54 protein-coding genes, 3 tRNA genes and 1 pseudogene (1 of these 58 only partly in view) are annotated in these 55566 nt (G+C 71.6%); 30 read left to right on the top strand and 28 right to left on the bottom strand.

All coding sequences use genetic code 11. The annotated features are described in order from the left end of the window. From fusA to IE321_RS04595, 4 genes are all read right to left on the bottom strand, one after another. A protein-coding gene (gene fusA, locus IE321_RS04610; RefSeq protein WP_190221887.1) for an elongation factor G crosses the window boundary here: on the bottom strand, positions 1–1834 show its 5' portion. 293 nt of this gene lie to the left of the window's left edge; 1834 of the gene's 2127 nt are visible here — the first part of the coding sequence; it begins with the start codon at positions 1832–1834; its stop codon lies beyond the left edge, outside the window. Between the two features lie 39 nt (positions 1835–1873). Further along, positions 1874–2344 carry a 30S ribosomal protein S7 gene (gene rpsG / locus IE321_RS04605; RefSeq protein WP_030494244.1) on the bottom strand — a complete coding sequence of 157 codons (471 nt, stop codon included), beginning with the start codon at positions 2342–2344 and terminating at the stop codon, positions 1874–1876. A gap of 2 nt (positions 2345–2346) precedes the next feature. Beyond that, positions 2347–2718, bottom strand: coding sequence for a 30S ribosomal protein S12 (gene rpsL, locus IE321_RS04600; protein ID WP_003948652.1), 372 nt, complete (start codon positions 2716–2718; stop codon positions 2347–2349). Between the two features lie 629 nt (positions 2719–3347). Beyond that, positions 3348–3797 carry a helix-turn-helix domain-containing protein gene (locus IE321_RS04595; RefSeq protein ID WP_043230262.1) on the bottom strand — a complete coding sequence of 150 codons (450 nt, stop codon included), beginning with the start codon at positions 3795–3797 and terminating at the stop codon, positions 3348–3350. Between the two features lie 243 nt (positions 3798–4040). Between IE321_RS04595 and IE321_RS04590 the strand changes: the two genes are divergently transcribed. From IE321_RS04590 to IE321_RS04580, 3 genes are read left to right on the top strand one after another with little or no spacing between them, the layout of a single operon-like run. Then, complete coding sequence (locus IE321_RS04590) at positions 4041–4421, top strand: WhiB family transcriptional regulator (protein ID WP_190221886.1); 381 nt, start codon at positions 4041–4043, stop codon at positions 4419–4421. Next, on the top strand, positions 4414–5169 hold the full coding sequence (locus IE321_RS04585; protein WP_190221885.1) for a hypothetical protein: 756 nt from the start codon (positions 4414–4416) through the stop codon (positions 5167–5169). Before IE321_RS04590 ends, IE321_RS04585 begins: the two co-directional genes overlap by 8 nt. Continuing rightward, on the top strand, positions 5163–5366 hold the full coding sequence (locus IE321_RS04580) for a MerR family transcriptional regulator (protein ID WP_043230261.1): 204 nt from the start codon (positions 5163–5165) through the stop codon (positions 5364–5366). Before IE321_RS04585 ends, IE321_RS04580 begins: the two co-directional genes overlap by 7 nt. A gap of 52 nt (positions 5367–5418) precedes the next feature. Here the strand turns inward: IE321_RS04580 and IE321_RS04575 are convergent, their stop codons facing one another. Then, positions 5419–6255, bottom strand: coding sequence for an ATP-grasp domain-containing protein (locus tag IE321_RS04575; RefSeq protein WP_190221884.1), 837 nt, complete (start codon positions 6253–6255; stop codon positions 5419–5421). A gap of 426 nt (positions 6256–6681) precedes the next feature. Between IE321_RS04575 and IE321_RS04570 the strand changes: the two genes are divergently transcribed. The 4 genes from IE321_RS04570 (at position 6682) to IE321_RS43135 (ending at position 8651) form a co-directional block, all read left to right on the top strand. Further along, positions 6682–7089 (top strand): hypothetical protein, encoded by a 408-nt coding sequence (locus IE321_RS04570; protein ID WP_043228801.1) that lies wholly within the window; start codon positions 6682–6684, stop codon positions 7087–7089. Positions 7090–7213: 124 nt separating this feature from the next. Beyond that, positions 7214–7819, top strand: coding sequence for a phage tail tube protein (locus IE321_RS04565; RefSeq protein WP_043228802.1), 606 nt, complete (start codon positions 7214–7216; stop codon positions 7817–7819). 92 nt (positions 7820–7911) lie between these two features. Further along, the gene (locus IE321_RS04560) at positions 7912–8202 is read left to right on the top strand and encodes a hypothetical protein (RefSeq protein ID WP_043228805.1); all 291 of its coding nucleotides are present in this window, start codon (positions 7912–7914) and stop codon (positions 8200–8202) included. Between the two features lie 212 nt (positions 8203–8414). Continuing rightward, complete coding sequence (locus IE321_RS43135) at positions 8415–8651, top strand: hypothetical protein (RefSeq protein WP_190221883.1); 237 nt, start codon at positions 8415–8417, stop codon at positions 8649–8651. 49 nt (positions 8652–8700) lie between these two features. Here the strand turns inward: IE321_RS43135 and IE321_RS04550 are convergent, their stop codons facing one another. Continuing rightward, a complete protein-coding gene (locus IE321_RS04550) occupies positions 8701–9483 on the bottom strand; it encodes a hypothetical protein (RefSeq protein WP_190221882.1) in 783 nt (260 codons plus the stop codon). A 303-nt stretch (positions 9484–9786) separates the two neighbouring features. Here IE321_RS04550 and IE321_RS04545 point away from each other — a divergent pair, with 303 nt between their 5' ends. From IE321_RS04545 to IE321_RS04480, 15 genes are all read left to right on the top strand, one after another. Beyond that, entirely contained in the window at positions 9787–9999 is a 213-nt protein-coding gene (locus IE321_RS04545; RefSeq protein ID WP_043228807.1) for a hypothetical protein, read from the top strand. Positions 10000–10092: 93 nt separating this feature from the next. Next, the gene (locus IE321_RS04540; RefSeq protein WP_190221881.1) at positions 10093–11046 is read left to right on the top strand and encodes a hypothetical protein; all 954 of its coding nucleotides are present in this window, start codon (positions 10093–10095) and stop codon (positions 11044–11046) included. Between the two features lie 31 nt (positions 11047–11077). Further along, complete coding sequence (locus tag IE321_RS04535; protein ID WP_043228810.1) at positions 11078–12283, top strand: phage tail protein; 1206 nt, start codon at positions 11078–11080, stop codon at positions 12281–12283. Next, positions 12280–13575 (top strand): phage tail family protein, encoded by a 1296-nt coding sequence (locus tag IE321_RS04530; protein ID WP_190221880.1) that lies wholly within the window; start codon positions 12280–12282, stop codon positions 13573–13575. The genes IE321_RS04535 and IE321_RS04530 overlap by 4 nt, the downstream gene beginning before the upstream one ends. A 35-nt stretch (positions 13576–13610) precedes the next feature. Then, positions 13611–14534 carry a phage distal tail protein gene (locus tag IE321_RS04525; RefSeq protein WP_043228811.1) on the top strand — a complete coding sequence of 308 codons (924 nt, stop codon included), beginning with the start codon at positions 13611–13613 and terminating at the stop codon, positions 14532–14534. Between the two features lie 139 nt (positions 14535–14673). Continuing rightward, entirely contained in the window at positions 14674–15867 is a 1194-nt protein-coding gene (locus IE321_RS04520) for a hypothetical protein (RefSeq protein WP_190221879.1), read from the top strand. A gap of 40 nt (positions 15868–15907) precedes the next feature. Beyond that, positions 15908–16066, top strand: a complete 159-nt coding sequence (locus IE321_RS41795) for a hypothetical protein (RefSeq protein WP_226651287.1) — start codon at positions 15908–15910, stop codon at positions 16064–16066. 18 nt (positions 16067–16084) lie between these two features. Further along, the gene (locus tag IE321_RS04515; protein ID WP_226651286.1) at positions 16085–17098 is read left to right on the top strand and encodes a hypothetical protein; all 1014 of its coding nucleotides are present in this window, start codon (positions 16085–16087) and stop codon (positions 17096–17098) included. Between the two features lie 28 nt (positions 17099–17126). Further along, the gene (locus IE321_RS04510) at positions 17127–18266 is read left to right on the top strand and encodes a hypothetical protein (protein ID WP_190221878.1); all 1140 of its coding nucleotides are present in this window, start codon (positions 17127–17129) and stop codon (positions 18264–18266) included. A 7-nt stretch (positions 18267–18273) separates the two neighbouring features. Next, positions 18274–19377: a hypothetical protein gene (locus tag IE321_RS04505; protein WP_043228819.1), complete on the top strand. Its 1104-nt coding sequence runs from the start codon at positions 18274–18276 to the stop codon at positions 19375–19377. After that, on the top strand, positions 19377–20012 hold the full coding sequence (locus IE321_RS04500) for a hypothetical protein (RefSeq protein WP_190221877.1): 636 nt from the start codon (positions 19377–19379) through the stop codon (positions 20010–20012). The genes IE321_RS04505 and IE321_RS04500 overlap by 1 nt, the downstream gene beginning before the upstream one ends. Positions 20013–20047: 35 nt before the next feature. Continuing rightward, positions 20048–20476, top strand: coding sequence for an ATP-binding protein (locus IE321_RS04495; RefSeq protein WP_190221876.1), 429 nt, complete (start codon positions 20048–20050; stop codon positions 20474–20476). A 75-nt stretch (positions 20477–20551) separates the two neighbouring features. Beyond that, positions 20552–21460 (top strand): peptidoglycan-binding protein, encoded by a 909-nt coding sequence (locus IE321_RS04490; RefSeq protein WP_190221875.1) that lies wholly within the window; start codon positions 20552–20554, stop codon positions 21458–21460. Between the two features lie 21 nt (positions 21461–21481). Next, complete coding sequence (locus IE321_RS04485) at positions 21482–21715, top strand: hypothetical protein (protein WP_190221874.1); 234 nt, start codon at positions 21482–21484, stop codon at positions 21713–21715. Continuing rightward, positions 21702–21965: a hypothetical protein gene (locus IE321_RS04480; protein ID WP_043228827.1), complete on the top strand. Its 264-nt coding sequence runs from the start codon at positions 21702–21704 to the stop codon at positions 21963–21965. Before IE321_RS04485 ends, IE321_RS04480 begins: the two co-directional genes overlap by 14 nt. A 62-nt stretch (positions 21966–22027) precedes the next feature. Here IE321_RS04480 and IE321_RS04475 read toward each other — a convergent pair whose 3' ends face one another. The 10 genes from IE321_RS04475 to IE321_RS04430 all read right to left on the bottom strand — a co-directional run bounded on the left by IE321_RS04475 (position 22028) and on the right by IE321_RS04430 (position 35248). Next, positions 22028–25927, bottom strand: a complete 3900-nt coding sequence (locus IE321_RS04475; RefSeq protein ID WP_043228828.1) for a DNA-directed RNA polymerase subunit beta' — start codon at positions 25925–25927, stop codon at positions 22028–22030. A 98-nt stretch (positions 25928–26025) separates the two neighbouring features. Next, a complete protein-coding gene (gene rpoB, locus IE321_RS04470) occupies positions 26026–29508 on the bottom strand; it encodes a DNA-directed RNA polymerase subunit beta (RefSeq protein ID WP_043228830.1) in 3483 nt (1160 codons plus the stop codon). A 547-nt stretch (positions 29509–30055) separates the two neighbouring features. Then, complete coding sequence (rplL, locus tag IE321_RS04465) at positions 30056–30439, bottom strand: 50S ribosomal protein L7/L12 (protein WP_073910766.1); 384 nt, start codon at positions 30437–30439, stop codon at positions 30056–30058. Positions 30440–30550: 111 nt separating this feature from the next. After that, positions 30551–31081 carry a 50S ribosomal protein L10 gene (gene rplJ / locus IE321_RS04460; protein WP_190221873.1) on the bottom strand — a complete coding sequence of 177 codons (531 nt, stop codon included), beginning with the start codon at positions 31079–31081 and terminating at the stop codon, positions 30551–30553. 247 nt (positions 31082–31328) lie between these two features. Next, complete coding sequence (locus IE321_RS04455) at positions 31329–32234, bottom strand: SCO4651 family lipoprotein (RefSeq protein WP_043228832.1); 906 nt, start codon at positions 32232–32234, stop codon at positions 31329–31331. Between the two features lie 150 nt (positions 32235–32384). Continuing rightward, positions 32385–33113, bottom strand: coding sequence for a 50S ribosomal protein L1 (gene rplA / locus IE321_RS04450; protein WP_190221872.1), 729 nt, complete (start codon positions 33111–33113; stop codon positions 32385–32387). Positions 33114–33222: 109 nt separating this feature from the next. After that, positions 33223–33657, bottom strand: a complete 435-nt coding sequence (rplK, locus tag IE321_RS04445; protein ID WP_030494213.1) for a 50S ribosomal protein L11 — start codon at positions 33655–33657, stop codon at positions 33223–33225. Between the two features lie 185 nt (positions 33658–33842). Beyond that, complete coding sequence (gene nusG / locus IE321_RS04440; RefSeq protein ID WP_190221871.1) at positions 33843–34742, bottom strand: transcription termination/antitermination protein NusG; 900 nt, start codon at positions 34740–34742, stop codon at positions 33843–33845. A gap of 44 nt (positions 34743–34786) precedes the next feature. Continuing rightward, positions 34787–35071, bottom strand: coding sequence for a preprotein translocase subunit SecE (gene secE / locus IE321_RS04435; protein ID WP_043228836.1), 285 nt, complete (start codon positions 35069–35071; stop codon positions 34787–34789). A 104-nt stretch (positions 35072–35175) separates the two neighbouring features. Then, a tRNA-Trp gene (locus tag IE321_RS04430) sits at positions 35176–35248 on the bottom strand. Between the two features lie 202 nt (positions 35249–35450). Here IE321_RS04430 and IE321_RS04425 point away from each other — a divergent pair. Together IE321_RS04425 and IE321_RS04420 are read left to right on the top strand one after the other, a co-directional pair. Continuing rightward, complete coding sequence (locus IE321_RS04425) at positions 35451–36677, top strand: pyridoxal phosphate-dependent aminotransferase (protein ID WP_190221870.1); 1227 nt, start codon at positions 35451–35453, stop codon at positions 36675–36677. A 128-nt stretch (positions 36678–36805) separates the two neighbouring features. Beyond that, complete coding sequence (locus IE321_RS04420; protein WP_190221869.1) at positions 36806–37825, top strand: adenosine deaminase; 1020 nt, start codon at positions 36806–36808, stop codon at positions 37823–37825. Here the strand turns inward: IE321_RS04420 and IE321_RS04415 are convergent. Then, positions 37818–38414: a TetR/AcrR family transcriptional regulator gene (locus IE321_RS04415; protein ID WP_043228840.1), complete on the bottom strand. Its 597-nt coding sequence runs from the start codon at positions 38412–38414 to the stop codon at positions 37818–37820. The genes IE321_RS04420 and IE321_RS04415 overlap by 8 nt on opposite strands. A gap of 85 nt (positions 38415–38499) precedes the next feature. Between IE321_RS04415 and IE321_RS04410 the strand changes: the two genes are divergently transcribed. Continuing rightward, on the top strand, positions 38500–39138 hold the full coding sequence (locus tag IE321_RS04410) for an NAD(P)-dependent oxidoreductase (RefSeq protein WP_190221868.1): 639 nt from the start codon (positions 38500–38502) through the stop codon (positions 39136–39138). Positions 39139–39145: 7 nt separating this feature from the next. Here IE321_RS04410 and IE321_RS04405 read toward each other — a convergent pair whose 3' ends face one another. The 6 genes from IE321_RS04405 to IE321_RS04380 all read right to left on the bottom strand — a co-directional run bounded on the left by IE321_RS04405 (position 39146) and on the right by IE321_RS04380 (position 41687). Beyond that, positions 39146–40201 (bottom strand): UDP-N-acetylmuramate dehydrogenase, encoded by a 1056-nt coding sequence (locus tag IE321_RS04405; protein WP_043228843.1) that lies wholly within the window; start codon positions 40199–40201, stop codon positions 39146–39148. A gap of 55 nt (positions 40202–40256) precedes the next feature. Then, the gene (locus tag IE321_RS04400; protein WP_043228845.1) at positions 40257–40685 is read right to left on the bottom strand and encodes a MaoC family dehydratase; all 429 of its coding nucleotides are present in this window, start codon (positions 40683–40685) and stop codon (positions 40257–40259) included. Beyond that, positions 40682–41140, bottom strand: a complete 459-nt coding sequence (locus IE321_RS04395; RefSeq protein WP_043228847.1) for a MaoC family dehydratase N-terminal domain-containing protein — start codon at positions 41138–41140, stop codon at positions 40682–40684. Before IE321_RS04395 ends, IE321_RS04400 begins: the two co-directional genes overlap by 4 nt. 103 nt (positions 41141–41243) lie before the next feature. Then, on the bottom strand, positions 41244–41408 hold the full coding sequence (gene rpmG / locus IE321_RS04390) for a 50S ribosomal protein L33 (protein WP_003956487.1): 165 nt from the start codon (positions 41406–41408) through the stop codon (positions 41244–41246). 89 nt (positions 41409–41497) lie between these two features. Next, positions 41498–41570, bottom strand: a tRNA-Met gene (locus IE321_RS04385). 44 nt (positions 41571–41614) lie between these two features. Continuing rightward, positions 41615–41687 (bottom strand) — tRNA-Thr (locus IE321_RS04380). Positions 41688–41894: 207 nt separating this feature from the next. Between IE321_RS04380 and IE321_RS04375 the strand changes: the two are divergent. Then, a pseudogene (locus IE321_RS04375) lies at positions 41895–43111 on the top strand (amidohydrolase family protein). Here the strand turns inward: IE321_RS04375 and IE321_RS04370 are convergent. After that, on the bottom strand, positions 43096–46866 hold the full coding sequence (locus IE321_RS04370) for a S8 family peptidase (protein ID WP_190221867.1): 3771 nt from the start codon (positions 46864–46866) through the stop codon (positions 43096–43098). The pseudogene IE321_RS04375 and the gene IE321_RS04370 sit on opposite strands and share 16 nt — an antisense overlap. A 232-nt stretch (positions 46867–47098) precedes the next feature. Between IE321_RS04370 and IE321_RS04365 the strand changes: the two genes are divergently transcribed. Next, positions 47099–48082, top strand: a complete 984-nt coding sequence (locus tag IE321_RS04365) for a helix-turn-helix domain-containing protein (protein ID WP_043226364.1) — start codon at positions 47099–47101, stop codon at positions 48080–48082. A gap of 105 nt (positions 48083–48187) precedes the next feature. After that, positions 48188–48664, top strand: coding sequence for a DUF456 domain-containing protein (locus tag IE321_RS04360; RefSeq protein WP_190221919.1), 477 nt, complete (start codon positions 48188–48190; stop codon positions 48662–48664). Here IE321_RS04360 and IE321_RS04355 read toward each other — a convergent pair. Then, on the bottom strand, positions 48651–49994 hold the full coding sequence (locus IE321_RS04355) for a bifunctional transcriptional activator/DNA repair enzyme AdaA (RefSeq protein ID WP_190221866.1): 1344 nt from the start codon (positions 49992–49994) through the stop codon (positions 48651–48653). The two genes, IE321_RS04360 and IE321_RS04355, sit on opposite strands and share 14 nt — an antisense overlap. A 65-nt stretch (positions 49995–50059) precedes the next feature. Next, positions 50060–51175: a ribosome small subunit-dependent GTPase A gene (gene rsgA, locus IE321_RS04350; RefSeq protein WP_190221918.1), complete on the bottom strand. Its 1116-nt coding sequence runs from the start codon at positions 51173–51175 to the stop codon at positions 50060–50062. 306 nt (positions 51176–51481) lie between these two features. Between rsgA and IE321_RS04345 the strand changes: the two genes are divergently transcribed. Continuing rightward, the gene (locus IE321_RS04345; protein WP_190221865.1) at positions 51482–51889 is read left to right on the top strand and encodes a VOC family protein; all 408 of its coding nucleotides are present in this window, start codon (positions 51482–51484) and stop codon (positions 51887–51889) included. Here IE321_RS04345 and IE321_RS04340 read toward each other — a convergent pair. Further along, a complete protein-coding gene (locus tag IE321_RS04340) occupies positions 51841–52566 on the bottom strand; it encodes a helix-turn-helix domain-containing protein (protein WP_190221864.1) in 726 nt (241 codons plus the stop codon). The genes IE321_RS04345 and IE321_RS04340 overlap by 49 nt on opposite strands. A 21-nt stretch (positions 52567–52587) precedes the next feature. After that, on the bottom strand, positions 52588–53712 hold the full coding sequence (locus tag IE321_RS04335) for a YihY/virulence factor BrkB family protein (protein WP_079022186.1): 1125 nt from the start codon (positions 53710–53712) through the stop codon (positions 52588–52590). Positions 53713–53729: 17 nt separating this feature from the next. Between IE321_RS04335 and IE321_RS04330 the strand changes: the two genes are divergently transcribed. After that, on the top strand, positions 53730–55367 hold the full coding sequence (locus IE321_RS04330) for an acyl-CoA dehydrogenase family protein (RefSeq protein WP_043226369.1): 1638 nt from the start codon (positions 53730–53732) through the stop codon (positions 55365–55367). Positions 55368–55566: the final 199 nt, after the last annotated feature.

Raw genomic sequence — 55566 nt, 5'->3', positions numbered from 1 at the left:
AAGCCTTGCGCGCGGCCTCCTTGAAGGCCTGCGAACCGGCGATCTTGAACGCGAGCTCGGAGGAGTCGACCTCGTGGTAGCCACCGTCGAGAAGGATGACGCGGACGCCAGTCATCTCGTAGCCGGCCAGGATGCCGAACTGCATGGCCTCCTGCGCACCCGCGTCGACCGAAGGGATGTACTCCTTCGGGATGCGGCCACCGGTGACCTTGTTCACGAACTCGTACGACGCCTCGCCGCCCTCGATGGGCTCGATCGCGATCTGCACCTTGGCGAACTGACCGGTACCACCGGTCTGCTTCTTGTGGGTGTAGTCAAGTCGCTCGACGGCCTTGCGGATCGTCTCGCGGTACGCGACCTGCGGCTTGCCGACGTTCGCCTCGACCTTGAACTCGCGACGCATGCGGTCGACGAGGATGTCGAGGTGGAGCTCGCCCATGCCACCGATGATGGTCTGGCCGGTCTCCTCGTCCGAGTGAACCTGGAAGGAGGGGTCCTCCTCCGCGAGACGCTGGATGGCGACACCCAGCTTCTCCTGGTCACCCTTGGACTTGGGCTCGATCGCGACCTGGATGACCGGCGCCGGGAAGTCCATGGACTCCAGGATGACCGGGTTCTTCTCGTCGCACAGCGTCTCACCGGTGGTGGTCTGCTTCAGGCCCATGACGGCGACGATGTCGCCGGCGCCCACCGAGTCGATCTCCTCACGCTTGTTCGCGTGCATGCGGTAGATCTTGCCGATGCGCTCCTTCTTGCCCTTGACGGAGTTCAGCACCGCGGTGCCGGCCTCCAGGCGACCGGAGTAGATCCGGACGAAGGTGAGCTTGCCGAGGTGCGGGTCGCTCGCGATCTTGAACGCGAGGGCGGCCAGCGGCTCGTCGTCGGACGGCTTGCGCCGGACGACGACCTCGGCGTCCTTGACGTCCTGGCCCTCGATGGCCTCGACGTCCAGGGGCGACGGCAGGTAGCGGACGACAGCGTCGAGCAGGGGCTGGACGCCCTTGTTCTTGAACGCGGTGCCACAGAACACGGGGGTGACCGTGGTCTCGCCGCCCTTGCCGGAGGCGATGGTGATACGACGGATCGCCGCGTAGAGCTGCTCCTCGGTGGGCTCGACGCCCTCGAGGAAGAGCTCCATGAGCTCCTCGTCGTTCTCGGCGACGGCCTCGACGAGCTTGGCGCGGTACTCGTCGGCGAGCTCCTGCTTGTCGGCAGGGATGTCGACGACGTCGTACATCTCGCCCTTGGTCGCCTCGGCGGACCAGACGAGGGCCTTCATCTTGACGAGGTCGATGACGCCCTCGAAGTCGGCCTCGGCACCGATCGGGAGCTGCATCACGATCGGGGTGGCGCCGAGGCGGTCCACGATCATGCTGACGCAGCGGAAGAAGTCGGCACCCGTGCGGTCGAGCTTGTTGACGAAGCAGATGCGCGGAACGCCGTAGCGGTCCGCCTGACGCCAGACGGTCTCGGACTGGGGCTCGACGCCGGCCACGCCGTCGAACACGGTCACAGCACCGTCGAGCACGCGCAGGGAACGCTCCACCTCGACGGTGAAGTCGACGTGACCCGGCGTGTCGATGATGTTGATCGTGTGGTCGACGTTCTCGAGCGGCCAGTGGCAGGTGGTGGCAGCGGACGTGATCGTGATGCCACGCTCCTGCTCCTGCTCCATCCAGTCCATCGTGGCAGCGCCGTCGTGGACCTCACCGATCTTGTACGAAACGCCGGTGTAGAACAGGATCCGCTCGGTGGTGGTCGTCTTGCCCGCGTCGATGTGGGCCATGATGCCGATGTTGCGCACCTTGGCCAGGTCAAGCGAAGTGGTAGCCATAAGGCTTCAGTCTTCTCTCGGTCTCGATGGGGGTTGCGACTACCAGCGGTAGTGCGCGAAGGCCTTGTTGGACTCGGCCATCTTGTGCGTGTCCTCGCGCTTCTTGACCGAAGCACCCAGGCCGTTGGAGGCGTCCAGGAGCTCGTTCATGAGGCGCTCGGTCATGGTCTTCTCGCGGCGGGCGCGGGAGTAACCGACGAGCCAGCGCAGCGCGAGGGTGGAGGCACGACCGGGCTTGACCTCGATCGGCACCTGGTAGGTGGCGCCACCGACACGGCGGGACTTGACCTCGAGAGCCGGCTTGACGTTCTCGAGGGCGCGCTTCAGCGTGACGACCGGGTCAGCACCGGTCTTCTCGCGCAGGCCCTCCATGGCGCCGTAGACGATGCGCTCAGCGGTGGAGCGCTTGCCGTCGAGCAGGATCTTGTTGATCAGCGACGTGACAAGAGGAGAACCGTAGACCGGGTCGATGATGACCGGGCGCTTCGGGGCGGGGCCCTTACGAGGCATTCTTACTTCTCCTTCTTGGCGCCGTAGCGGCTGCGGGCCTGCTTGCGGTTCTTGACACCCTGGGTGTCGAGCGAACCGCGGATGATCTTGTAACGAACACCAGGCAGGTCCTTCACACGGCCGCCACGCACGAGCACGATCGAGTGCTCCTGCAGGTTGTGTCCCTCACCCGGGATGTAGGCCGTGACCTCGATGCCGCTGGTCAGACGCACACGCGCGACCTTACGGAGGGCCGAGTTCGGCTTCTTCGGGGTGGTCGTGAACACACGCGTGCAGACGCCACGGCGCTGGGGCGAACCCTCGAGAGCGGGCGTCTTGTTCTTCTCGACCTTGTCCTGCCGGCCCTTCCGGACCAGCTGCTGGATCGTAGGCACTACTTCTCCGGTTTCTGTGTGCCGTAAGTACTACTAACCTGGAACATTCGCCGACCCACGCGGTCGGGAGTGTCGGATCCGGTGGACCTTCCGCTGAGCGCGGAAAGGCGCGGATCACGGTGGCCGGTCTCGGACTCACCGTGCGGTTGTGGACACGCACAGGAGCCCAGGCACACCCCAGGCACAAGGCATGAGCGTACCTATCGCACGGACTGCGGTCAAAAGAAATGGAACCCGCCGACCCGGCCGCGAAGATCGTCCGGCCCTGCGGCCTCCGGACGCAACCCTTCCGCACCCCGCCCCGGCGGACCGGCCCGCCCGACCGGCGCGCGACCCGTGAGCCCCCCGACCACCCCCGCGCCACAAGCGACTTGAGGGGCGCGCGGCCGGGCGCCCCCGACGACGACCCCACCCCCTCGGGCGTCGCCCGGAGGCCGGCCGACCGCTCCCGCCGGCCGCCGGGCCGCGGAGGAGGGACGGGACGGGTGTCCGAACCCCGGGATCCGGATCCCGGGGTTCGGACGGCCGGAGCCGGGCCGACGCCGGTCCGGGAGACCGGATTCACAACCCCGGCCTCTGAACCCACCTCGGAACCGGCCGCGGACCGGGAGCCGGACGCCCGGGCCGGGTCAGTCGCGGGCCGTGCGGCGGGGTTCGGCGCGGGGTTCCTCGGCCTCGGGGGCGACGTCGGGTTCCAGGAACTGGCTGACGACCTTGACGAAGACGCCCATGCGCTCGTCGGGGACGCCCAGCCAGCGGGCGAAGTCCTCCATGGTGGGCTGCCAGTCGGTCGGCGGCAGCAGGTCCGCCGCCAGCGGCAGCTCCTCCGGCGTGACGCGGCCGGACCGGATGAGCATGTCCCGCACGGAGACCCCGAGCAGCGGGGCGATCCGGCGCATGGTCTCCAGGTCGGGCATGCTCTGGCGCTGGAGGAGGCGGGTCACCGCGGCCCGGTGCACGCCCGCCTCGTCGGCGATGCGGGACTTGCCGCCGCCCCGCGGACTGTCGATGTCGTAGCCGCGCGCTCTCATCAGACCTTCGACCCAGCCCGCGAACTCGTCGAGTCCTTGAGTGTTCATGCTCTACCGCTCCCTCATCCCCCACCCTCTCCGGGCCCCCACTCTAGCGTGCTTGCGCGCACGGAATTACGTGCTTTCGGGCACGCAATCGTGTCGAATCGGTGAAGACCCCTCCCGACCCATAGTTGCGCGCGAGCGCGCAACATGTAAGTCTGCCGATCGCCGCACTCGTCTGCCCCCTGAACCCCAGGGCCCTCACGGGCCCCTGCCGTCCCGGTGGCCCGGACCGTGGAGAGAAACGTCTTGTTCCAGCCCGACCCGACCCCCTGGCAGGCCGCCGCCGCGTGCGCCGGCCTCTCCCCGGCCGTCGTCTTCGCCCGCCGCGAGCGGCAGGCCGCCCCCGCCCTGCGCGCCTGCGCCGTCTGTCCCGTCGCCCGCGAGTGCGAGGCGGCCGTGGCCCCCGCCGAGAGCTGGTTCGACGGCGTCTGCGCGGGCCGCCTCTGGCGCAACGGCCGCCCGGTGAAGCCCCGCCCCCGCGACGGCGCCGGACGCCACGAGGGCGGCCCGGCCCCCCTCGACGCCCGGAACGGCCCCGCCCCCCTCGACGCCCGGATGGTCGCCGCCCAGCTCGCCGCCGTCCCCGCCGGCGGCCTCCCGGCCCGCGCCGGAGGCGACCGTGACTGAGCGCACCGGCGAGACCGCCGCCCCCGTCCTGCGGGACATCACCCTCTGGGCAGCCGCCCTCGTCCGCCACTTCCCCGAGCTGGCCGAGGAGCTGGCACCGGTACGCCGCTCCCCTGCGGGCGCCGGGCCGGCCGCGCCGCCGCCCGGCACCGCCGAACTGATCCGGCGGGAGCGGCGCGAGGCGCTGCTCCTGGAGCAGCGGCACGGGCTCGCCGTGCCCGGCCACGGCGCCGCCCCGATCCGGCTGCACGTCTCGGACTGCATCCGGGACGTCACCGACGGCGTGGTGGAGCTGGAGGAGGCCGTCCACGCGCGGCTCGGCCTGCCGCGCCCGCCGCGGGCTGGGGTGGTCGACCGGCTGCGCCGGGTCGTCGCCCTGCTCGACCCCGTCGCGGCCCACCCGGACCTCGCCCGGCACGTGCGGGACGAGGTGCGGCGGATGGCCCGCCGGTGCGCCCGCACCCTGGGCGAGGCGGAGACGGTCGTACGGGTGGCGGGCCGCTGCCCCTGGTGCGACTCGGTCTCGCTGCGCGCCTTCCCGGACCGCCGGGCGGTGCTGTGCGTGAACCCGGCCTGCGTGTGCGTCGACCCGGTCTGCGGCTGCCAGGACGACCCCGCCTACCGGCACCTGTGGCGGGAGGAGGAGTGGCGGGAGCTGGCGGACGCCTCCGGGGCGCGCACGGAGGAGATCGAGGCGGCGATGGACGACACGGCCGCGGCGGCCGGGACGAAGGAGACCTCATGCTGAGCACCCCCCACCTGCCCGCCCTGATCCCGGGCCCGCTCGCCGCCGAGGAGGCCGGGGTGGCCCCCGCGACCATCCGCAAGTGGGTGCAGCTGGGCCATCTGCGGGCCGTCGGCAAGGCGGGCCGGGCGCAGCTCTTCCGCCTGGAGGACGTCTTCGCGGCGGAGCGGGCGGCCCGCCGGCGGCCGCGTACCGCCTGACCTCCCGTACGAAGCGGCGCCCCCGTGTCCTGACGGACGCGGGGGCGCTTTCTCATGCCCGCTTCAGGAAGTCGTGCAGGGAGCGGGTCAGTTCCTCGGTGAAGCGGGCGCGGACCGGCTCGTCGACGCGGTCGAGGGAGAGGTACGGGTTGAGGTCCTCCAGCTCGACGAGGAGGAGCTCCCCATCGGGGGCCCGACAGGCGTCGACGCGCTGGATGCCGTGGCGCAGCGTGTTCCAGTCGACGAAGCCGCGCGCGAAGTCCAGGTCGGCCGCGGTGGGTTCGTACGGCACCAGTTCCCAGCGGCGCTCGGGGTCGGGGGCGTACAGCGCGTACTGGAAGCGGTCGTCGACGAAGTAGAAGGAGAGCTCGTACCGGAAGTCGATCCTGGGCTGGACGAGCAGTTCCCCGTCCCCGTACGGGAGTGCGGCGAGCTCGGCGTACGGGAGGAAGCGCAGTCCTATGGAGTCGGCGCCGGCCTTGGGCTTGACCGCGTAGGCGGCGGCCTCGGGGAGCCGGTGCAGGTCCTCGGGGCGGTCGACGGTGGGGATGACGGGGCGGCCCTCGGCGGTGAGGTCGAGGAGGTACTGCTTGCCGGCCATGTCGCCGCGGCCGTGGAGCGGGTTGTAGACGCGGGTGCCGAGGGCCGCGGCGCGCTCGCGGAAGCGGTCGTACGCCTCCTGGAAGTGGAGGACCGGGCCGCTGTTGCGGACGACGACGGCGTCGAAGGCGTCCATCAGGGCGGCGGCGTCGCGGGGGTGGCAGAGGGCGAGGTCGAAGGAGGCGCGGAGCCGGGCGGTGAGGTCGATGTCCTCGTCGCAGTAGCGCCGTCCGCGGGCCGGGTAGGCGAGGTCGGTGACGTAGAGCAGGCGGGGGCGGTCGGCGGACACGGGCGGCTCCTCGGGAGGGGACGGAACGGGGGACGGAGAGGGAGCGGGGCGGGGAGGGGGCAGAACAGGGGCGGGGGGGGCAGAACAGGGGCGGGGAAGGGGCGGAAAGGGGGCGGAGAGCGGTCGGGGCGCGGCTGGAAGCGGGTCGGGGAGGGCCAACCTATCGGCGAGTGCCGCTCGCACGGAAGGCATCGCCGCAGGTCAGGGCCACTTCTCCGGGATTCCGGTCGCTTCGGCCCCCGAACTAGTTGCGTGCGCGCACGCTCTCTGTCACAGTTGGCGCAGCGGCGGAGCTGCGCCCGCAGGACGGGCGGCGGCTCCGCCGTCCGTCGTCCGGGCGCGTTCCCGCGCCCCGCCCCCTCCCCCGCGGGAACCCCGGGCGGCGGCCCCCTCTCCACCGCCCCTCCCTCCCGAGGAGAAACCGTCATGACCACTCCCCCGAGTGCGTTCCCGGACGTCGAGAAGCTGGTCGTCGACGTCCTCAAGGCCGACCCGGCGCTGGCCGGGGCGGTGATCGCCGTCCAGGCGCCCGCCGGCTTCGACGGCACCCAGGCCGCCGTCCTGGTCAACCGCCGCGGCGGCGCCTGGATCGGCGACCTGCACGTCGACATGCCGCTGATCGAGTTCGAGGTCTACGGCCCCACCAAGGAGGCCGCCCACGTCCTCGCCAACGGCGCCCGGCGCGCGCTGCTCGCCACCCTCGGCAAGCAGATCGGCACCAACGTCGTCCACGACGTGGAGGAGCAGGACGGGCCGCGCTGGCTGCCCGACTACCTCTACCGGGGCGCCCACCGCTACCTCTGCGTGCTGCGCCTCTCCCTGAGCGTCTTCTGACGCCCCGCCGGATCACCCGGCCCACCGACGAGGCCCCGCCGACCGGCGGGGCCTTTGCCGTACCCGGGCTCCCTTCCCTCCGCCCGGGCGCGGCGCCCTCACCCATCACAAGGAGAAACCCACCATGGCAGGAAACAACTCGGCCGAGATCCGCGTCGCCGGCTCCGGCAAGCTCTTCGTCGCCACGGCCGGCGCCACCGCCCCGTCCTTCGGCTCCGACCCGGCCACCGACTGGGCCGCGGCGACCTGGACGAACCTCGGCTACACCACCGGTGACGGCGTCACCTTCTCCAAGAAGGACAAGCTGGAGCCGATCGACACCTGGCAGTCGGTGTCGCCGGTGCACTTCATCTACTCCAGCCGTGACCTGTCGCTGAAGTTCTCGCTGCTCCAGTTCAACGAGGACACGCTGCCGTTCTTCATGGGCGGCGGCAAGGTCGAGGCGGAGCCGGCCGCGTCGACCGACACGTACAAGTACGAGATCGCCGAGCGCCCGTACGCGGACGCCCGCGCCCTCGGCCTGGAGTTCACCGACGTCAAGGTCGGCGGCACCGCGGTCACGTACCGCTTCATCATCCCGCGCGGCCAGGTCACCGCCTCCGACGACATCAAGCTGGCCCGCAAGGCGGCGTCCACCCTGGGCGTCACCTTCACGGCCATGTCGAACGGCGACGGCAAGCCGCTGGCCACCTTCCTGATGAAGGACAACCAGTACGGCGCCTCGGCCTGATCCCCCCGGGGCGGGACGGCGGCGCCCCCGCCGTCCGGCCCCGGGCCCTCCCCTCCCCTTCGTACGGATCCGATCAAGGAGTACGCATCACCATGGCCCGTTTCGACGTCAACGCCGCCCGCGCCCAGCGCCAGGAGGGCCGCAGCCGCTCCTGGACCTTCGAGCTGGACGGCGACACCTTCACCCTCCCCACGGAGCTCTCCCGCACGACCGCGAAGGGCCTGCGCAAGCTCGACGACAACGACGTGGACGGCCTGCTCGCGCTCCTCATGGGCGCGGAGCAGTTCGCCCGCTTCGAGGAGCACGACGTCACCATGCAGGACATCGCCGCCATCCTGGAGGCGTACGGCCAGGAGACCGGGCTCGGCCTGGGGGAAGACTGAGCCTCGTCGAGTTCGTCGACGAACACGCCGAGGCCCTTGAGGCGGACCTGATCCGCTACTACGGGACCGACATCCTCGACTGGCACCGGGGCGAGCTGTCCAGCCGGCGGCTGCTGGTCCTGGTCAAGCACCTGCCGCGGGAGAGCGCCCTCCAGCGCCAGATCCACGGCGAGGCCGCCGAGTGGTCGGTCACCGACCACCTGCTGGCGGCGGTGGTGGACCATCTGGCCGTCTCCAACTGGATGTTCACCTGCGTCAACAGCGGTGAGGACAGCGATCCGCCGGAGTTCCCGCAGGCGGTGCCGCGGCCGGGATCCAAGGAGGACGAGCACGGGGACGAGGACGGGGAGGGCACCGTGACCGGGACGGTGGGCGGGGCGCCCGCTCCCCCGGCCGGCACGCCGGCCCACGCCGTCTCCCCCGGCGAGCTCGCCCGCTTCTTCGGCTGAGCGCCGGCCGCCCGTCCCGTCGGTTCCGCCCTCCCCGAGTCCGTTCCCGTCAGGGGGCGGACTCCGGAGGTGCTTCCTGGGTGCGCTCGGCGGCAAGTTCCTCCTCCAGCGCCTTGGCGCGCTCGGAGAGGCGGCGGGTCCTGCGGGGCTCGGGGTCCCGGCGTTCGCCGGTGCCGCCGCCCTGCTGGACGGGGACGTGGGAGAGCGGCGGGACGATCGGGCGGCCGCCCTTGCCCCGTACGACCTTGCGGACGGGCTGCGCGTTGCGCCGGGCGCGGCTCTCCTGGGCCGTGACCAGGGCGTCGGGCGCCGTCGCGTCGGGCGCGGGCTCCTTGCCGTGCTCGGGCTCGGGCTCGTCCCCGTACCCGCTGTCGGGCTCCGGCTCCGGCACCGGGCCCCGCTCGAACAGCTCGCGCTCCCGGCGCACCCGCTCCTCGGCCTCGACGACGGCGGCGGGCGGTTCGAGGAGCCGGGCGAAGGGCAGCGCGATGACCCGGGCGCCGTCCTGCGGCCCGGCGTCCCTGCGGCGCTGCTGCCGTCCGACGCCCCGGCCGTCGCCCTGCCCCTGGGCGTAGGCGTCGGCGACGCGGCGCTCGTACTCCCGCCGGATGCGCGGGAGTTCGTCGGAGACGGCTTCGGCCCAGCCGGAGGTGAAGGCGGTGGTCTCCCGGCGGTCGATCTCGGACCGGGGGATCACGACGAGCTCCTCGGGAGCGTACCCGAGGGCGTGGACGAGTTCGGAGAGCCGTGCGAAGAGGTGCGGGAGATCGGGATGGGAGGCGAGCCAGTCGACCATGCGGTCCCGCCGGTCGGCATCCGGGTCCGTGTCCATGTGTCAGTGCTGCCTTCCAGCCCCCTGGGGTCCCCGCGCGCCCCTCGCGCCCCGTGCCGTCCCGGAGTGGTCGGCCGGGAGAGCGCCCTCCAGGTTACCCGGTCGAACTTTTCCTTCGATCACCGCCAACTCGTTCGAGAACCTGACGAGAAGACACGCCGTCAGCCCCATCTCGCTCGACAAACCTCGAACAGATGTTCCACACTCTGTTCGCACAGTAGTTCGATAACGTGGTGCCCCCGCTCTCCACACGCACGCGGCGCCGCCACGCACGCACGGGCAAGCAAAGGAAGGCAGGCGTCCATGACTCAGCCGGGCGAGGCAGCGCGACCGCACATCCCTCTCCAGGACCGCCTTCGCCAGCTCCTCGACGGACCCGCCGCCCTCGACAAGAGAGCCCTGCTCGGCACCCTCTACGCCGAGGTCTCCCGCCGCGAGACCCTCGCGTACGCCGCCGGCTGGAACGACGCCCTCGCGACGGTGCCGCGCGGCCCCCGCCGGGACACCGACGCCTAGCCGCGGCGCACAGCCCCTGCGAACGAGCCCCTGCCGGGACCCGGCGGGGGCTTTTCGGCGCTTGGCCCGCACGGGCCGGAAGCGGAGCGAACCATGAACAAGGAACAGGAGATCCTCGACAGGATCTCCGAACTGAAGGCCGCGCTGATCGAGGGCCGGGCCGACCCCGACGGCAAGGACAAGCCCGAGCTGCCCTCCCTGCTCAAGCACCACCTCATCAACGTGTCCCCCAAGGTCGCCACTCAGGAGTTCATCGAGAAGCACTTCAAGGAGGCCCTCGACCAGCTCAAGGCGGCCCACGAGGAGGTCGTCAAGAGCCCCTGGCAGGAGATCATGGAGCTCCTGGGCTTCGACAAGATCTACAAGGGCATCGAGGAGATCTTCAAGAACGGCCTGGTCGCGGCCCTGCCCGCGCTGGCCCTCGGTCTGACCCAGGCCCTGCTGCCCCTCATCGCCATCGTGGTCGCGGCGGCCGCCCTCGCGGGGTCCCGCGCGCTGATGAAGTGGATGCTGAACGGCGACGTCATCACCATGCGGGGGCCCAACGGCCCCTTCTCGCGCGAGAACGCCGCCGTCGTCGACCAGCGCGAGCGCCGGATCGCCAACGGCGGCACCAGCATCGCCGACCTCGTGAGCGACCCGGCCAACGCCCAGCAGGCCGAGACGCTGGCCAGGGCGCTCGAGAAGCTGAACCCGCAGGTGGAGAGGTTCGAGGCGAAGGCCCCCTCGTTCCTGAACTCCTTCAAGAGGCTGCCGAACCAGAACAAGGCCGACAAGGCCGTGACCGTCCTCGACACCTTGGGCGGGGCCATCAAGAAGGTCAACGCCGTGAAGCTGCGGAAGATCGCCGAGGGCCTGGAGAAGCTCAACGACGAGTTGGGCAGGTTCCAGCCCACCAAGCTGCCCACGGACACCCAGCTCGGAAACACGGCCCAGGCGATGAACAACCTCGCCAACGAGACCGGAACCCTCCGTGACAAGTTCCGCGACCTCCGGACCGTCATCGGCAGCCTCGACGACGTGATCGCCGGCGCCGGCGCCCGCTGACCCCCACCCATCCCCGAAAGGAGGTACATCCATGTCCCTCGTCAGAAACCTCAAGAACGCGTCGACCGCCCTCGGCAGCTTCAAGACCCAGGCGTCCAACGCCGGCACCTCGGTCAAGAAGGTCGGCGACGCCGGCCGGTCCGCGTCCGGTCAGCTCAGGACGCTGCGTACGAACGCCCAGGGCGCCGGCACCCAGCTGAAGAACCTCAAGACCGCGTCCGACCAGGCCGAGCGGGCCATGAAGAAGGCCGGCACCACCGCCCAGTCCGCCGGCGGCAAGCTCGGCAAGTACGAATCCGGCGCCGGCAAGGCCGCCAAGGGCCAGGACAAGCTCAACAAGTCCATGAAGGGCAACTTCCTGGTCCGCCTGCTCGAACTCTTCATGCCGCTCATCGAGGCCGTCGTCGACATGGCGCTGCGCTCGAAGACGATGCAGACGGTCCTGAAGAAGGCGTTCAGCGCCGTCAAGAGCGTCATCAGCTCCGTCATGAAGGCCATCGGGCCGATCATGAAGAAGGCCGGCTCGCTCATCAAGACGGTCTGGAACGGCATCAAGAAGGCCATCTCCACCGTCGTCAAGGCGGTCGCCACCGTCATCAAGACCTACGTGAAGATCTGGAAGACGGTCATCACCACGGTCATGAAGGCGATCAAGACCGTCATCAGCACCGTCTGGAACGGCATCAAGCGCGTCATCACCCCGGTGGTGAACTGGATCAAGAGCGCGATCCCCAAGGCGTTCAGCGCCGTCAAGGACAAGATGTCGTCCATCTGGAACGGCCTCAAGGGCATCGCGTCCCGCGCCTTCGACGGCATCAAGAGCGGCGTGAAGGGCCCGATCAACGCCGTCATCGGCCTGATCAACTCCATGATCCGCGCCATCAACCGGGTCAAGGTCTCCGTCCCCGGCTGGGTCCCCGTCGTCGGCGGCAAGACCTTCGGCGTCAACATCCCCACCATCCCGATGCTCGCCACCGGCGGTGTCGTGATGCCCCGCACCGGCGGCGTCCCCGCCATCCTCGCCGAAGCCGGCGAGGCCGAGGCCGTCCTGCCGCTCTCCAAGCTCGACCGGCTCCTCGCCCTCACCGCCCGCCGCGCCCGCCAGGCCCAGGGCCAGGCCGTCACCGCCGGCGCCGGACTGCACATCGAGCACTACCACGCGGCCCGCGGCAGCGACCCGCACGCCACCGCCGACGCCCTCATGTACCTGGTGAAGGCGCGTGGAGCCCGCGCATGAGCGCCGCCCTCGCCGCGCCCCGCGTCGTGATGCCCTCCTTCCGGGCGGTCATCGGCCCGATGGGCGGCCTCCGGCAGGGTGCCGTCGGGGCGACCGGGGCGGTGCGGAACCTCCGGCAGAACGTCCAGCGGGCGTCCGCCGGCGTCGCCGCCCTCGTCACCGCCGCCCGTGACGCCGGCACCGCCACCCGCACCCTCGGCCAGAACTCCGCCGGCACCGGCACCGCCCTCGACAGGCTCCGCCGCTCCCCCGCCGCCACCCGCGTCCAGCGGATCGCCACCGCCGCCGGCAAGGCCCGCACCGCCGCCGGACGGATCGGCACCGGCGCCGGCGCGGTCCTCGGACTCCTGCTGCCGCTGCTGCCCGTCGCCGACGTCATCACCGGCCTGATGGGCACCTTCGGCACCGTCATGACCGTCGCCTCGATCGCCATGACGGGCGTCAACGTCGCCATGCGGGCCAACCCGCTCGGCTTCCTCGTCGGCCTGATCGTGCCCGTCGCCGCCTACCTCATCGAACTCGCCGTCCACTCCGAGACCGGACAGCGGATCATCCGCCAGGTCCTCCAGCAGGCCCTCAAGGCCGTCCAGGGCGTCTGGAACTTCCTCAGCCCCTTCATGAAGGCGCTCGGCAAGGCCATCGGGACCTACGCCAAGGCGTACCTGACCGTCTTCAGGACCGCCCTCAAGATCGTGGGCGCGGCCGTCGGCGGGATCTCCCGGATCGGCTCCGCCGTCCGGGCGGCCAGCAACGCCCTCGGCGGCATCGCCTCCCGCACCCTCGGCGGCATCAAGAGCGCCGTCCAGCCCGTCGTCCGCTGGATCACCGAGAAGGTCCCCGGCTTCTTCCGCACCGCCAAGGACGCCGTCGCCAAGGCCCTCAAGGGCATCGGCGACCTGGTCAAGGGCGGCCTCAGCGCCGTCCTCGGCGTGGTCAAGGGCCCCATCAACGGCCTGATCGCCTTCGCCAACTGGATCATCGACGGCCTCAACAAGCTCAGCTTCAAGATCCCGCTCACCGGCAAGAAGTTCGGCGTCTCGCTCGACAAGATCCCGATGCTCGCCGAGGGCGGCATCGTCGCGCCCCCCGAGGCCGGCGAGTACCGCATCGACGCCCTGAACGAGCTGGAGCACCGGCGCGTCCCGGCGCTCACCGAGCCGCCCCCGCGCCCGCACCGCGTCCGGGAGTTCCGCGAGGAACCCGGCGCCGGCCCCGTGGGCGTGGCCGAGGACCTGTACTTCCTCCTCGCCGCCCACACCGGCACCGGCGCCGAGCAGCCGGTCCTGACCTGACGACCCCGCCCACCCCGAAGTGAGGTGACGGCCCCATGGCCGAGACCACGACCCCGTACGCCGGAAACAACCACACCGCCGACCTCGCGCCCGGCTCGCTCATCACCCAGGACGGGCAGATGCAGTGGGCCGGGCTCCTCATCGGCCCCGGCACCCCCTTCGCCGTCGACAAGTCCGGCCTGACCGGCTGGGAGGACCTGCCCGAGTACGACTCCGCCGACGCCGACCGCCCGACCTCCCACGGCGCCTGGCCCGGCTCCCGCTACGCCAAGCCCCGCAAGACCGGCGGCACCATCGTGCTGATGCCCGAGCACGGCTCGGCCGCCGGAGCCGTCCGGGCGCTGCGCCAGGCGCTCGGCCTGCTGGAGGAGGAGCGCTGGCTCGCCGTCCGGCTGCACGGCGAGACCCTCGCCGTGCGCGCCCGGATCGCCCAGCGGGTCGTCCCCGCCGACCAGGGCTTCGCCACCCAGGGCAGCTCCCGCATGTCCGTCCAGTGGCTCGCCGCCGACCCGCGGCGGTACGTGGTCAACGAGCAGCTCGCCACGACCACTCCGCCGCAGCCCGAGGCGGGCATCACCTGGCCGCTGACCTGGCCGCTCGACTGGGGCGAGGCCAAGTCCACCGGGGACGCCGTCGTCGAGAACACCGGCTCCGCCCCCGCCCACCCGGTGATCGTCTTCCGCGGGCCCTGCTCGATGCCGAGCGTCACCGAGCGGGTCAGCCGGCGCCGGCTGCGCTACGCCATCGACCTGGCCGCCGGCGACGAGCTCACCGTCGACACCCGCGCGGGCACCGTGATGCTCAACAACTCCGCCTCCCGGCTGCACACGGCGATGGCCGACTCCACCCCGGAGGAGCTGTTCGTCCTGGAGCCCGGCCGCAGCGACCTGTCCTTCCGGCCCGAGGAGGGCACCGAGCAGGCCCTCATGACCGTCCGCTGGCGCAGCGCCGAGTGGTGACCGGGCGGCGCGCGCCCGCGCGCCGCCCGATGCCCCCGTACGCCCCCGAGCCGCCCGGCACCCAGCCGCCGGGCAGCTCCCGCGTGCCGCCCTCCCGCGGCCGTACCTCTCCGCCCCTCCCCTACCCCGAGGTGATCCCATGACCGTACGAGCCGCCTGGCTCCAGTCCTCCGGGCAGACCCGCGAGGACACCCGACTCGCCCTCGCAGCCCTCCTCACCCCCAGCGGCCAGAGCGCCGCGGAGACCCCGCTCCGCTCCCGGGCCGGCGTCCTGCCCGGCGGTCTCGTCCTCACCGGCAGCGCCCCCATGCAGGCCACCGTCGGCACCGGCCGCGCGATCGTCCAGGGCAAGGACACCGCCCAGGGGGCGTACCTCGTCGCGGTCACCGCGCCGGAGATCCTGACCATCGAGGACGGCGACCCGCAGTACGACCGGATCGACCTGATCGAGCTGGCCGTCGTCGACGACGCCTACGACCGCACCGGCACCACCGAGGCCGTCGTCCGCCTGGTCAAGGGCCGGGCGGACGCCGCCCCGGTCGCCCCCACGAGCCCCGCGGGCAGCACGCTCCCGCTGTACACGGTCAAGGTCCCCAAGGGCACCTCGGCCGGCACCGGCGGCATCGCCTGGGACAAGGGCGCCGTCACCGCCCAGCACTGGCCGGTGGTCGCGCTCGGCGGGATCATGCCGGCCAGCGGCTACAAGGGCGCCTACCCGGGCCAGTACCGGGACACCTCCGGGCTGCTCCAGCGCTGGGACGGCACCACCTGGGTCTCGTACCCGAAGGCGATCGGCGGGATCGCGCCGGTCGGCACCGCCGACGGCGCCTACGCCGGACAGTTCCGGGACACCGGCACCGGCCTCCAGCGCTGGGACGGCACCGCCTGGCAGTACGTCGAGGGCGCCTCCACCGTGCTGTTCGGGGCGACCCAGTGGTCGACCGCCCAGCAGCAGACGCTCGCCGCCAACACCTGGACCCCGATCAGCCTGCCCACCGTCGAGGTCGACGACGCCAAGGCCTGGAACGGCCTCACCTACACCGTCCCGCGCACCGGCTGGTGGCGGCTCAACGGCCACGTCACCTACGCCAACGACAGCCAGACCGGCATGCGCGGCGGCCGGATCACCATCAACGGCGGCAACCACCCCCGGGTGACCTGGCTCGGCCCCGCGGGCAACGGCGCCGTCTGCGTCGGCGGCAGCGCGCTCATCCGGCTGGTCACGGGCGACATGCTCCAGCTCTCCGGCTACCACACCCACACCGCCCCCGTCCGCACGCTCGGCGGCTCCGGCTACGGCTGCACGCTCGCGGCCCAGTGGATCCGTTCCTGACCCCCACCGCCACCGCCCCGACCCCCGACAGGAGAACCCCGTGAACCTGCGCAGCAGCTGGACCGTCGAGACCGGCCAGACCCGCGAGGACACCCGCCTCACCCAGACCGGCGTCACCACCCTCGCCAACCCCGTCCAGGTCCGCTCCGGCGTCCTGCCCGGCTCCTACGACGGCCAGTACCGGCTCGCCGCCTTCTAGACCTTCGGCTCCGCCCCGATGACCGCCACCGTCTCCGAGGGCCGGGCCGTCATCCAGGGCGAGATCTCCCAGGGCGCCTACCCGGTGACCCTGCCGGCCTCCGAGACCCTCACCTTCGCGCCCGGCAACGCCCAGTACGGCCGCATCGACCTGATCGTCCTGCGGATCTACGACGGCCTGTACGACGACAACCAGCGGTACGAGGCCAAGCTGGAGATCCTCCAGGGCGCCCCCGATCCCACCCCGCAGGTCCCGCAGGTCCCGGACCGCTGCCTCCCGCTGTACGAGGTCCTCGTCCCGGCCGGCGCCAGCGCGGGCAACGGCGGCATCCCGTGGGACACCTCCCTCAAGGACCTGCGCACCCCGGTCGTCTCCCTCGGCGGCATCCTCCCGGTCGAGGGCCCGGTCCAGCCGGGCGCCTACCCAGGCCAGTACCAGGACGCCGGCGGGGCGCTCCAGCGCTGGGACGGCGGGGCCTGGGTGCCGTACTCCTCGGCGACCGGCGGCATCGTCCCGGCCTCCGCCGCGAGCACCACCGCCAGCTACACCGGCCAGTACCGGGACACCCCCGGAGGCGTCCTCCAGCGGTGGAACGGCACGGCCTGGCGGCCCGCCTTCCCGGGCCCGTACTTCAGCGGCTCCATCGACGACGGGTACACCACCTCGACGACGTTCACGCCGACGCTCACCGACTCGACCGCCGCGGTCGCCGTCACCTTCACAGGCCCGCCCTCCGGCGCGATCCTCATCAACTACGGCGCGCGGATGTGGTGCTCGTCCGCCACCCACGCCGTCAGCATGGGCCTGCGGCTCACCAACCTCGACGGCGGCGCCGGCATCACCGAGAGCGACACCTTCACCGTCGTCCACACCGGGACCGCGCCGGCCTCGGCCGCCTCCTTCACCCGGTTCTTCGGCCTCATCCCGGGCGCCAACTACAAGCTCGCCGCCCTGTACAAGGTCGCCGCCAACACCACCCAGGTGAAGGGCTACTTCAACACCAGCTTCATCGCGGTCCACCCCCAGAACTGACCGGCCCCGCACCCGAGAGGAGCACCCCATGCCCATCCGCCCCGGCTGGCTGACCCCCACAGGCCAGACCCGCCAGACGACCCGGACGACCGCCCTCGGAGCCGGCACCCCGGCCGGCCCCTTCACCTCCCGGTCCGGCATCCTGCCGGGCTCGGCCGACGGCACCTACCGGGTCAGCGGCCTGTCGATGACGGGCAGCGGCCCGATGGCCGCCACGGTCCACGCCGGCCGGGCGATCGTCCAGGGCCGGCCCGAGCAGGGCGCGTACCCCGTCGCCCTCGACGGCGACACCGTCCTCGCCTTCGGCGACGGCGACCCGCTCAACCCGCGGATCGACCTCGTCGTCCTGCGCGTGTACGACGACGAGTTCGACAACCTCACCCGGTACGAGGCCGTCCTGGAGGTCCTCGTCGGCAAGCCCGACGCCGCGCCCGTCGCCCCGCTCGTCCCGGCCGCCTCGCTGCCGCTGTTCACCGTCCGGGTGAAGGCCGGCGCCTCGGCCGGCACCGGCGGCATCGACTGGACCAAGGACCTGACCGACCTGCGCGCCACGATCGCCTCCGTCGGCGGCATCCTGCCCGTCTACAACAACGCCGGCGTGCCGGGCTCCTACCCGGGCCAGTACCAGGACAACGACGTCGCGCACCACCTCCAGCGGTGGAGCGGCACCGGCTGGGTCGCCTACCCGAAGGAGATCGGCGGCGTCGCCCCCCAGGGCGCGCTCTCCGTCGGCGGCTACACCGGCCAGTACCGCGAGAACAACGGCGTCCTCCAGCGGTGGAACGGCACCGGCTGGGCCACCTACCACCCGCCGGTGGAGACCGAGACCACCACGACCGGGGCGGTCGCCCTCGCCAACTGGGCCGTCGTCTCCTACGACGCCCGGCGCACCCGCGGCGGGCTGTGCTCCATGGCGGTCGTCCTCAACCGGACCGGCCCCCAGGTCGACGCCAACAGCGCCGGCAACATCAACGACGAACCCCTGTGCACCCTGCCCGCCGGCTGGCGCACCGCCGTCTCCATGGACGCGGTGGCCTCCGACGGCTACGCCGACGGCTCCGCGTGGCTCTCCTCCAACGGCCAGGTCACCCTGCGCACCTGGGTCTCGAACGGCGCCCTCGTCAACGGCCGCAACGTCCGCGTCAGCGCCACCTACATCCTCCCGTGAGGCCAGCATGAGTCTCGACACGCCCTACCGGGCCATCTTCTGCGACCTGGTGACCGACCAGACCCTCGACATCCTGCCGCTGCGGGACGTCTCCTTCGAGGACTACATCGGGCGGGCCGGCTCGCTCTCCGGCACCGTGCCCGTCCCCGACCGGGCCATGGCCGAACGCGCCCACAAGATCAAGCCCGGCCGGACCACCGTCTACCTGGAGCGCGGCGGCTTCCTGTGGTGGGGCGGCATCGTCTGGACGACCAACCTCCAGGGCAGCGACCGCGGCGTGGTGACCCTCGGCATCCAGGCCGCCACCTTCGACTCGTACGCCTCCCGGCGGCGCATCCGCACCGACGCGCTCCGGTTCACCCAGGTCGAGCAGTTCCAGATCGTCCGCCGCATCTGGCAGGAGCTCGGCGCCGGCCTCGGGGCCAGCACCATCGAACCGGGCGACGACGTGCCCTCCGAGCCGGTGCCGCGGACCGCGTCCTGGCGGCTCGGCGACGAGACCGTCTACCAGGAGGCGCTCGACCAGCTCGGCGCCTACACGGACGGCGTCGAGTACCAGGTCCTCGTCTACCGCGACCCGTCCGACGGCCGGCGCGTGCGCCGGCTGCGGCTCGGCTCGCCCCGGATCCGCACCGGCGCCACGGACATGGTCTTCGACCGCCCCGGCACGATCCTCAGCTACTCCCTCCCGGACGACGCCACCCGCGGCGGCACCACCTCGCTCGCCCGCGGCGCCACCGTCAACGCCAACGCCGCCGCCGAGTCCCGGCCGACGCTGTCGTCCGAGATCCCCTCGGAGGGCCTGCCCGACCGCTGGCCGCAGCTGGACCTGTCCACGGACTACAACGACATCAGCGACAAGAACACGCTCGACGCGCTGGCCACGGCCGTCCTGAAGGAGGCCCAGGGCTCGGTGCTGATCCCCGAGATCACCATCCGGCTCTCCGAGGTCGTCCCCTCGGCGCTCCTCGGCCGCACCGCCCGCCTCCGGATCACCGACGAGTGGCACCCGACGGGCCTCGACGCCCGCTACCGGATCGTCGGCGTGAAGGTCAGGCCGGCCGAGCGGGGCCGCCCCGACACCGCCGAACTCGCCCTGGAGGCCCCCTGATGGCACTGCTGCCCGAGGACATCATCGACCGGCTGATCCAGATGGAGCGCCGGATCAACGCCCTGTCCACGGCGGTGAACACCCGCCCGCCGCTCACCGAGATCACCAACGGCTCGCTCGCCCTGAAGCGACAGCCCGCACCGGAGGACCCGTCCACCCTCGTCGCCCAGCTCTCCACCAGCGGCCCGGGCGGCAACAAGCCCGTGCTGCGGGTCAACGACGCCTACGGCCACGAGGTCCTCTCCGACGACATCCTCTCCGGCGGACTCGCCCGGCCCTGGCTGCCGATGCTGCCGCCGCAGGACCTGGCCTCGGCGAACTGGCCGGCCACCACCTCCACCGCGTGGACGACCATCGCCCAGTCGCAGAACCCGCTCTGGCAGCCCAAGATGCGGCTGCGGATGCTCACCCGCTTCTCCTCGGGGACCAGCGGGCAGGTCCGGGTGATGGTCGGCGGCGTCCAGTTCGGCTCCACCGTGACCGCCGGCCTCGTCTTCGACCACACCGACGTCGTCACCACCAACATGCAGGCCGACTTCGGCAAGGACCTCACCGTGGAGATCCAGGCCATCGTCACCAGCACCACCGGCACCGTCTACGCGAAGCCGGTGCTGATGTACGGCCGCCAGACCTGACCGGCCCGTCTTCCGAAGACCGAGAGGAGCACCCCATGACCCCCGACCCCACCCAGCCCTGGGGCGTCGAGATCGACTACGCGGGCCGCGGCACCGTCGTCGAGAACGGCCACACCGTCGGCCTGCGCCTGTACGACAACACCCTCGGCGGCCCGCTGGAGCCCGACCCGATGACCGGCGAGTACCCGGCCGTGTACGTCACCGCGCAGGTCGCCGAGAGCGGTGAGGGCGGCGCCCAGCTCCGCGGCTCCGGCCTCGCGCTGGTCCAGCCCGTGAACGGCAGCCCCGCGGTGCCCGACCCGGCGGTCGTCGTCCGCGCGGTCGCCGCCGCGCTCGCCGACTTCGAGACCCGCCGGGCCGCCTTCGCCGCGCTCTGCGCCGCCTGGGCCCCGGCCCCTCCGGAGCCCGAGCCGGAGCCGGAGCCGGAGCCGGAGCCGGACCCCGAGCCGGAGCCCGCCCCGTAAACGCCCCACCGCATCCCGCCCCACCCGCCCCGCGCCGCCGACGGCCGGGGTTTTCGCACGTCAGGAGGACAAAAGTTGGCCACTCCCCTGTCCGCGGACCGGCTCCTCGCCGCGCTCCGCGCCGAAGGCGTCACCGTCGTCGAACACCCCGGCTGGCGCACCCACGACCGCAACCGTGCCGGCGCCTGGGGCCCCGTCGCCGGCGTCATGATCCACCACACCGTGTCCACCGGCACCGCGTCCTCCGTCGCGCTCTGCTCCGACGGCTACGCCGGTCTCCCCGGCCCGCTCTGCCACGGCGTGATCGCCAAGGACGGCACCGTCCACCTGGTCTCGGCCGGCCGCGCCAACCACGCCGGCGGCGGCGACCCGTCCGTCCTGCGGGCCGTCGTCACCGAGGCGTACGGCGACCGGCCCCCGGTCCCGCGCGAGCACCAGGGCAGCTCCGGCGCCGTCGACGGCAACTCCCGCTTCTACGGCTTCGAGTGCGTCAACCTCGGCAACGGCACCGACCCCTGGCCGGCCGCCCAGCTCGACGCGATCGAACGGGTCTCCGCCGCCCTCTGCCGGGCCCACGGCTGGGGCGCGAAGTCCGTCATCGGCCACCTGGAGTGGTCCGACTGGAAGAGCGACCCCAAGGGCTTCGGCATGCCCGGGATGCGCGACCGGGTGCAGAAGCGCCTAGGCGCCGCCCCGGCCCCGAAGCCCACCGCCCCTGCCCCCGCCGCCCCCCGCCACCAGCCCTTCCCCGGCGCCGCCTTCTTCCGGAGCAACCCCAGCTCCCCGGTGGTCACCGCGATGGGCCGCCGGCTGATGGCCGAGGGCTGCGGGCGCTACCAGGTCGGCCCCGGCCCCCGCTGGTCCGAGGCGGACCGCAGGTCGTACGAGGCGTGGCAGCGCAAGCTCGGCTTCCGCGGCTCCGACGCCGACGGCTGGCCCGGCGCCGCCTCCTGGAACGCGCTGAAGGTCCCGTACACGAAGTAGCCCCCCGTGAGGAGAACCCCCATGTCCGAAGCCGCGAAGCGCACGGCCCGCACCGTGCTGCAGACCGCCGTCGGCCTCGCCGTCGTCCTGCCCGCCCTCGTCGACGTCTCCGGCCTCCCCGCCACCCTGCCCTGGGTCGCCGGCGCGCTGGCCGCCGCGGGCGCCCTCACCCGGGTGATGGCGGTGCCCGCCGTCCAGCTCCTGCTGCCCTCGTGGCTGCGCACCGGACCGGGGGCCGCCGATGACCGAGGCTGATCCGAACGACCCCGTCGCGGTGGCACTCGAACTGGAGCGGCTCCGCGGCACCCTCGAAGCCGGCTTCGCCCGCGTCGACGGCTCGCTCGCCCTGCTCGTGCAGCGCAGCGACCAGACCGACCGGCAGCTCGCCGACCACGAGGCCCGGCTCGACGAGCTGGAGCGGGCCCGCTGGCCGCTCGCCTCCATCGCCGCGCTCACCGCGGGCGCGGGCGTCCTCGTCGCGCTCTGGGAGCTCGCCTCCCGCTGAAACCCCGAAGGGCGGCCACCCCGTACGCAACGGGGTGACCGCCCTTCGGTCAAGCGACTCGCTTACTGGTTGTACGGACCGTAGTCGTAGTCCTCCAGCGGAACGGCCTGGCCGGAGCCGGTGCCGAACGGCGAGTAGTCGAGGTCGTCGTAGCCGACGGACGAGTACATCGCCGCCTTGGCCTCCTCGGTCGGCTCGACCCGGATGTTGCGGTAGCGGGACAGACCCGTACCGGCCGGGATGAGCTTACCGATGATGACGTTCTCCTTGAGGCCGATGAGGCTGTCGGACTTGGCGTTGATCGCCGCGTCCGTCAGAACTCGGGTCGTCTCCTGGAAGGAGGCGGCCGACAGCCAGGACTCGGTCGCCAGCGAGGCCTTGGTGATACCCATCAGCTGCGGACGGCCGGAGGCGGGGTGACCGCCCTCGGTGACCACACGACGGTTCTCGGTCTCGAACTTCGACCGCTCGACCAGCTCGCCCGGCAGGAGCTCCGCGTCGCCGGACTCGATGATCGTCACGCGGCGCAGCATCTGCCGGATGATGATCTCGATGTGCTTGTCGTGGATCGACACGCCCTGCGAGTTGTAGACCTTCTGGACTTCGCCGACCAGGTGGACCTGGACCGCGCGCTGACCGAGGATCCGGAGCACGTCGTGCGGGTTGGTGGCACCCACGGTGAGCTTCTGGCCCACCTCGACGTGGTCGCCCTCGCCCACGAGCAGACGGGCACGCTTCGAGATCGGGAACGCCGTCTCGTCGGTGCCGTCGTCCGGGGTGACGACGATCTTCTTGGTCTTCTCGGTCTCCTCGATGCGGACGCGACCGGCCGCCTCGGAGATCGGGGCGACACCCTTGGGCTGACGCGCCTCGAAGAGCTCGACGACACGCGGCAGACCCTGGGTGATGTCGTCACCGGCCACACCACCGGTGTGGAAGGTACGCATCGTCAGCTGGGTACCGGGCTCACCGATGGACTGGGCGGCGATGATGCCGACCGCCTCACCGATGTCGACCAGCTTGCCGGTGGCCAGCGAGCGGCCGTAGCAGAAGGCACAGGTGCCGACGGCGGACTCACAGGTCAGGACCGAGCGGGTCTTGACCTCCTCGACACCGGCGCCCACGAGGGCGTCGATGAGCACGTCACCCAGGTCGACGTTGGCCGGCGCGATGACCTTGCCGTCGACGACGACGTCCTCGGCGAGCATCCGCGCGTACACGGAGGTCTCGACGTCGTCCGTCTTCCGCAGGACACCGGCCTCGTCCTTGGCCGCGATCCGCAGCTTCAGACCGCGCTCGGTGCCACAGTCCTCCTCGCGGATGATCACGTCCTGCGAGACGTCCACCAGACGACGGGTCAGGTAACCCGAGTCGGCGGTACGCAGGGCGGTGTCGGCGAGACCCTTACGGGCACCGTGCGTCGAGATGAAGTACTCGAGGACGGTGAGGCCCTCACGGAACGACGCCTTGATGGGACGCGGGATCGTCTCGTTCTTGGCGTTCGACACCAGACCACGCATACCGGCGATCTGACGCATCTGCATCATGTTTCCTCGGGCGCCCGAGTCCACCATCATGAAGATCGGGTTCGTCCGCGGGAAGTTCGCGTTCATCGCCTCGGCGACCTCGTTGGTCGCCTTGGTCCAGATCGCGATGAGCTCCTGAGTGCGCTCTTCCTTCGTGATGAGACCGCGCTCGTACTGCTTCTGGACCTTCTCGTCCTGCTCCTCGTAGCCCTTGACGATGGCCTTCTTGGCCTCGGGCACGACGACGTCGGAGATGGCCACGGTGACGCCCGAACGGGTCGCCCAGTGGAAGCCGGCCGCCTTCAGGTTGTCGAGCGTCGCCGCCACGATGACCTTGGGGTAGCGCTCCGCCAGGTCGTTGACGATCTCGGAGAGCTGCTTCTTGCCCACCGAGTAGTCGACGAACGGGTAGTCCTCGGGCAGCAGCTCGTTGAAGAGCGCACGGCCCAGCGTCGTCTTCAGACGGAAGCTGTCACCCTGCTGCCACTCCGGCTCGCCCTCCTCGGCGACCGGGGGAACCCAGCCGCGCGGCGGAACGGTGCCGATCGGGAAGCGGATGTCGATCTCCGACTGGAGCGCGAGCTCCCCGGCGTCGAAGGCCATGATCGCCTCGGCCGTGGAGCCGAACGCGCGGCCCTCGCCCTTGGTGTCACGCAGCTCGCCGTCGGTGGTGAGGAAGAACAGACCGAGGACCATGTCCTGGGTCGGCATCGTCACCGGGCGGCCGTCGGCCGGCTTGAGGATGTTGTTCGAGGACAGCATCAGGATGCGGGCCTCGGCCTGCGCCTCCGCGGAGAGCGGCAGGTGCACGGCCATCTGGTCACCGTCGAAGTCCGCGTTGAAGGCGGTGCAGACGAGCGGGTGGATCTGGATGGCCTTGCCCTCGACCAGCTGCGGCTCGAAGGCCTGGATGCCGAGGCGGTGCAGCGTGGGCGCACGGTTCAGCAGAACCGGGTGCTCGGCGATGACCTCTTCGAGGACGTCGTACACGACCGTGCGGCCGCGCTCGACCATCCGCTTGGCGCTCTTGATGTTCTGCGCGTGGTTCAGGTCGACCAGGCGCTTCATCACGAACGGCTTGAAGAGCTCCAGCGCCATGGCCTTCGGCAGACCGCACTGGTGCAGCTTGAGCTGCGGGCCGACGACGATGACGGAACGCGCCGAGTAGTCGACACGCTTGCCGAGCAGGTTCTGGCGGAAACGACCCTGCTTGCCCTTGAGCATGTCGCTCAGGGACTTCAGCGGACGGTTGCCGGGGCCCGTGACCGGGCGACCACGACGGCCGTTGTCGAAGAGGGCGTCGACCGCCTCCTGGAGCATCCGCTTCTCGTTGTTCACGATGATCTCGGGGGCACCGAGGTCGAGCAGGCGCTTCAGACGGTTGTTGCGGTTGATCACGCGGCGGTACAGGTCGTTCAGGTCGGAGGTCGCGAAGCGGCCACCGTCGAGCTGCACCATCGGACGCAGGTCCGGCGGGATGACCGGCACGCAGTCGAGAACCATGCCCTTGGGGCTGTTCGCGGTCTGCAGGAACGCGGAGACGACCTTGAGGCGCTTGAGCGCACGGGTCTTCTTCTGGCCCTTGCCGGTACGGATGATCTCGCGGAGGCGCTCGGCCTCCTCCTCGAGGTCGAAGGTCTCCAGGCGCTTCTGCAGCGCCGCGGCACCCATCGAGCCGTCGAAGTACGTGCCGAAGCGGTCACGCAGCTCGCGGTAGAGGAGCTCGTCGCCCTCCAGGTCCTGGACCTTGAGGTTCTTGAAGCGGGACCAGACCTCGTCCAGACGGTCGATCTCGCGCTGCGCGCGGTCGCGCAGCTGCTTCATCTCGCGCTCGGCACCCTCGCGCACCTTGCGGCGCACGTCGGCCTTGGCGCCCTCGGCCTCCAGCTCGGCCAGGTCGGACTCGAGCTTCTTGGCGCGGTTCTCCAGGTCGGAGTCGCGGCGCTGCTCGATCTGCTGGCGCTCGACGGAGACGTGGGCCTCCAGCGACGGGAGGTCGCGGGTGCGGCGCTCGTCGTCGACGAAGGTGATCATGTACGCCGCGAAGTAGATGACCTTCTCGAGGTCCTTCGGGGCGAGGTCCAGCAGGTATCCGAGGCGCGACGGGACGCCCTTGAAGTACCAGATGTGGGTGACGGGAGCGGCCAGCTCGATGTGGCCCATCCGCTCACGGCGCACCTTGGCGCGGGTGACCTCGACGCCACACCGCTCGCAGATGATGCCCTTGAAGCGGACGCGCTTGTACTTGCCGCAGTAGCACTCCCAGTCCCGGGTCGGACCGAAGATCTTCTCGCAGAAGAGTCCGTCCTTCTCGGGCTTGAGCGTGCGGTAGTTGATGGTCTCCGGCTTCTTGACCTCGCCGTGGCTCCACTGACGGATGTCGTCAGCGGTGGCCAGACCGATCCGGAGCTCGTCGAAGAAGTTGACGTCGAGCACTATGCGTCAATCCCTCTCAGGGTTGTAAGGCTGTGGGGTCTGATACGGGGGTCCTGGGGCCGGCGGACCTTGATCACTCAAGGTCCGCCGGACTCCCGTCAGACCTCTTCGACGCTGCTCGGCTCGCGCCGGGACAGGTCGATGCCGAGCTCCTCCGCTGCGCGGAAGACGTCCTCGTCGGTGTCGCGCATCTCGATGGACATGCCGTCCGAGGACAGCACCTCCACGTTGAGGCACAGGGACTGCATCTCCTTGATGAGCACCTTGAAGGACTCGGGGATGCCGGGCTCAGGGATGTTCTCGCCCTTGACGATGGCCTCGTAGACCTTCACGCGGCCGGTCACGTCGTCGGACTTGATCGTCAGCAGCTCCTGGAGGGCGTACGCGGCGCCGTAAGCCTCCAGCGCCCACACCTCCATCTCACCGAAGCGCTGGCCACCGAACTGGGCCTTACCACCCAGCGGCTGCTGGGTGATCATCGAGTACGGGCCGGTCGAACGCGCGTGGAGCTTGTCGTCGACCAGGTGGTGGAGCTTGAGGATGTACATGTACCCGACGGAGATCGGGTCCGGGAACGGCTCGCCGGAGCGGCCGTCGAACAGCCTCGCCTTACCGGTCGGGAGCACCATGCGCTCGCCGTCGCGGTTCGGGATGGTGTGGTTGAGCAGGCCGGCCAGCTCGTCCTCGCGCGCACCGTCGAAGACGGGGGTGGCGACGTTGGTGCCGGGGGCGACCTGGTCGGCGCCGATCGCCTGGAGGCGCTGCGCCCACTCGTCCGCGAGGCCGGAGACGTCCCAGCCGCGGCTGGCGAGCCAGCCGAGGTGGATCTCCAGGACCTGTCCCGGGTTCATTCGGGACGGGACACCCAGCGGGTTGAGGATGATGTCGACCGGGGTGCCGTCCTCCAGGAACGGCATGTCCTCGATCGGGAGGATCTTGGAGATGACGCCCTTGTTGCCGTGACGGCCGGCGAGCTTGTCACCGTCGGTGATCTTGCGCTTCTGGGCGACGTAGACGCGGACCAGCTGGTTCACGCCCGGGGGAAGCTCGTCGCCCTCCTCGCGGTCGAAGACGCGGACGCCGATGATCTTGCCGATCTCGCCGTGCGGGACCTTCAGCGAGGTGTCGCGGACCTCGCGCGCCTTCTCACCGAAGATCGCGCGGAGCAGGCGCTCCTCCGGGGTGAGCTCGGTCTCGCCCTTGGGCGTGACCTTGCCGACCAGGATGTCGCCGGCGACGACCTCGGCACCGATGCGGATGATGCCGCGCTCGTCGAGGTCGGCGAGGACCTCCTCGGAGACGTTCGGGATGTCCCGGGTGATCTCCTCGGGGCCGAGCTTGGTGTCACGGGCGTCGACCTCGTGCTCCTCGATGTGGATCGAGGAGAGGACGTCGTCCTGCACGAGGCGCTGCGACAGGATGATCGCGTCCTCGTAGTTGTGGCCCTCCCACGGCATGAACGCCACGAGGAGGTTCTTGCCGAGCGCCATCTCGCCGTCTTCGGTGGCGGGACCGTCGGCGAGGACCTGGCCCTCGATGACGTGGTCGCCCTCGTCCACGACGACCTTCTGGTTCACAGAGGTGCCCTGGTTGGAGCGGGAGAACTTGTGCAGGCGGTACGTGTTGTACGTGCCGTCGTCGTTGGCGACCGTGACGTAGTCGGCCGACAGCTCCTGGACGACACCGCTCTTCTCGGCCTTGAGCACGTCGCCGGCGTCGGTGGCGCAGCGGTACTCCATGCCGGTGCCGACGAGCGGGGCCTCCGACTTAATCAGCGGCACCGCCTGACGCATCATGTTCGCGCCCATGAGGGCGCGGTTGGCGTCGTCGTGCTCGAGGAAGGGGATCATGGCGGTCGCGACCGACACCATCTGGCGCGGCGAGACGTCCATGTAGTCCACGTCCGACGGCTCGACGTAGTCGACCTCGCCGCCACGCTTGCGGACCAGGACGCGGTTCTCGGTGAAGCGCAGGTCGTCGTCGAGCGCGGCGTTGGCCTGCGCGATGACGAACCGGTCCTCCTCGTCGGCGGTGACGTAGTCGACCTCGTCGGTGACCTGGCCGTCGACGACCTTGCGGTACGGCGTCTCGATGAAGCCGAACGCGTTGACGCGGCCGTACGAGGCGAGCGAACCGATCAGACCGATGTTCGGGCCTTCGGGGGTCTCGATCGGGCACATGCGTCCGTAGTGGGACGGGTGCACGTCTCGGACCTCGAAGCCGGCCCGCTCACGGGAGAGACCACCGGGGCCCAGCGCGGACAGACGACGCTTGTGCGTCAGACCCGAGAGCGGGTTGTTCTGGTCCATGAACTGGGACAGCTGGCTGGTGCCGAAGAACTCCTTGATGGAGGCGACGACCGGCCGGATGTTGATCAGGGTCTGCGGCGTGATCGCCTCGACGTCCTGGGTGGTCATGCGCTCGCGGACGACGCGCTCCATACGAGCCAGACCCGTGCGGACCTGGTTCTGGATGAGCTCGCCGACGTTCCGCAGACGACGGTTGCCGAAGTGGTCGATGTCGTCGGTCTCGACGACGATCTCGTTGCCGTTCTCGCCGATCGTCTCGGTCTCGCCCGCGTGGAGCTTCACGAGGTACTTGATCGTGGCGATGACGTCGTCGGTCGTGAGCACGCCGGCGTCCAGCGGCTCGTCGGCGCCGAGCTTCTTGTTCACCTTGTAGCGGCCGACCTTCGCGAGGTCGTAGCGCTTCGGGTTGAAGTAGAGGTTCTCGAGCAGCGTCTGAGCGGCCTCACGGGTCGGCGGCTCGCCCGGACGCAGCTTGCGGTAGATGTCGAGCAGCGCGTCGTCCTGGCCCTGGGTGTGGTCCTTCTCCAGGGTGGCGCGCATGGACTCGTACTCGCCGAACTCCTGGAGGATCTGCTCGGTGGTCCAGCCGAGAGCCTTGAGGAGGACGGTGACGGACTGCTTGCGCTTGCGGTCGATGCGGACACCGACGAGGTCGCGCTTGTCGATCTCCATCTCCAGCCAGGCACCCCGGGACGGGATGATCTTGGCGGAGAAGATGTCCTTGTCGGACGTCTTGTCGATGGAGGAGTCGAAGTAGACGCCCGGCGAGCGGACGAGCTGCGACACGACGACACGCTCGGTGCCGTTGATGACGAAGGTGCCCTTGTTCGTCATGAGCGGGAAGTCGCCCATGAAGACCGTCTGGGACTTGATCTCGCCGGTCTCGTTGTTGGTGAACTCGGCGGTGACGAAGAGCGGGGCGCCGTACGTGAAGTCACGGTCCTTGCACTCGTCGATGCTGTTCTTCGGGGGCTCGAAGCGGTGGTCGCGGAAGGTCAGCGACATCGACCCGGAGAAGTCCTCGATCGGGGAGATCTCCTCGAAGATCTCCTCCAGACCGGACTTCGTGGGGACGTCCTGTCCCGACTCGAGGGCGGCCTCGACGCGAGCCTTCCAGGCGGCGTTGCCGAGCAGCCAGTCAAAGCTCTCGGTCTGCAGCGCGAGGAGGTTCGGAACCTCGAGGGGCTCCTTGATCTTTGCGAAGGAGATGCGCAGCGGGGCGGTGCTGGCGGCGTTGTTCATGTTGTTCGAGGCGTTGCGCGAGGCGGCCAAGAGGGGGTCCTTCCGAGGGCTCGGACTCACTACGCGCGTACCGGTCCCCAGCAACGCTTCACGGCAGACGTTTCCTGAAGTGACCAAAAGGCCAGGTCAGACGGGGTCGGTCCACGAAGCTGATGCGAAGGTATGCCCCTGGTGACGGGCAGGGGGCAGCTAACAGGCAGCGCAAAGGGACAGTGTAGCCACTTGGCTCACTGATGTCCAGGGCGACTTCTTCGCGACCCTCGTTGCTCTCAACTCCGCGGTACTCGCGCCGTGTGGCGCACCTCGATACTGCCCGTTCGGTCGTCGATCCATGCCTCGGAAACGGATCGTTGTGACGACGCGTCCTGAGAATTGCGCGCGGCGTGCCGTTCGTCAAGGCCCCCGCCCGTGAGCGGCGCACGGCGAAGATCACCATACTCCGCTTCCGGCGGCCGGCGGGACCCCCGCCACGCGGGTCCCGGGGACGCCGAAAGGCGACCACCCAGATGGATGATCGCCTTTCGGGGCCTCCGCGTTACACGGGGGCGGGAGTCAGCTTCAGCGACTCGAAACGGTCTTACTTGACCGTGACGGAGGCGCCGGCGGCCTTGAGGGACTCGGCAGCCTTCTCGGCGGCCTCCTTCGCGACCTTCTCGAGGACCGGCTTCGGGGTGCCGTCGACGAGGTCCTTGGCCTCCTTGAGGCCCAGGGAGGTGAGCTCGCGCACGACCTTGATGACCTGGATCTTCTTGTCGCCGGCACCCTCGAGGATGACGTCGAACTCGTCCTGCTCCTCGACAGCCTCGGCACCGGCGACCGGGGCGCCCGGGCCGGCAACGGCGACGGCCGCGGCGGCGGTGACGTCGAACTTCTCCTCGAAGGCCTTCACGAACTCGGAGAGCTCGATGAGGGTCATCTCCTCGAACTGGGCGAGGAGGTCGTCCTGAGAGAGCTTCGCCATGATGGGCGATCCTTCCACTAATTCGGCAGGTGCCGATGTGTCTATAGAGGCGGGCGTAACGGCCCGCTACGACCCACGCACTAGGCGGCGTGGATCAATGCGCGAGCCGAATTACTCGGCACCGCCCTGCTCGGCCTGCTTGGCACGGAGCGCGTCCACGGTGCGGACGAGCTTCGACGGCAGAGCCTGGAAGAGCTGAGCAGCCTGAGTCTGCTTGCCCTTGAAGGCGCCGGCCAGCTTGCTGAGCAGAACCTCGCGGGACTCGAGGTCCGCAAGCTTCTTGATGTCGTCGGCGGAGAGAGCCTTACCGTCAAGGACACCGGCCTTGATGATGAGGTTCGGGTTCTCCTTGGCGAAGTCACGCAGGGCCTTCGCCGACTCCACCGGGTCACCGGTGACGAAGGCGACCGCGGTCGGACCAGCGAAGTGCTCGTCCAGTGCGGTGATCCCGGCCTCGTTGGCCGCAATCTTGGTCAGCGTGTTCTTCACCACGGCGTACTGGGCGTTCTCACCGAGCGAGCGGCGCAGCGTCTTGAGCTGCGCGACGGTGAGACCCCGGTACTCGGTCAGCACGGCGGCGTTGGAGCTCTGGAACGCGTCCTTGAGCTCGGCCACCGATGCAGCCTTGTTGGGCGTCGGCATAGTGCGTTCGCCTCCTTCCGGGTGATGAGGACCGCTCAGAAGGGGCTGAACAAACAAAACGCCCCGGCGCAGGCGCACGGGGCTGAGCTCGACCGGACGAGAACGTCCGGGAACTTTCCACAGTCACCTGCGCGGGTCGTCCGCAGTCAGCGGATCCTTCGGCCACCGCACCCGGTAGGGGCACAGCAACGACCAGCGGTCTTTGGCTTCTGTGGAAGCGTACGTGATGGCCGGGGCCAGGGGCAAATCAGCCCTCGGCGCCCGCTCCGCCGACGTCCTGGAGCATCTTGAAGAGGTCGACGGTCTCGGAGGCCGGCGGGGCCTGGACGGCGGCCTTGGTGCCGTAGTCGCTGTAGTCGGCGCGGATCTGCACGGAGCCCTCGGCCATCTCCATGGAGACGTCCATGCGGGCCGGGTAGCCGTCCTCGTTGACCCAGACCTCGGTGTCGTAGCCCTTGAGGCCGGTCTTCTTCACGCTCTCGACGAGCTTCTGGTGCTCTTCCTTGGAGAGGACCTTCGACGACTCGTTCGCCTTCAGCATCTGCTCGAAGGTGAGCGTGCCCTTGTAGTGCTGGGTCTCCATCCCGTTGACCTTCTCGGCACCGACGTGCTTGAGGTCCGGGGAGTCCAGCAGCAGGGCGAGCTGCTGGGCCGGGTCCTGGTTCATGTTGTCCAGGCCGCCGGTCATCTGCTTCTGGAGGGCCTTGTCGCCGGACTCCGCGGCCGCCGCCTTCATGTCCAGCTTCATCCAGCGCTTGCCGTCCATCTCGGCGGCCTGCTTCTCGCCCATGTCCATGTACATGACGTTGTCGAGCATCAGGATGCGCATCTGCTCGGGGGCGTCCGGGTCGCCGGCGCTCAGCATCGAGCCCGTCATCGTGTAGTCCATGACGGCGGGGTCCCAGCCCTGGACGCCGTTCATCTCCATGGTGCCGGACTCGGCGCCGACGCCCTCGATGCTCATGGTCATCTTGACCTTGGCCGCCTTGGCCGCCGTGGTCTTCTCGAACGCCGCCGTGAGGGCCTGCACGGGGCTGGCGCCGCCGGACTTCCCGCCGGCCTTCGCGTCGCCGTCGTTACAGCCGGCCAGGCCCGTCACGAGGGCCGCCGCGGTCAGCGCGACGCCCGCACGCTTCCAGGTGGACTTGCTCATAGGTGTTCCCCACCCCTTGATCGTCTTTGCCGTTTCTTGAACCGTAACCGACGGCTACGACAGGGGGGACGCAATAAAAGCCGCCCCCCGTTCCTCGGAAGAGGAACGGGGGGCGGCTTTCAGGACTGACTGCTACCGAGCCGGAAGGGCTCAGACCGCGGCCGGGTCCTCCTCGACGAGGAGGTTGCGGGTGCGGTTCGAGTCGACCGGGATGCCGGGGCCCATCGTGGTGCTGATGGCGGCCTTCTTGATGTAGCGACCCTTGGCGGCGGACGGCTTCAGACGGAGGATCTCCTCCAGGGCCGCGCCGTAGTTCTCCACCAGCTGCGTGTCGTCGAAGGACGCCTTGCCGATGATGAAGTGCAGGTTCGAGTGCTTGTCGACGCGGAACTCGATCTTGCCGCCCTTGATCTCGTTGACCGCCTTGGCGACGTCGGGCGTCACGGTGCCGGTCTTCGGGTTGGGCATGAGGCCACGGGGACCGAGCACGCGGCCGAGGCGGCCGACCTTGCCCATGAGGTCCGGGGTGGCGACCACGGCGTCGAACTCGTTCAGGCGCTGGCCCTTGGCGATCTCGTCGATCAGCTCGTCGGAACCGACGATGTCGGCGCCCGCGGCGACCGCGGCCTCGGCACGCTCACCGGTCGCGAAGACCAGGACCCGGGCGGTCTTGCCGGTGCCGTGCGGGAGGTTCACGGTGCCACGGACCATCTGGTCGGCCTTGCGCGGGTCGACACCCAGGCGGAAGGCGACCTCGACGGTGCCGTCGAACTTCGTGGTGGAGGTCTCCTTGGCAAGGCGGACGGCCTCGAGGGGAGCGTAGAGCTTCTCCCGGTCGATCTTGGCGTCCGCAGCGCGGAGGGACTTGCTGCGCTTCACTTCTGCTCCTGTTGGCTGTTGCACCATGCGGCTGTCGCCGCGTGGCAGGTGTGGAGTCGTGGTGCGGACCAAGCGCTGGCCCTACCACTGAGGTCACGAGGGGGGGTGATCAGCCCTCGACCGTGATGCCCATGGAACGGGCGGTGCCGGCGATGATCTTCGACGCGGCGTCCAGGTCGTTCGCGTTGAGGTCGGGCATCTTGGTGGTGGCGATCTCGCGGACCTGCGCCTCGGTGATCTTGGCGACCTTGGTCTTGTGCGGCTCGCCGGAGCCCTTCTCCACGCCCGCGGCCTTGAGGATCATCTTCGCGGCCGGCGGGGTCTTGGTGATGAAGGTGAAGGAGCGGTCTTCGTAGACCGTGATCTCCACCGGGATCACCCAGCCACGCTGCGACTCGGTCGCGGCGTTGTAGGCCTTGCAGAACTCCATGATGTTGACGCCGTGCTGGCCGAGCGCGGGGCCGACCGGCGGGGCCGGGTTGGCCGCACCGGCGTTGATCTGGAGCTTGATGAGCCCCGTGACCTTCTTCTTCTTGGGAGGCATTGCTCTCTCCGGGTCCTAGTGAGAGTTTTTCAGCCGATCCATCCGGTCATCCGGATGGAGGCATACCGCACAACGATAACGGGTATGGCCGTGCGTCCAAAAACCGAGCAGGTCAGAAGGGCTTTGGCAGCCCTTCTGACCTGTCCGGAAACTCGGTGATGATCTAGCGAACGACCGGAAGTCGATCAGTTCTTCTGGATCTGGTCGAAGCTCAGCTCGACCGGGGTCTCGCGACCGAAGATCTCGACGAGGCCCTTGACCTTCTTCGAGTCGGGGTTGATCTCGTTGATCGTGGCCTGGAGGGTGGCGAAGGGGCCGTCGGTGACGGTGACCGAGTCGCCGACCTCGAAGTCGAGGACCTGGACCTCCAGCTTGCGGGCCGGAGCCGGCTTGCCCTCGGCCTCGGCGGCCTCGCGGGCGGCCTTCTCCTCGGCCTCCGGGGCGAGCATCTTGACGATCTCGTCCAGGGTCAGCGGGTACGGGTCGTAGGCGTTGCCCACGAAGCCGGTGACGCCGGGGGTGTTGCGGACGACGCCCCAGGACTCGTTCGTCAGGTCCATGCGGACGAGGACGTAGCCGGGGAGCTTGTTCTGCTTGACGTTCTTCCGCTCGCCGCCCTTGATCTGGACGATCTCTTCCTCGGGCACCTCGGCCTGGTAGATGAAGTCCTCGACGTTGAGGGAGACGGCGCGCTGCTCCAGGTTGGCCTTCACGCGCTTCTCGTAGCCCGCGTAGGTGTGGATGACGTACCACTCGCCGGGCAGGGTGCGCAGCTCCTCGCGGAGCGCGGCGACGGGGTCGACCGGGGCGGCCGGCTCGGCCTCCTCCTCGGTCTCCTCGATCGCGTCCTCGACCTCGACGTCGTCGTCCTCGGTCTCGACCTCGTCGGTCTCGTCCTCGGCGTCGGTCTCGTCGGCGGACTCGTCGTCCGCGTCCTCGTCGTCCGCGAAGTCCCCGGCGGCGTCGTCCGCCGCGGCGTCCGCAGCCTCGTCCTGGTCCTCGTCCTCGTCGGCGGCCTCGACGATGTCCAGCTCGTCCTCGACGGACTCGGACTCGAAGGCGTCGTTCAGGTTCGCGTCAGACACGGTGGCTGCTTCTTCCTGCGATACAGATGGGGTGGAACAAAAAGTCAGCCGAAGACGTACTTGACTGCTTCCTGGAAGCCAAAGTCAATCACGGTCACCAGGCCGATCATCACGACCACGAAGACGATGACGACCGTGGTGTACGAGGTGAGCTGACTACGCGTGGGCCAGACGACCTTGCGGAGCTCGGCGATGATCTGCCGGTAGAAGACGGCGAGACGGCCCAGAGGGCCCTTCTTCCCGCGCTTGCCGCCCTTGCGGCCCTTCTTCTTCGACTCGGACGCGTCTTCGGCATCAGGCATGTCGATGGAGCCAACGGCGTCCGTCACGATCTCTCACCTGATTCCGGGTCGTGGCCGTGCCGCGCCCGGGTGGAGCCGCACGACAATGCAATGAAGACGTACATGCGCACACAACCTGGCGGTGTGTGTAGCAGGGCCGGAGGGACTTGAACCCCCAACCGCCGGTTTTGGAGACCGGTGCTCTACCAATTGAGCTACGACCCTTTGTGGCGTCCCCAACCTACCTCATCGGTGATGTGGTCGGTGCGGGCCAACGAGGAGTGAGTGTACGTGACCTTGGGGCCTCCCGTCGAACACGAACCGTGCCGACCTGCCCGCGGACCGCACCGCGACCGGTATCGACCACTCCTGTCCGCTCCCTGAAACCTGTGTGCCGGGCCGGGAAACGGTCTGGGACGATGGCCGTATGAGCGCTGCTACCCCTCCCACCGAGCGTCGGGTCTCCGCCCGGATCGGTGCGATCTCCGAGTCCGCCACCCTCGCCGTCGACGCCAAGGCCAAGGCCCTCAAGGCCGCCGGGCGCCCGGTGATCGGTTTCGGCGCCGGCGAGCCCGACTTCCCGACTCCGGACTACATCGTCGACGCGGCCGTCGAGGCCTGCAAGAACCCCAAGTTCCACCGCTACACGCCGGCCGGCGGCCTGCCCGAGCTGAAGGCCGCGATCGCCGCCAAGACGCTCCGCGACTCCGGCTACGAGGTGGACGCCTCCCAGATCCTGGTGACCAACGGCGGCAAGCAGGCGATCTACGAGGCCTTCGCCGCGATCCTCGACCCGGGCGACGAGGTCATCGTCCCGGCCCCGTACTGGACCACCTACCCGGAGTCGATCCGGCTCGCCGGCGGTGTCCCGGTGGAGGTCGTGGCCGACGAGACCACCGGCTACCGCGTCTCGGTGGAGCAGCTGGAGGCGGCCCGCACGGAGCGGACCAAGGTCGTCCTCTTCGTCTCCCCCTCGAACCCGACGGGCGCCGTCTACAGCGAGGCCGACGCCGAGGCGATCGGCCGCTGGGCCGTCGAGCACGGCCTGTGGGTCCTCACCGACGAGATCTACGAGCACCTGGTCTACGGCGACGCGAAGTTCACCTCGCTGCCGGCGATCGTGCCCGAGCTGCGCGACAAGTGCATCGTGGTCAACGGCGTGGCCAAGACGTACGCGATGACCGGCTGGCGCGTCGGGTGGATCGTCGGCCCGAAGGACGTCGTGAAGGCCGCGACCAACCTCCAGTCGCACGCCACCTCCAACGTCTCCAACGTGGCCCAGGTCGCCGCGCTGGCCGCCGTCTCCGGGAACCTGGACGCGGTCGCCGAGATGCGCACCGCCTTCGACCGCCGCCGCCAGACGATCGTGCGGATGCTCAACGACATCGAGGGCGTCTACTGCCCGACCCCCGAGGGCGCGTTCTACGCGTACCCGTCGGTGAAGGGCCTGATCGGCAAGGAGATCCGCGGCAAGCGCCCGCAGAGCTCCGTCGAGCTGGCCGCGCTGATCCTGGACGAGGCCGAGGTCGCGGTCGTCCCGGGCGAGGCCTTCGGCACCCCCGGCTACCTGCGCCTGTCGTACGCGCTGGGTGACGAGGACCTGGTGGAGGGCGTGTCCCGGATCCAGAAGCTGCTGGCCGAGGCCCGCGACTGATCCCTCCGCGTCCCGTCGCACGAAGCGGGCCCCGGTTCCTCGGAACCGGGGCCCGTTTTTGCGTTCGGGCGGGTATCGATCGGGGAATCGCCGTGCATACCGCCATTCGGGTAAGGCAGGATCGGGCGATGGAGCACCCCCGCGATCTCACCCTGTTGCCCAAGGCCCATCTGCACCTGCACTTCACCGGTTCGATGCGGCCCTCGACCCTCCTCGAACTGGCCGACAAGTACGGGGTGCACCTGCCGGAGGCGTTGAAGAGCGGGACGCCTCCGCAGCTGCGCGCGACCGACGAGCGCGGCTGGTTCCGCTTCCAGCGCCTGTACGACATCGCCCGCTCCTGCCTGCGCTCGCCCGAGGACATCCGGCGGCTGGTGCGGGAGGCGGCGCAGGAGGACGTGCGGGACGGTTCGGGATGGCTGGAGATCCAGGTCGACCCGACCTCGTACGCGCCCCACCTGGGCGGTCTGATCCCGGCCCTGGAGATCATCCTGGACGCGGTCGACTCGGCCGCCCGGGAGACCGGTCTCGGGATGCGGGTCCTGGTGGCGGCGAACCGCATGAAGCACCCGCTGGAGGCCCGCACCCTCGCCCGCCTCGCGGTGCGGTACGCGGACCGGGGCGTGGTCGGCTTCGGGCTCTCCAACGACGAGCGCCGGGGCATGGCCCGCGACTTCGACCGGGCCTTCGCGATCGCCCGCGAGGGCGGTCTCCTGGCGGCCCCGCACGGCGGCGAGCTGACCGGCCCCGCCTCCGTGCGGGACTGCCTGGACGACCTGCGGGCGGCCCGCGTCGGCCACGGCGTACGGGCGGCCGAGGACGAGCGCCTGCTCCGCAAGCTCGCCGAGCGGGGGGTGACCTGCGAGGTCTGCCCCGCGTCGAACGTGGCCCTGGGCGTCTACGAGAAGCACGAGGACGTCCCCCTGCGCGCCCTCTTCGACGCGGGCGTCCCGATGGCGCTGGGTGCCGACGACCCCCTCCTCTTCGGCTCCCGCCTCGCCGCCCAGTACGAGATCGCCCGCCGCCACCACGGCTTCACCGACCCGGAGCTGGCCGAACTGGCCCGCCAGTCCATCCGCGCCTCCGCGGCCCCGGAGGACGTACGCGGAAAGCTCCTGTCCGGCGTCGACGACTGGCTGGCTAGCTGAGGCCCCTCATCAGGGTGCGGGCGACGGCGCCCGCGAAGGCGTCCAGCGACTGCGGCGGCTCGCCCTCCGGGGTCGTCCCGTAGGCGAAGGCCCGCTGGACGCAGGCGCCGAGGAGGAGGGCGGCGGCGGCCCCAGGGTCGGCGTCGGGGCCGATGCGCCCGTGCCGCTGCTCGGCCGTGAGGTAGGCGGTGAGGCCCTCGATGGGCTTGTGCGGCCCGGCGCCCAGTTCCCGCATGCCGGCGTCGTGGCGGGCCTTGAGCCGGGGCTCCGCGTACAGCGAGGCGGCGATCGGGAAGGTCTGCTCGTAGAAGAGGGCGGCCTGGCGGGCGATCTCGGTGAGGTTCTCCTCGACGGTGCGGCCGCCGGGGTCGACGGCGAGCGTCTCCAGGAGGCCGCCGAGGCGGGGCAGCCGTTCCGTGAGGACGGTGAGGAACAGCTGTTCCTTGCTGTCGAAGTGCTTGTAGAGCGCGGCCTCCGAGCAGCCCGCCGCCCTGGCGATCTCCTTGGTGGTGGTGCGGGCGAGGCCCAGGGTGCCCATGAGGTCGCGGGCGGCGTCGACGATCCGGACCCTGGTCGGCTTCTGTTCCATGCACCCTCCACACAGCCTTGACGTGTGAGTGAGTATCCACCCACCCTGGGGTGAGTGAGTACTCACCCACCTGGGAGGCTGCGTCATGAAGCTCACCGTCTTCGGTGCGACCGGCGGCATCGGTCAGGAGATCGTCCGGCAGGCCCTCGGGGCCGGCCACGAGGTGACGGCGGTCGTGCGGGATCCCGCGCGCTTCGCGGTGACCGGGGAACGCCTGGAGGTCCACCGCGCCGACCTCGGCGACGCCGGGGCCCTGCGCCCCGCGGTCGCCGGCCGGGACGCGGTGCTCTCGGGTCTGGGCGCCCGCAGCAGGGCGGACGCGGCCACCGGCATCGCCGCGCGGCTGACCCGTCCGGTGCTGACCGCGATGGACGCCGAGGGCGTGCGGCGGCTGGTGGTGGTCAGCGCGGCCCCCGTGGGGCCGACCCCGGAGGGCGAGGGACTGCTGGACAAGGCCGTCCTCGCGGTGGTCAACAGCGTCCTGAAGGACGTCTACGCCGACCTGCGGGTCATGGAGTCCGAGCTGGCCGCCAGCGCCACCGACTGGACCTCCGTCCGCCCGCCCAAGCTGACGGACAGGCCGCTGACCGGCCGCTACCGCACGGTCGTCGGTGGCACCCCGCCCCGGGGCCGCACCCTGGCCCGCGCGGACGTGGCCCACGCGATGCTGGCGGCCCTCGACGACCCGTCGACGGTCCGGCAGGGCGTGGGCGTCGCCTACTAGGGGCGGGTCAGAGCTGGACGCCGATCGTCACCGGCTCGTTGACGAGGGTGATGCCGAAGGCGGCGTGGACGCCCGCGACGACCTCGCGGGCGAGGGCGAGGAGGTCCTCGGTGGTGGCCTCGCCGCGGTTGGTGAGGGCGAGGGTGTGCTTGGTGGAGATGCGGGCGGGGCCGGAGCCGTACCCCTTGGTGAAGCCGGCCTTGTCGATGAGCCAGGCGGCGGAGGTCTTGGTGTGCTCCTCGCCCGCCGGGTAGGCGGGCGGGGCGACCTCGGGGCCGAGGCGGTCGGCCACGCGCGCGAGGAAGGCCGCGTACTCCCCCGCCGTGAGGATCGGGTTGGTGAAGAAGGAGCCGGCGGACCAGGTGTCGTGGTCCTCGGGGTCCAGGACCATGCCCTTGCCCGCGCGGAGCCTCAGGACGGTCTCGCGGGCGGTCGCCAGCGGCACGCGGTCGCCGGCCTCCACACCGAGGGCGCGGGCGGTCTCCGGGTAGGCGATCGGCGCCGACATCCCGCCGGCGTCCTCCAGCGCGAAGCGGACCCGCAGCACGACGTACCGCTCGGGGTGCTCCTTGAAGAGGCTGTGCCGGTACGAGAAGGCGCACCGGTCGTTCGTGAGGGTGACCGTCTCCTCGGCGCGGCGGTCGTACGCGACGACCTCGCTGATGGTGGCGGAGACGTCCTGCCCGTACGCGCCGACGTTCTGGATCGGGGTGGCGCCGGCCGAGCCGGGGATGCCGGCGAGGCACTCGATCCCGGCGAGTCCGGCCTCCACGGTCCGGGCGACGGCGTCCGTCCAGACCTCGCCCGCGGCGAGTTCCAGGCGGGTCCCGTCGAGGGAGAAGCCGGTGGTGGCGATGTGCAGGGCGGTGCCCTCGAAGCCCTTGTCCCCGATGACCAGGTTGGAGCCGCCGCCGATGACGAGCAGCGGGGTCCCGGAGGCGTCGGCCTCGCGAACCGCGGCGACCACCTCGTCGTCGGTGGTGGCCGTGACGAGCCGGGTGGCGGGCCCGCCGAGCCGGAAGGTGGTCAGGGGCGCGAGGGGGGCGTCGTTGAGGAGCTGCACGCAGACAAGGGTACGTATGCGGGGCGCGGGCGCCGCATACGTACCCCTCCGGCCGTCAGGCGAGCCGGACGACGGCCCGGCTCATGCCGAGCACCTTCTGGCCCGCGCTGGTGGCCGTCAGGTCGACGCGGACGAGGTTGTCGTCCAGCTTGGCGGCGACCTTGGCGGAGACCTCGATCAGGGCGCCCACGCCGTCGTTCGGGACGACGACGGGCTTGGTGAAGCGGACGCCGTACTCGACGACGGCGGCGGGGTCGCCGGCCCAGTCGGTGACGACGCGGATCGCCTCGGCCATGGTGAACATGCCGTGGGCGATGACGTCCGGGAGTCCGACCTCGACGGCGAACTTCTCGTTCCAGTGGATCGGGTTGAAGTCCCCGGAGGCGCCGGCGTACTGGACGAGGGTGGCGCGGGTCACGGGGAAGGTCCGCGCGGGCAGCTCGGTGCCGGCCTCGACCTCGGCGTAGGCGATCTTCGCGGTCACGGTCCGACCTCCTCGGGGGCGCGGGAGACGAGCTTGGTCCAGGCGGTGACGACGTGCTCGCCGGTCTCGTCGTGGACCTCGCCGCGGATGTCCAGGATGTCGTTGCCGGCCATCGACTTGATCGCCTCGATGGTGGAGGTGACCGCGAGGCGGTCGCCGGCGCGGACGGGCCGGGTGTAGGCGAACTTCTGGTCGCCGTGGACGACGCGGCTGTAGTCGAGGCCGAGCTGCGGGTCCTCGATCACCTGGCCGGCGGCCTTGAATGTGATGGCGAACACGAAGGTCGGCGGGGCGATCACATCGGGGTGGCCGAGTTCCTTGGCCGCCTCGGGGTCGGTGTACGCGGGATTCGCGTCACCGATCGCCTCGGCGAATTCGCGGATCTTCTCGCGGCCGACCTCGTAGGGCGCGGTGGGCGGATAGGTCCGGCCCACGAAGGACTGGTCGAGCGCCATGGACTCGATACCTCCTGCTGGATCTTTTGCCGATAGTGCTGAGCGTGCCGGGAAACGCCACGAGGCCGCCCCCTGGCGGGGACGGCCTCGTGAACGAGCCTGATTAGCGCGTCTCGCGGTGCGCGGTGTGCGAGTTGCAGCGGGGGCAGTGCTTCTTCATCTCAAGACGGTCCGGGTTGTTACGCCGGTTCTTCTTGGTGATGTAGTTCCGCTCCTTGCACTCCACGCAGGCCAGCGTGATCTTCGGGCGGACGTCGGTGGCAGCCACGTGAGTGCTCCTTGACGGACGGATGGGATGGATGAACGCATGAAAGAGTAGCCGATCGCAGGACCGACCCCACAATCGGCTACCGTGTGTAGCGGTGACCGGACTTGAACCGGTGACACAGCGATTATGAGCCGCTTGCTCTACCGACTGAGCTACACCGCTTTGATGTCGGTAGCCCCGCCCGAAGGCGGGATTCCCTACACCAGAGCCCCAATACGGAATCGAACCGTAGACCTTCTCCTTACCATGGAGACGCTCTGCCGACTGAGCTATTGGGGCGAGCGAGGAAGACATTACACGGTCTGCGGCCCATCACCCAAATCCTTTGGGGCGGCCCGCTCCGGAGGGCCCCCACCCCCGTCCCGTACGCCACTCGTGGACTCATCGGTACGACTATTGCGCTCCTCCTCGAAGGCGGCGACGACCGCCCCTAGGCTCTGCCCCACGCTGCGTGATCTCGATCTTGGTGACTTGGTGAGGAGCCCGATGTCGGCCGACAGCAAGCAGCCCCGTCCGCCCTCCGACGACGCGGGCGGCGCGGCGACCGAGGACGCGAGCGCGCTCCTGCTGTCGAACGCCCGGCTGACCGACGGACGGACCGTGGACGTGCGGCTCGTGAAGGGCCGGATCGAGGCCGTCGGCACCGCGGGGAGCCTGAGCACCGCCGGGTCCCGGGTGGACCTGGCCGGCTACCTGCTGCTGCCGGCCCCGGCCGAGCCGCACGCCCACGCCGACACGGCGCTCTCCGGGGACACCACGGGGCCGGTCTCGTACGCCCCCGAGGAGGTGCAGCGGCGGGCCACCGAGGCGGCGCTGCTCCAGCTCGGGCACGGGGCGACCGCGCTGCGGGCCCACGTCCGGATCGGGGACGTGCACGCGCTGGGCCCGCTGGAGGCCGTCCTCCAGGCCCGGCGCTCGCTGCGCGGCCTGGCGGACCTGACGGCCGTGGCGGTGCCCCGGCTGCTGACCGGGGCGGCGGGCGCCGACGGCCTCGCGATGCTGCGGGACGCGGTGAAGATGGGCGCCGCGGTGGTGGGCGGCCGCCCGGACCTGGACCCGGACCCGACGGGGTACGTGGAGGCGGTCCTGGAGGTGGCGGCCGAGCACGGCGTGCCGGTGGACCTGCACACCGACGGGGACGACCCGGCGCGGCTCGCCCGCTTCGCGGCGATGGCCGGCGGGCTGCGGCCCGGGGTCTCCCTCGGCCCCTGCGCGGGGCTCGCCCGGCTGCCGGAGGACGTGGCGGGCCGGACGGCCGACCGGCTGGCGGCCGCGGGGGTGACGGCGGTCTGCCTGCCGCAGGGCGGCTGCGCGGGGACGGAGCGGCGGGGCACGGCGCCGGTGCGGCTGCTGCGGTCGGCGGGGGCGCGGTCACGGGGGGCGGCGGCGTGGTGGCCTCGGGTGCGGACGGGGGTGGTGGCGGTGGGGTGGCGGGCTCGGGCGCGGTGGCCCGGGCGGCGGAGGCGAAGCGGGCGTCGAGGGTGTCACCCGAGGCCGTCGGGGCGGGTTCCTCCGCCGCTTCGTCGTAGAGCGCGTCCCACCAGTTGTCCCCCTGCTGCGTCATGCCCTTATTGTCCACCGCGGGCGGCCCGGGAAAACGGGACACGAGGAAAACCGTTGCTGCGAATGGGTGGTCCGCCGGGCGGCCCCACCCCCCACGGGAAGGACGCCCGGCGGACCGGCGTGGTCAGCGCACGTCGTAGGCGCGGACCACGGTCTGGGTGACGGAGTTGCCGTTGGCGTCCGTCAGTTCGGTCTTCAGGGTGACCGGCTTGCCCGTCGCGCCCGCGTGGTCCACGGTCGCGATCCACTCGCCGCCCGCCTCGGCGACCCGCGCCTCGGTCCAGGTGGTGCCCCCGTCGTAGGAGTACGAGAGCGTGGCCGAGGTGAGGGCGCCCGGCTCGTATCCGGCGTGACCGGTCACGGAGAGGCGGATCCGCTGGCCGTCGGTGGCGGCGAGGGTCTTGAGTCCGTCCACCGGCAGGTCGTACCGGGGGAAGAGAATCGGGATGCCCTGAGAATAGACGGTCTCGTCGAGCTGGGAAGTGAATTTCCAGATCGACTGTACGGAGGTGGAGCGGGCCCAGTTCCGGTTGCCGATCTTCATGGTGTTCTGTTCGAGCTCGTAGGTGCCGCGCTCGGCGGGCACCTCGAAGGCTCCGAAGGGCCAGGCGTTCTCGCCGATCAGCTCGCCGTCGCGGCGCAGCCGCAGGTTGCCGAGGTCGCCGAAGGAGCCGGGCTCGGCGTGGTGCGAGCCGTCGCCCCACATCGCGGCGGAGAAGCCGATGAGGTCGCCCTGCCGCTCGGCGACGAGGACGGGCTCGCCGTCGGTGGAGCGCGGGGCGGTCGGGACGATGACGCCGCCGTACCACCGCTCGGTGCGCTTCTCGCCCGGGGCGTACGTGTGCCGGTCGCCGACCATCAGCTCGCCGTAGGGGAAGCTGCTGCCGCTCATCTGCTGCCAGGCGGTGTCACCGGTCGTGTAGTACTCGGTGCGGCTGCCGGGGGCGGGGACGGTCTCCAGGCCGGCGAAGCCGACGGCGAGGCCGTTCGGGCGGTACGCGGCGGGGAAGTTCATGAAGTCCGCGGCGACGCCCGCCGAGCCGTAGGAGACCTCGGAGCGGCCGAGACGGGAGTCGCGGGTCCGGTAGACGCGGTCGCGGTCGACCTCGCCGGTCTCGGGGAAGGCGAGGCTGTAGACGTAGGACGGCTTGGCCGTGGCCTTCCAGTGCAGGGTGACCTCGCCGGCGGCGAGGCGGTCGCGGAGCGCGCCGGCCTCGGCGGCCGGGACCGCGAGGGCGGGCAGGCCGACTCCGGTGAAGCCGCCGGTGGGGTACCAGCGGAGCGCCGACTCGTGGTGGACGACGATGCCGATCGCGCCGGCGGCCTTGGCGTCGCGGGCCGCGGCGGCGACGCCGGTGGTGGTGTCGGGGAGGCGGACCAGGGCGAGGCGGCCCCGGACTCCGGCGGCCTTCAGCTCGTCGGGGGTGCCGGTGCCGGCGTCGACGAGGACGGCGGAGCCGGTGCCGTCGAGGTTGTCGGAGCCGGTGGAGGCGGTCAGCGGGTGGAGGTCCAGGCCGTCGCCGGTGCGCAGCGAGGAGATCTGCGGGGCGGCGGCGCGCCAGTAGCTGCCGGACTCGAAGGAGCCGTCGCGGGTCTCGCCCTCGACGGAGGCGTAGTAGGCACGGATGGAGCGCGGGCCGATGGCGGTGCCGGAGTGCATCCAGACGTCGTCCCAGGAGCGGGCGAACGCGAGGGTGGTGCCGCGGGCCTCGGACGGCCGGTCGGTGCGGACGGACAGCCGGGCGGCCTCGCGGGCGTCGAGGACGACGGTGGTGTCCTTGCGCACCTCCAGCTGCGGGCGGGCCAGGTGGGTGAGGGAGTCGGTCAGCGTGGCGCCCTCGCCGGCGTCGGGGGTGGTGACGAAGGAGGTGAGGAAGTAGCTGCCGGGGCGGACCCGGAAGACCTGGTCGGCGGCGCCCTCGTTGAAGCGGCGTTCGCCGGACGCGGTGTCGGTGCCGATGACGTCGAGCGAGGACGCGCCGTCGGCCGGCCTGCCCCGGCGGTCGATCAGCTTGACGCGGAGGGTGACCGTCTCGGGCTCGACGTAGAGGGAGAAGGGGGTGGAGACGTGGACGCCGCCGCGGGCGGTGGCGACGACCCTGCCCGTGACGTCGCCGTACTGCGCGCGCTCCAGGCGGGCGGTGGGGTCGATCGCCAGCGGGACCTCGACGGTCGCGCCGGCCGGGACGGTGACGGTCCGCTTGCCGAGGCGGGCGACGGAGGACCGGACGGCGGAGCCGTCGTTGCCGGTGACCTTCTCGACGGCGAGGTCGAGGGTGACGGGGGCGGCGGAGGCGTTGGTGTAGGGGACGGTGACCGTGGTGCGGTCGCTGCGGTCCTGCGGCCAGTGGAAGGTGCCGCCCTGGACGGCGGGGGCGGACAGGACCGTCTGGTCGATCGCGGCCTTGACGTCGAGCCGGCCGCCGCCGGTCTCCCGGACGTCGCCGGGGATGTCGGTCTCGGCGGAGGCGACGAGCGCGGCCTTCAACTGCTGCGCGGTCCAGTCGGGGTGACGCTGCTTCAGGATCGCGGCGGCGCCGGCGACGTGCGGGGTGGCCATCGACGTACCGGACATCTCCTGGTACGCGTAGAGGCCCCGGCCGCCGGCCGCGGCGGCGGAGATGCCGACGCCGGGGGCGGTGATCTCCGGCTTGAGGGTGTGGGCCTCGTTGGCGATCGGGCTGCGGCTGGAGAACCACGCGGTGGAGTCGTCGCGGTCGGTGGCGCCGACGGTGAGGACGCTGGGCGCGCAGCCGGGCGAGGAGACGGAGTTGAGGGACGGGCCCGCGTTGCCCGCGGCGATGACGAACAGCGTGCCCTCGTTCTGGGCGAGTTGTTCGGCGGCGGCGCTCATCGGGTCGTCGCAGTCGGTCTCGGAGGGGTTGCCGAGGCTCATGGAGACGACGTCGGCGCCCTGTGCGACGGCCCACTCCATACCGGCGATGATCCACGAAGTGGCGCCGGATCCGGAGTCGTTGAGGACCTTGCCGTTGAGGAGTTCGGCGCCCGGCGCGACGCCCTTCTTCTTGCCGCCGCTCGCGGCGCCCGAGCCGCCGACGGTGGAGATGGTGTGGGTGCCGTGGCCCTGGAAGTCACCGGCGGTCGCGGAGTCGGTGAAGTTCTCCGAGGCGGTGATCCGGCCCTTGAGGTCGGGGTGCTCGGCGTCGGCGCCGGTGTCGAGGACGGCGACCTTGGTGCCCGTGCCGTCGTAGCCGGCGGCCCACGCCTCCGGGGCGTGCACCTGAGCCGTCGAACGCTCCAGGAACGCCTCGACCTTCCGGTCCAGCCACAGCTTCTCGATGCCGGCGGAGGCGGAGCGGGCGGCGGGGGCGGAGACCTCGGACCAGAAGGTGGCGGCCTGCTTCTTGTCGGCCTGGAGGGCGACGCCGCCGATGGTCCTGAGGACCTGGCCGCGGCGGGCGCCGCGGGGGGCGGCCGGGGCGGTGCGGGCGGTGGCGCCGGAGCCGTAGACGGCGATCAGCGGCAGGGTGGTGGTGGAGGCGTCGTCGTAGCCCTGGCGGACCAGGCCGGTGACGTTGAACAGCTCCTCGTCGACCAGGTCGGCGGCGAGCGCGGCGGTGGCGCCCTCGGGGTACACGTACAGGTCCTGGCCGGAGCGGCGGGTCTGGACCAGCGGCACGGTGCCGTCCTCGCGGGGCAGCACGGTGGCCGCGGGGTCGCCCCGCTCGTCCCGGCTGACCAGGACGCGGTCGCCGGTGACCAGGGTCACCGTGGCGGCCCGCTCCCCGGTGCGGGCCTGGGCCTCGCTGCCGACCGGCGGGCGTTCCGCGGTGCCGCCGGCCGGCGGCTGGGCCGCGACGGACGGCAGGGCCGCGGTGACGGCCAGGACGGCGGCGGTCGCCGCTCCCAGGGCCGTACGCGAAATCGGGCGCATCGCTCTCCCCATCAGAATCCGGGCAACAGGCGCAAGTCACCTGTAACCGGAGGTGGTTGGTGCTGCGGTGGCGCCACATTGGCAGAGGTGAGGCCGGTACAGGGATGATGGAAGAGGCGGGAATACGCCGTGGCCGTTTCCCGCCAGGTCACCAACGGAACGAATGCCTCCGGAGAACGCCCGTGGAACATCGCGCGCGGTCCGCCGGAGGCACGGCGAGGGGCGGGAACCGATGCTGGGTGCGATAGGACTGGACGAGCGGCAGGAGTCCGCGTACCGGGCGCTGATCGCGCTCGGGGCGGCGGAGGTCACCGACCTGGCGCACCGGCTCTCGCTCCCCGAACAGGACACCGAACGGGCCCTGCGCCGCCTGGAGGCGCAGGGCCTCGCCGCCCAGTCCTCGGCGCGCACCGGCCGCTGGGTGGCGGCCCCGCCCGCGGTCGCGCTCGGCGCCCTCCTCACCCAGCAGCGGCACGAGCTGGAGCAGGCGGAGCTGGCGGCGGCGCTGCTGGCGGAGGAGTACCGCGCGGAGGCGACCGAACCGGCCGTCCACGACCTGGTCGAGGTGGTCACCGGCGCGAGCGCCGTCACCCACCGCTTCCTCCAGCTCCAGCTCGGCGCGACCGAGGAGGTCTGCGCGCTGGTCACGGGCAAGCCGATCGCCGTCTCCGGACTGGAGAACGACGCCGAGGAGCTGGCCGCCGGGCGGGGCGTCGGCTACCGGGTGGTCGTCGAGCGCGAGGTGCTCACCCTCCCGTCGGGGCTGCTCGAACTGTCCGCCGCGCTCGGCCGCGAGGAGCAGATCCGGGTCGTCGACCGGGTGCCGACCAAGCTGGTGGTCGCCGACCGCAGCCTCGCGATGGTGCCGCTCACCGGCCGGGGCGCCGAGCCCGCCGCGCTCGTGGTGCACGCGAGCGGCCTGCTGGAGTCCCTGATGGGCCTCTTCGAGGCGGTCTGGCGGGAGGCGCTGCCGCTGCGGCTCGGCGCGGGCGCCCAGGTCAGCGAGGACCAGGCCCCGGGTCCCGACATCACCGACCTGGAGATCCTCTCCCTGCTGCTCGCCGGCATGACCGACGCGAGCGTGGCCAAGCAGCTGGACCTCGGCCTGCGGACCGTCCAGCGCCGGGTGAAGGGCCTGATGGAACTGGCCGCCGTGACGACCCGCCTCCAGCTCGGCTGGCACGCGTACGAGAAGGGCTGGGTGGCCCGCCGCTGACCGGGCGCGGGCCGCGGCCGGCGGACCGCGGGGCGGCGACCCCTCCCCGAACGGCCCTCGCGACCTGCGGGAACGGGCCGGGTGGGGGAGGCTGGGCGCGTGGGTGTGTGGCAGCTCCTGATGGTCGCGGCGGTCATGCTGTTCGGCCTGTTCGGGGTCCTGGCACCCGGCGTGCCGGGCAGCTGGCTGGTGTGGGCCGCCGTGCTCTGGTGGTCGCTGCACGTGCAGACCGGCCTCGCCTGGATCCTGCTCGTCTCCTCGACCGCCCTGCTGCTCCTCACCCAGGTGGTCGTCTGGCAGCTGCCGCCGCGCCGCTTCCGGGGCGTCGGCCTCACCCGCCGGACCATCGGGTACGCGGGCGCGGGCGCCCTCCTGGGCTTCGTCCTGATCCCGGTGCTGGGTGCCGTGCCCGGCTTCGTCGGCGGGGTCTACCTCTCCGAGCGGCGCCGCCTCGGCGGCCACGGCCAGGCCCGCGCCGCCACCCGGACCCTGATGCGCGCCGCCGGCACCAGCGTGCTGGTCGAGCTCTTCGCCTGTCTGCTGATCGTGGGGGCGTGGGCGGGCGCGGTCATCTTCGGCTGACCTCCAGGTGACGCCGGGCGTACGACCTCCACGGGGCCCACTCCGGCGCGTCCGGGCCGTCCGGCGGGGGGACGTCCGGGTCGGCGAGCGAGCGGGCCCGGATCAGGGCGGCGTCGCGGGCCTCGACGCCGGGGACGGCCGCGAGGGCGCGGGCCGCCTCATCGCGGTCGGCGCCCGGGTCCAGGCGCAGGGCGTCGGCGGCGAGGGCGCGGGCGAGCGGCCCCGCGACGGGGTGCGCGGTGAGCGCCCCCGGGGGCGGGAAGAGCGCCCGGAGGGTGCCGTCGGGCGCGTCCAGCGGGGTACCCGACTCCGCGAGGACGCGGGCGGACTCCGCGGGGCCCAGGACGGTCCGCAGGGCGTACTCCTCCGGGTCGGCGGCGCCCGGTGAGCGGAGGCCGGGCCGGGCGGCGACCGAGGCGGCGAGCCGGGGGTCGGCGCCGAGCCGCTCGGCGACCGCGTACGGGTCGGCGTCGAGGTCGAGGAGGCGGCGCAGCCGGTGCACGGCGGTGGTCAGGTCGCGCAGTTCGGCGAGGTGCAGCCGGGCCTCCAGCCAGCGGCCGGGCGCCCGTTCGCCGACGGCGACGACCCCGGGGCCGTACGGCAGCCGCAGGGTGCGCCGGTAGGTGCGGGAGCCGGGCGGGCCGGTGACCTCCTCGACGCCCGGCAGCGCCTCGGCGGCCAGCAGGTCGAAGACCTCGGCGGCGGCGTACGGCCCCCGGTAGGCGAGCCGCAGCGGGACGCCGGTGGCGGGGGCGGAGCGCGGCCCGGACGTCTCGGCGCGCAGCTCGGTCGGGGTGCGGGCGTAGACGGCCCGGATGGTGTCGTTGAACTGGCGGACGCTGCTGAAACCGGCGGCGAAGGCGATGTCGGTGACCGGCAGGGCGGTGGTCTGGAGCAGGACGCGGGCGGTGTGGGCCCGCTGGGCGCGGGCGAGCGCCACCGCTCCGGCGCCCAGCTCGGCGGTGAGCTGGCGCTGGACCTGGCGGGTGCTGTAGCCGAGCCGGACGGCGAGGCCGGGGACGCCCTCGCGGTCCACGACGCCGTCGCCGATCATCCGCACGGCCCGGCCGACGACGTCGGCCCGGACGTTCCACTCGGCGGAGCCGGGCACCGCGTCGGGCCGGCAGCGGCGGCAGGCGCGGAAGCCGTGGCCCTGGGCGGCGGCGGCCGTGGGGAAGAAGGAGACGTTGCGCCGCTTGGGGGTGACGGCGGGGCAGCTGGGCCGGCAGTAGATGCCGGTGGTGCGGACGGCGAAGAAGAACTCCCCGTCGAAGCGCGCGTCCCTGCTGCTCACCGCCTGGTAGAGGGTGTCGCCCTCGTCGTCCGTCATGCCTCCAGTGTGCGGCGGCGGACCGCCGCACACCGGCGGGATTCGGACACGGCGTCGGCGGGCGGCTACCGCAGCCGGCCCTCGCGCTTGAAGGCCATCGCGGCCCGGCCCTCGGCGCCCTTGCGCTTCCAGTCCTTGAGCATCTCGCCGCGCAGCCGGGCGTCGGTCTTGGCGACGAGCCGCTGGTTCTCGCGGAGCAGCTTGCGGTAGCTCTCCAGGCGGCGCACCGCGAGGGTGCCGTCGTCGAGGGCGGCGGCCACCGCGCAGCCCGGCTCGGACTCGTGGGAGCAGTCGTGGAAGCGGCACTCGGCGGCCAGCTCCTCGATCTCCGCGAAGGTCTGGCCGACGCCGGCCTCCGCGTCCCACAGGCCGACGCCGCGCAGCCCCGGGGTGTCGATGAGGACCCCTCCGCCGGGCAGCACGAAGAGGTTGCGGGTGGTGGTGGTGTGCCGGCCCTTGCCGTCGACGTCACGGGCCGCCTGGACGGTCATGACGTCCTCGCCGACGAGCGCGTTGGCGAGGGTGGACTTGCCGGCGCCGGAGACGCCGAGCAGCACGGTGGTGCCGCCGGAGACGACGGCCGAGAGGACCTCGATCCCCTCCCCCGTCGCCGAGCTGAGCGGCACCACCTCGACGCCGGGCGCCGCGGCCCGGACGTCCTCGACCAGGTGGGACAGGACGACCGGGTCGCCGACCAGGTCGGCCTTGGACAGCACGACGGTCGGCTGGGCGCCGGACTCCCAGGCGAGGGCGAGGAAGCGCTCGATCCGGCCGAGGTCCAGCTCGACGGCGAGCGAGACGGTGATGACGGCGTGGTCGACGTTGGCGGCGAGGATCTGGCCCTCGGACCGCTTGGACGAGGTCGACCGCGCGAAGGCGGTCCGCCGCGGCAGGCAGGCCCGTACGTACCGGGGGTCGGACGCCCCTTCGGGGTCGACGGCAGCCCAGTCGCCGGTGCAGATGACGCGCAGCGGATCGTGCGGCGTCACGAAGGCGGTGTCGGCCCGGACGACCCCGTCGGCCGTGGCGACGTCGCACTGGCCGCGGTCGACGCGGATGACCCGTCCGGGAACGAGCCCCTGCGCGGCGTACGGCGCGAAGTTCTCGGCCCAGCCGGAGTCCCAGCCGTGGGCGTCGAGGACGGAGGAGACGGAAGGGGAGGTGGAGAGGGAGGAGGACAGCGGGGAACGCGGGAAAGACAAGGGGAACCCTTCACAGGGGTGGCCCCGGCGATGCGGTGTTTCCGGTGAGGTCAGCCGGTGGCCACGGAGGTGGTGTGAACGAACTTCTGCGTGCGGGCAAGGCCCTTCGTGACGACAGCCATCGGTCACACCTCCTGTGTCTTTCCCGGCGCGCGGCGCGCCTGCGGGGTCCGGCGGTCCCAGACGTGCGTCACCCTAGCCGGGGCCCCGCGGACGGCGCCACCGGTTTTTCCCGTGTCCGATCCGTACAAGACCGGGGCCCGCCGGCGGCCTAGCGTCGGGGGCATGAAGACACCTCGACTCGACCTCATCGGCCTGGTGGTCGCCGACATGGCCGCCTCGCTCGCCTTCTACCGGCGGCTCGGCCTCGCCTTCCCCGAGGGGGCGGACGGCGCTCCCCACGTGGAGACGGTGCTGCCCGGGGGACTGCGGCTGGCCTGGGACACGGAGGAGTCCGTCCGCTCCTTCGACCCGTCGTTCCGGCCGACGGAGGGCAGCCGGGCGGAGCTGGCCTTCCGGTGCGACACGGCCGAGGAGGTGGACGCGGCGTACGCGGAGCTGACGGAGGCCGGGTACGAGGGGCACCTGAAGCCGTGGGACGCGGTCTGGGGGCAGCGGTACGCCGTGGTGCGCGACCCGGACGGCTACGGGATCTCGCTGTTCGCCGACACCACGGCCGACACCCGCGCGTAGGCGGCCGGGGTCGTCCCCGCCAGGGCGCGGGTGTCGCGGCTCAGGTGCGCCTGGTCGGTGTAGCCGGCGCGGGCGGCGGCCTCGGCGGGCGGCAGCCCGGCGCGGAGGAGCGCCAGGGCGCGCTGGAGGCGGAGGACCCGGGCGAGGACGCTGGGGCCGTAGCCGAAGGCGGCCAGGGAGAGCCGGTGGAGGCGGCGGACGCCCAGGCCGAGGGCGTCGGCGATCTCGTCGACGGGGCGGCCCGCGCCGAGCCGGTCGGTGACCGCCCGGACGAGCGGGTCGGCCGGTCCGGTGCGGGCGGCCCCGCGGAGGGCGTACGCCTCCAGGGCGGCGGCCGGGTCCGGGGCCGTGCCGATCCGTCCGGCGAGGCGGCGGGCGGGGCCGGCGCCCCACAGGTCGGCCAGGTCGGGCCGGCGGTCGCGCAGCACCGCGGCCAGGGCGCGGAGCAGGCGCGGGGCGTCACCGGGCGCGAAGCGGAGTCCGGCGTAGCGGGCGACGGCCTCCGCCGAGCGGTGGGCGCGGGTGTCGGCGCCGGCGACGAGCAGCCGGCCGTCGGCCCAGATGAGGTCCATGCAGCCGTCGGGGACGACGAGGGCGTCGGAGACGACGGGCGCGGGCGCGGTCCGGGTCCACAGGACGGCGCCGTCGAGCCGGGCGGGGCGTTCCTCGTACACCATCCTCCCAGTGTCGCCGGTCCGTCAGTCCTTCTCCCAGCCGGTGTGGAGGCGGGACTTCACGTCGTCCGGGGGGAGGAACCGGGACCAGCGCTCGGGGAACTCGGAGGGCATGTCGGGGTCGTCCTCGTCGACGTCCTCGGCCTCCGCGCGGATGCGGGCGACGAGCTCGGCCGCCTGGACGGCGCGGGCCCGTTCGTTGGCCTCGCGGGCGGCGGCGGTGGCGACGGACGGCCAGACGCGGTCGATGGCCGCGTTCACGGCCGCGCCGACGAGGACGGCGAAGGCGGAGACGCCGATCCACAGGAGGATGGCGATGGGGGCGGCGAGGGAGCCGTAGATGGTGGGGCCCTCGACCTGGCTCGTCAGGTAGATCCGCAGCAGGAAGCTGCCGAAGGCCCACATCGCGAGGGCCACGAGCGCGCCCGGGATGTCCTCGATCCAGGGCGACCTGACGGGGACGGAGACGTGGTAGAGCGTGGTGAGGAAGGCGATGGAGAGCAGGATGACGGCCGGCCAGTAGAGGACGGCGACGACGTCGGTGCCCCAGGGGACGAGTTCGACGACCCGGTCGGGGCCGACGACCGCGAGGGGCAGGACGACGGCTCCGATGAGCAGCGCCACGATGTACAGGAGCAGGGCGAGGAGCCGGGTCTTGACGATGCCGCGCTGCCCGTCGAGGCCGTACATGACGGTGATGGTGTCGATGAAGACGTTCACCGCGCGGGAGCCGGACCACAGGGCGATGGCGAAGCCGAGCGAGATGAGTTCGGGCCGTTTCGCCCGGGTGATGTCGTCGAGGATCGGCTGGGCGATCTCGCCGACGCCGCGTTCGGAGAGGATCGTTCCGGCCGCGCGGAGGATGTTCTCCTCGATGCTGGCGACGGTGTCGGTGTTGGTCCAGTCGTCGGCGTAGCCGAGGACGGCGATCAGGCCGAGCAGCAGGGGCGGCAGCGACAGCAGGGTGAAGAAGGCGGCTTCGGCGGCGAGGCCGAGGATCCGGTACTCGATGCACGAGTTGACGGTGTCCTTGAGGAGCAGCCAGACCATCTTCCGCTTGGAGACGTTGCGGTAGAGGACACGGGCCCGGTGGAGCCTGCTCCAGGGTCGCCGCTCCGGCCTGTCGGGTGTTTCGCTTGCTGCCTGCACCTGCTTACCGTATCGGCATGACAGCGGCCTCCCACACCGTGACCAATCAGGCTCCGCCCCTGGTGGGGTACGACGTCTTCACGTCCGACCGGGCCCTGGCCGAGGCGGTCTCCCGGCACCTGCCGGCGGAGCTCCTCGACGAGGCGCTCGGGGAGCTGCGGGCCCTGGGCCGGGCGACGGGTTCGGAGCAGGTGCGGGAGTGGGGCGAGCTGGCGAACGCCTTCCCGCCGCGGCTGCGGACCCACGACCGGTACGGGCACCGGATCGACGAGGTGGAGTTCCATCCGTCCTGGCACCGGCTGCTCGGCAAGGCGGTGGCGGCGGGCCTTACGGACGCCTGGGGGCGGCCGGGCGGGCACGTGCGGCGCGCCGCCGGGTTCCTGGTGGCGACGCAGGCGGAGGCCGGGCACGGCTGCCCGGTGTCGATGACGCACGCGGCGGTGCCGGCGCTGCGGGCCGAGCCGGAGCTGGCGGCGGTCTGGGAGCCGCTCGCGGCCTCCCGGGTGTACGAGCGGGAGCTGCGGCCGGCCGCCGGGAAGGCGGGGGCGCTGCTGGGGATGGGCCTGACGGAGAAGCAGGGCGGCAGCGACGTCCGGGCGAACACGACGTCGGCCCGGCCGCTGGCGGCGGACGGCGCCTACCTGCTGACGGGGCACAAGTGGTTCTGTTCGGCGCCGATGTCGGACGCCTTCCTGGTGCTCGCGCAGGCGCCCGGCGGGCTGACCTGCTTCCTGGTGCCCCGGGTGCTGGACGACGGCACGCGGAACGCGTTCGCGATCCAGCGGCTCAAGGACAAGCTGGGCAACCGGTCGAACGCCTCGGCGGAGGTGGAGTTCGACGGGACGACGTGGGCCCGCCGGGTCGGCGAGGAGGGGCGCGGGCTGCGGACCGTGATGGGGATGGTGGCGGCGACCCGGCTGGACTGCGTGCTGGGTTCGGCGGCGCTGATGCGGCAGGCGGTGGCGCAGGCCGTGCACCACGCCTCGTACCGCGCGGCCTTCGGGGGCCTGCTGGCCGACAAGCCGCTGATGCGGAACGTGCTGGCGGACCTGGCGGTGGAGTCGGAGGCGGCGACCGTCCTCGGGATGCGGCTGGCGGCGGCGTACGACTCCGGTACCGAGCGGGACCTGGCGCTGCTGCGGATCGCCGTGCCGGCGGCGAAGTACTGGGTGACGAAGCGGTGCGTGCCGGTGGTGGCGGAGGCGCTGGAGTGCCTGGGCGGGAACGGGTACGTGGAGGAGTCCGGGCTGCCCCGGCTGCTGCGGGAGTCGCCGCTCAACTCGGTGTGGGAGGGCGCCGGGAACATCCAGGCGCTCGACGTGCTGCGGGCGCTGCGGACGGAGCCGGCGGCGCTGGACGCGTATCTGCGGGAGGTCGGCGAGGCGCGGGGCGCGGACCCGCGACTCGACCGGGCGATCCGGGGCCTGCTCACGGAGCTGGCCGATCTGGACGGCGTCGAGGCGCGGGCCCGGCGGCTCGCGGAGCGGATGGCGCTGGTCCTCCAGGGGGCGCTGCTGGTGCGCTGGGCCCCGCCGGAGGTGGCGGACGCGTTCTGCGCGGGCCGGCTGGGCGGGGAGGCGGGCTCGGCCTTCGGCACGCTCCCCCACACGCTGGACCTGCGCGCGGTGGTGGAGCGGGCGCGGGCGGTGGGGTGAGCCGCCGGGGCGGGGTCGGGTGGGGTGCCGCGGCTTGTGCGGCGAAGTGGCCGGGGGTGAGGTGGCCGGGCGCGGACGGGCGACCGTCCGCGCGTCGGCCGAAGGGCCGAAGTGGTGTGCCGCCGCTCGTGGGGCGAGGCGCCCGGGGCGCGGGCGCGCGGCCGCGCGCCCGCTCGTGCGGGTGCGGAAGGGCCGGGGT

Source organism: Streptomyces hydrogenans (genome assembly GCF_014656075.1).
In the GTDB taxonomy this organism is placed as follows: Bacteria; Actinomycetota; Actinomycetes; order Streptomycetales; family Streptomycetaceae; genus Streptomyces; species Streptomyces hydrogenans.
This window is presented reverse-complemented; position numbering and strand designations above follow the sequence as displayed.

Excerpts from the sequence above, each read along its gene's own strand:
- IE321_RS04495 (WP_190221876.1), top strand. The coding sequence starts at position 20,048 with ATGACCCCCGACCCCACCCAGCCCTGGGGCGTCGAGATCGACTACGCG.
- IE321_RS04330 (WP_043226369.1), top strand. The coding sequence starts at position 53,730 with ATGACAGCGGCCTCCCACACCGTGACCAATCAGGCTCCGCCCCTGGTG.
- IE321_RS04415 (WP_043228840.1), bottom strand. The coding sequence starts at position 38,414 with ATGGAACAGAAGCCGACCAGGGTCCGGATCGTCGACGCCGCCCGCGAC.
- IE321_RS04505 (WP_043228819.1), top strand. The coding sequence starts at position 18,274 with ATGAGTCTCGACACGCCCTACCGGGCCATCTTCTGCGACCTGGTGACC.
- IE321_RS04550 (WP_190221882.1), bottom strand. The coding sequence starts at position 9,483 with ATGGACACGGACCCGGATGCCGACCGGCGGGACCGCATGGTCGACTGG.
- IE321_RS04545 (WP_043228807.1), top strand. The coding sequence starts at position 9,787 with ATGACTCAGCCGGGCGAGGCAGCGCGACCGCACATCCCTCTCCAGGAC.
- IE321_RS04560 (WP_043228805.1), top strand. The coding sequence starts at position 7,912 with ATGGCCCGTTTCGACGTCAACGCCGCCCGCGCCCAGCGCCAGGAGGGC.
- IE321_RS04515 (WP_226651286.1), top strand. The coding sequence starts at position 16,085 with ATGACCGCCACCGTCTCCGAGGGCCGGGCCGTCATCCAGGGCGAGATC.
- IE321_RS04410 (WP_190221868.1), top strand. The coding sequence starts at position 38,500 with ATGAAGCTCACCGTCTTCGGTGCGACCGGCGGCATCGGTCAGGAGATC.
- IE321_RS04540 (WP_190221881.1), top strand. The coding sequence starts at position 10,093 with ATGAACAAGGAACAGGAGATCCTCGACAGGATCTCCGAACTGAAGGCC.
- IE321_RS04420 (WP_190221869.1), top strand. The coding sequence starts at position 36,806 with ATGGAGCACCCCCGCGATCTCACCCTGTTGCCCAAGGCCCATCTGCAC.
- rpsG (WP_030494244.1), bottom strand. The coding sequence starts at position 2,344 with ATGCCTCGTAAGGGCCCCGCCCCGAAGCGCCCGGTCATCATCGACCCG.
- IE321_RS04500 (WP_190221877.1), top strand. The coding sequence starts at position 19,377 with ATGGCACTGCTGCCCGAGGACATCATCGACCGGCTGATCCAGATGGAG.
- IE321_RS04395 (WP_043228847.1), bottom strand. The coding sequence starts at position 41,140 with ATGGCGCTCGACCAGTCCTTCGTGGGCCGGACCTATCCGCCCACCGCG.
- IE321_RS04345 (WP_190221865.1), top strand. The coding sequence starts at position 51,482 with ATGAAGACACCTCGACTCGACCTCATCGGCCTGGTGGTCGCCGACATG.
- IE321_RS04355 (WP_190221866.1), bottom strand. The coding sequence starts at position 49,994 with ATGACGGACGACGAGGGCGACACCCTCTACCAGGCGGTGAGCAGCAGG.
- rplK (WP_030494213.1), bottom strand. The coding sequence starts at position 33,657 with ATGCCTCCCAAGAAGAAGAAGGTCACGGGGCTCATCAAGCTCCAGATC.
- IE321_RS04565 (WP_043228802.1), top strand. The coding sequence starts at position 7,214 with ATGGCAGGAAACAACTCGGCCGAGATCCGCGTCGCCGGCTCCGGCAAG.
- rplL (WP_073910766.1), bottom strand. The coding sequence starts at position 30,439 with ATGGCGAAGCTCTCTCAGGACGACCTCCTCGCCCAGTTCGAGGAGATG.
- IE321_RS04525 (WP_043228811.1), top strand. The coding sequence starts at position 13,611 with ATGGCCGAGACCACGACCCCGTACGCCGGAAACAACCACACCGCCGAC.
- IE321_RS04520 (WP_190221879.1), top strand. The coding sequence starts at position 14,674 with ATGACCGTACGAGCCGCCTGGCTCCAGTCCTCCGGGCAGACCCGCGAG.
- IE321_RS04365 (WP_043226364.1), top strand. The coding sequence starts at position 47,099 with ATGCTGGGTGCGATAGGACTGGACGAGCGGCAGGAGTCCGCGTACCGG.
- IE321_RS04480 (WP_043228827.1), top strand. The coding sequence starts at position 21,702 with ATGACCGAGGCTGATCCGAACGACCCCGTCGCGGTGGCACTCGAACTG.
- IE321_RS04455 (WP_043228832.1), bottom strand. The coding sequence starts at position 32,234 with ATGAGCAAGTCCACCTGGAAGCGTGCGGGCGTCGCGCTGACCGCGGCG.
- IE321_RS04485 (WP_190221874.1), top strand. The coding sequence starts at position 21,482 with ATGTCCGAAGCCGCGAAGCGCACGGCCCGCACCGTGCTGCAGACCGCC.
- IE321_RS04370 (WP_190221867.1), bottom strand. The coding sequence starts at position 46,866 with ATGCGCCCGATTTCGCGTACGGCCCTGGGAGCGGCGACCGCCGCCGTC.
- IE321_RS04580 (WP_043230261.1), top strand. The coding sequence starts at position 5,163 with ATGCTGAGCACCCCCCACCTGCCCGCCCTGATCCCGGGCCCGCTCGCC.
- IE321_RS04425 (WP_190221870.1), top strand. The coding sequence starts at position 35,451 with ATGAGCGCTGCTACCCCTCCCACCGAGCGTCGGGTCTCCGCCCGGATC.
- IE321_RS04595 (WP_043230262.1), bottom strand. The coding sequence starts at position 3,797 with ATGAACACTCAAGGACTCGACGAGTTCGCGGGCTGGGTCGAAGGTCTG.
- IE321_RS04570 (WP_043228801.1), top strand. The coding sequence starts at position 6,682 with ATGACCACTCCCCCGAGTGCGTTCCCGGACGTCGAGAAGCTGGTCGTC.
- rplJ (WP_190221873.1), bottom strand. The coding sequence starts at position 31,081 with ATGCCGACGCCCAACAAGGCTGCATCGGTGGCCGAGCTCAAGGACGCG.
- IE321_RS04510 (WP_190221878.1), top strand. The coding sequence starts at position 17,127 with ATGCCCATCCGCCCCGGCTGGCTGACCCCCACAGGCCAGACCCGCCAG.
- IE321_RS04340 (WP_190221864.1), bottom strand. The coding sequence starts at position 52,566 with ATGGTGTACGAGGAACGCCCCGCCCGGCTCGACGGCGCCGTCCTGTGG.
- IE321_RS04530 (WP_190221880.1), top strand. The coding sequence starts at position 12,280 with ATGAGCGCCGCCCTCGCCGCGCCCCGCGTCGTGATGCCCTCCTTCCGG.
- IE321_RS04535 (WP_043228810.1), top strand. The coding sequence starts at position 11,078 with ATGTCCCTCGTCAGAAACCTCAAGAACGCGTCGACCGCCCTCGGCAGC.